The sequence below is a fragment of the Faecalibacterium sp. IP-1-18 genome (genome assembly GCF_023347355.1).
Classification (GTDB): Bacteria; Bacillota; Clostridia; order Oscillospirales; family Ruminococcaceae; genus Faecalibacterium; species Faecalibacterium prausnitzii.
On sequence record NZ_CP094472.1, the window covers coordinates 2,631,452 to 2,689,122 of the forward strand.

Sequence of the window (57,671 nt, forward strand, 5' to 3'; positions counted from 1 at the left end):
TTTCCCTAACGGATAGCCATGGGTTTCGGAAGCCCGCACCATTATTGTCCATGCCTCTTTGCAGAGGTTTAGGTTTTCAGGTTACGCCTTCACCACGCTCTGTACAATGCACACTTACAGGTGGCAACGCACAGTGGAGTATTAGCTCTCGTACTGTCTTGAATTTTGACCTATTCTCTGGAACTTTGTTCCTCGACATTGGTTCTGTACGGCAGAGGAATTTCACCCCTGATTTTGAGATTAAAGTTCTCTGTGATATTTTCTTATTGCTAAGTGCAATCACATGGTGCTTTTCGTCCTTGCTGTCAACAAGGGCTTATGCACAACGTTTCGCACGATTCTTAAAGGCATGTGCTTCGTCTACAAACAGTCGGTCTACGCCCAGCTGCTCAAAGGTAATCACATCGTCTTTTCGGTCGGTTGCCCGAAGTTTCTCCAATCTCGCCTCCAATCCTTTCCGGGTCTTTTCCATCTGTTTGATGGAGAAACGTTCGCCATTCTGGGATTTCATCTCAGCAATGGCGTTTTCGATTTCATCAATCTGGACAGTCAAAATCCGCTCCTGCCGTTCTGCGGACACCGGAATTTTCTCAAACTGGGAATGCCCGATGATGACTGCATCGTAATCACCAGTAGCAATTCGTGCGCAGAACTTCTTTCTGCGGGCAGTTTCAAAGTCCTTTTTGCTTGCCACCAGCAATTTTGCACTCGGATACAGACGCAGAAACTCGTTTGCCCACTGAAGGGTCAAATGATTCGGAACGACAAACATGGATTTCTGGCACAGTCCCAGCCGTTTTGCCTCCATAGCAGAAGCGGCCATCTCGAAAGTCTTACCGGCACCCACTTCGTGGGCCAGCAGCGTATTGCCGCCGTACAGCACATGAGCAATGGCATTCTGCTGGTGTTCCCGCAGCCGGATTTCCGGATTCATGCCGCCAAAGCGGATATGAGAACCATCATACTCACGGGGACGAGTGCTGTTGAACAGCTCGTTATACTTTTCCACAAGTTCCGCGCGGCGATAAGGGTCTTTCCACACCCAGTTCTGGAACGCATCCTTAATGGCCTGCTGTTTCTGCTGGGCGAGGGTGGTCTCCTTTTTATTCAGAACCCGCTTCTGCTTGCCGTCTGCATCCTCCACGGTATCGTAAATACGAATATCCCGCAGATTCAGCGTATCCTCCAGAATTCGGTAGGCATTGGCACGGCTGGTGCCGTAGGTCATATAGGCATGAACATCATTCCGGCTCGGTGTACTCTTGCCGGTAATTTGCCATTCTGCCGTCATGGGAGAGAATTTCACTTCAATATTTCTGCGCAGATAGAACGGCGGTTCAAAGGTTTCTTCCATAAACTGCTGGATATAATCCCGATTGACCCATGTGGCACCAAGGCGCACATCAATCTCCGACGCATCCAGGTCTTTCGGCTGTGCTTTCTTCAAATATTCCGTGTTTACCGCAAAGGCAGGGTCAGAAGCCGCAGCCAGTTCTGCCACGCGGAGTTTTTCCCGGACATTGCCGGACAGATATTCATCAGCCGCCACCCAGCCGGTTTCCTCGCCGCCTTGCGTCATCGGGTCTTTGAAAATGACACCATGCAGTTCCTGCTGGATTTTTTCAAATTCTCCCGGTGTACCTAAAAGCTCCGACATATAGGGCAAATCCACTTTGCCGCGCTCTCCGATGGAGATTGCCAGAGCCTCTGCCGGAGTATCTACGCTGGTAACAGCCCGTTCCGGTCGAATCGTCCGTTTGGTGAACATATCCGCCTTGGATTCCAGCCTGCCGTTTTCATCTACATTTTCCAGAGAGCAGAGCAGATAATAAGACGAATCTTCTGAAAAAGCCTGCGCATTTGCACGGGAGTTGATAAGCCCATACTGATCGGCGAATCGGTCATAGGCTACATTCAGTTCCCGCTGTTTCTGGGCAATCGCGTCCTCCGGATAATCGTTCAGCTGATAGTCGATCAGTTCCTGCACAATGGTACGAAGCTCCACCATGCCCTTGATCCTGCCGGTGGCTGTCGCAGAAAGGTCAGCCTTTCGCATGATGCTGTTCTCACGGAAGTAGACATCCCCATCCACCACCGCATAGGAGAAGTTCTTTACATTGGGGTCTGCCGGAATGGTTTCGCCCTGCAAGGACAGTTCTTCCTCCGGTGCCAGCTCCTGCGCTTCATAGTGACCGCCGATATGCTGCACAGCCTCATGCAGCTGGTCTCCCAGATCCTCATCCGGAATCGGAATGACCGTACATTCTTCCTTGCCGTACTGGGTACTTTCCGTTGTAATCTCACCCAGCACCATTTCCGGGTGGTCAACAAAATAGCTGTTGAGGGTAATACCCTCCGATGTCAGCCCCAGATGCACCCAATCCGGTTCGATATCAATTGGATGGTCTCTCTTTTGCAGAAAAATGATATCCGACACTACATCTGTACCGGCATTGGCACGGAATGCGTTGTTAGGAAGTCGAATGGCTCCCAGGAGTTCTGCCCGTTGCGCCAGATACTTTCGCGCGTCCGGATTCTTGGAATCCATCGTGTAGCGGCTGGTAACAAAGGCCACGATGCCACCGGGACGAACCTGATCCAATGCCTTGGCAAAGAAATAGTTGTGGATAGAAAATCCGAGTTTATCATAGGGCTTATCGCTGACACGGTAGTTGCCAAAGGGCACATTGCCCACGGCCAGATCATAGAAGTCGCGCCGGTCGGTGGTTTCAAAGCCTGCCACCTTGATTTCTGCCTGCGGATACAATTTCTGCGCAATGCGCCCGGTGATGGAATCCAGTTCCACACCATACAGTCTGCTTCCCAGCATGGAATCCGGCAGCATACCGAAGAAGTTGCCGACACCCATCGACGGTTCCAGAATATTGCCTTTCTCAAATCCCATACCGTCCAATGCCTCATAGATTGCACGGATCACGGTAGGGCTGGTGTAATGCGCATTCAGAGTCGAAGCCCTGGCTGCGGCATATTCTTCTTCCGTAAGAGCTGCTTTCAGCTCCTTATATTCGCCTGTCCAGGCAGTTTTCTCTGCGTCAAAGGCATCTGCCAGCCCACCCCAGCCGACATAATTGGCCAGCGTTTCCTGTTCCTCCGGTGTCGCATCCCTATGCTGATTTTCTAAGGCTTTCAGCGTGTAGATGGCATCCATGTTGGCACGGAATTTCTGCTTAGGACTGCCTTCGCCGAGGTGAAAGCTGTTGATGCGGTAGTTCTCCGCATGTTTTGCTTTATGCCCTGCCCGGAACGCTTCTTTTTTTCCAGAATTCAGATCAACCACCAGATTGTGCAGGTGAACATTTTCCTCATGCCCCAAAATTCTTGCCAGATTTTCCTTGCTTTCCGAGCGGAAGATCGGATACACGGAATCCGGGTCCCGAAGTTCCACATCGAAAAGCCCGACTTTTTCAATCGTAAATGCCTTTCCGTCCAGATACAGCGTATCGCCAACGCGATAATCCGGCTGCACCGGAGCTGCGGGTTCTGGCTGCACAGTTGCAGGCTCTTTTTCAGCCTCCATGTTCCTGCCGCGAATCTCCTGCAACGCCTCTGATGCACTCACATAATCGGCAAATGTCTGCACTTTTCCGTCCGAATATCCGTAATACTCTTCTTTGACATAATCCCAGATGGCAAACGCATCTTTAGAATCCGGAAAGTTCTCGCCGGTCATTGTGACCACAAACCGTTCATCCGGTGCATAGCCAGACTCTCTGGAAAGTTCGCTGGCGTGTTCCTGCATTTCCAGTACCAGAGGATCTGTCTCTGCGTGAGCCGATTCCTGTACTTCTTCGGATTCCACATCTGGGAATGGAATGTCCTGCTGCAAATTCTGCTTGCTCTGTTCAACATAGAGCCAGTCTTTTGCTTCCCGTTCCTGAACTTTTTCAATCAACTGCTGGCGGTAGGTCTCTGCCTCCCATTCGCTGGTAAACTCTTCGCTGACGCCATCCGGCTCCACATGAATGCCGTCCTGAATATCATCCCAGACCGCATAACCATCGTCTGTCTCCATCACGGTAAACCGCTGTGGTGCCGCCAGTTCACTCCGGGCATATACATCCGCAGCCGTATTCAGCATGTTGTCCACATGCTCATTTCCGGTATCGTAGCGTTCCGGTGGCGTTGGCGGAAACACATGGGCGGCAGTCGGCATAGGAAGCGGCGCGCCGTATTCCTGCTCCAGCTTCCGATACTCTTCCATTTCCAGCGCGGTCAGGTACTGATCATTTTCCACAAGCCGGTCTAACCGCTTATCCACCGCCGACCATGTGAGTCGCACTTCCCGGTCATGGTCATAATTGCGAAGCAGAATACCTCTTCCGTTATAATCGGCAAAACCGCGACTGCCATCCATAAAGGTATAGCTGTGGCCACCGAGACCGTATTCCGCTTTCAAGAATGCAGCTCGTTCTTTCGCGTCCCCTTGCTGCTGATACAGCGCATAAATACGGATTTTTCCGCCCTCAAAATTAGAACCTGCTCGCAACATCCGGTCGATTTCATCCTCAGAAATGACAAAAGCGGAGGGCTTTTCGCTCTCCGCTTCTCTGGCTGCATTTTCTGCCGCCGCATCAATTTTCTGAATCTGCTCTGCCTCGGACTGAAACAGGCTCATAAAGTTTAGCTGTTGATAAGTTCCGTCAGAATGACTTCCTCTGCCTGCGCTTTCAGCATGTTCATGTGCTGCACCCAGGCCATTTGGTTCGATTTCTTGTCCGGTGCCGGATTCGCTTTCAGAAGCTCCGCCATCATCTGCTCCATCCGTGCGGTCGCGGTCTCCTGAATCTCCCACAGGTGCGGATACAGCTTCTCGGTCAGGATAAGGTGATTGTACAGCAGCGTGTTGTTCTCCTGCAGGAACGCTCTGCGCATCCTCCCGTACTTGCCCAGAGGCTTCTGTTCCTGCACCGACAACTGGATATCCGGAATCAGGTAATCGCCGTTCTTCGTGTAATTCAGCTCCATCATAGTTTTGGCTCCTTTCTGCCTGCTTGTCTTTTTCATAGGTTCGGATCGTGCGTTCAATTTCCCGGAAGATCTGGCTGGACATTTCGCTGACCGCAGTTCCCAGCACATTGGCGGCAGCCTGCGTATTAAAATCAAAAATGTCCAGAAAATCCTCGTGCTCAAAATAGTCATCTGCATTGCCCACCGTCCGGGTAAAGACGGAATATGCGATGCTGACAGCGGCAGCTCTCTTAAAGGAAGCTCCGATGTTGAGTTCATCATATCCTTCCAGATAGGAATCTGCAACGATGTCACTGATCTGCCTGCGATTTTCCTCCCAGTAATCCCTTGCAAGGCGTTCTGCCGCTTCCATGATATGATTTTCCAGAGACCCAGCACCGGCAGGAACATCAAATGCTACATCCAGTGCGCGAATGATTGGCTGCTCATGCTCCGCATTCATTTTCCAGAGCTGTACCGGTCGGGAATTCTTCCGTTCTCCGGTATCTGCCACATCAAATACATACCGCAGTTTCGGCTGCTCGCCGCGCATGTCCAAAAGAGCAATGCCCTTGGAGCCACGCTTCACATAGCGGTTCATCCGATCATTCCAGAGATCGTACTCTGCACAGGCCGTCGCTTCTGGCCTCTGCTTATAGATCATCAGCTGCTCCGCAAAGGGATACTTATAAAGCCGCGCGGATGTGGTCAGAAACGCTGTCCACTGTTCTTTGCTGCCAGTGATCTGTGCCGCAGCTTCCTGCGCCATCTGCATATAATAAGCCGTTTTCGTCATCATCTGTCTTTTTCCTCCTCTCCTTTATTCGTCCGGATACAAATCCAGTGCCTCATATTCTGCATCCGTCATCTCTGCCAGTTTTGCAAGCAGCGAGGCCGTCCACCTGCGCAGGTTTCTGTCTCTGCCCGTCAGACTTTTTTGCATCTTTTGAAGCTCTTCGATCAGCCCTGTCCGTGTGCCAGGGCTGTAAAGCATCATGAGCATCCATTCGTCATCCGTAAAACGCATTTATAACTCCTTTTCTTCGCAGCACCTGCGAGGCGGCGCAGGCGGCACAGCCTCCTGCTTTTCCTTCAGCTGATCCAGAACCGATGCTTTCTCCACCGGTTCTTCCTTCTTTCCGTTATTGATTACGCCGTCAATCATGCCGTAATCGTCCTCCATCGCCATTTCTGCGGCTTTCAGGTATTTCTCCGGTTTCAAAAATCCGGGCAGTTCCTGGAAGCCGATGGAATCCACATAGTGACAGCTTACAACACCATTCTGCCGTAAAGCCACGATGTCAGACACAGAAAGACTATGACCAGTAAAATCATCAGGGCGGGAAACATTGAATTTCGCATACAGTTCCTCCAACATCGTATTCTGATCCTTGTAGGGAAGAAGCGGAGCCGTATAAACCACCTCATAATGGTCAATATCCGGTTCCAGCCCCATCCGTTCCAGTTCGCGCATAGACGAAAAGCGTTCATATACCGTATCCTCGCTGCGGCGAAGCTGCAAAATCGCATACTGGTCGGTAGTACTGTCGAGAAATGCCATCATTCTTTCGTCCGGTGCCTGCGTTCCATGCACTTCATCCCATTTTTCAATTCTTGCCATCGTTCATTTCTCCCTTCTCCATAAACGGCAGGCCGTTTTCCTTTGCTTCCTTCCGCTGCTGTTCCCGCCGCTTTTCACTATAAGGCGGTCGGATACCAACGCAGCGTTTCGGAATCGTATAAGTGACCGACCCATGCTCCCGGTGCTCCAAAATAAACTGCTCCGGATACTGTTTTCGCAGTTCCCGAAGCTTCTTAATCAGGCGGCTGTCATGGGTATAAATGCTGGCGTTATCCAGTTCATTATCAAAATTGATGACGGTTTCCTGCTCTGCCTTCGTAAGCTTGTATTTCATCGCTCTGCCTCCTTCGCCTTGGCAGCTTTCACCGGCGTATCCGTTCTGGAAGACAAATCCGAGAGTTTACCCAGCACAGATTCCCGTCTGCTGATTTCCGCTTCCTCTGCACGATCACAAAGTTCATCATAGTCAATCCGCGTCATGGTGCGGCCACCGAACCCATAATCCGAAAGAATCTGGTCTCTGGCTGCATTCATGCTGATTTCCGGGTTGTCGATCTGTCCACCGTCAATTTCCGTAAAGTCCTTATGATATAAGGTATAGTCGTAACCGTCCTCACAGGTCTGAATGGCAAGAAAGCCCTTGCTTCCCAAATCCCATGCACTGCGTTCTTCCGTAATCAGCGGCTCCGGGCGGCATGTACCACCGCCGCGTTCCAGCATTTCTGCCAGCTGACAGATGTGCAAAACATCATACCCCAGGCGCAAATGATATTCGTCCATATATTCGCAGCGAGCTGAGAACTTCCGGTTCGGATACTCGATCTCCACTGCACTGCCATCCGGAATTTTGAAACGATCCTCGTAGCTGCTGGTGATAAACCGGATATTTTTAGCATTCTCCAGTTCAGGATCAGCCTTTTTCATCTGCCAAAGAACCTTTCTGCCGCCGCGCATCTGCTCCAGCATCTCCGGGGCTACCGGCGCAACGGTAAGACCGTCCAGCTGGGGAATCTCCTTGAGTGCTGCCACCCTCGCGCTTTCTTCCAGCGTAGAAAACGGCTGTTTATCCAACACATCCCAGCCAATGTGTCCCTCGGCAATCTGCACCTTGCTGTCCATATCAAAACAATGGAATTCCACGCCGTCCTGCTTTTCCTGCAAGGAAAGCAGAGCGACATTATCCACCAGATAAGCTGCATTCATCATTTTCATGCTCATTTTTTACCTCCAAACTCCAGCTTAAATGCTGCTGCACCGTCCTCGCCGGTCTCTACATGAACGGTTGTGTCATAGTAACGATTGGACTTCCTGGAATAGCAATGGGTAAGCCGTGCTTTTCCACGATTTACCAGTTGCTTTGCCAGTTCCTCTGTCATCTGCTTTCCCAGTGTCTGAAAAAACCTGTTTTCCTTCCAGAGCGCAAATTTACAGCTCTTATCCCTGCAAAACCATCCTTTTGCCGTTTCGCAGACATCACTGCCGCAGGCGGGACAGGAACCAATGACTTTGCATTCCGGCTGCATCAGCACATCGGCTCCTTTTACAGCCTCGTAGGTTTTAACAAGTCCGCTGACCATGCTGCTGATTTCGCCCATAAAGGCATCGCTGTCATACTCGCCGTGTTCTATTTTCAGCAGTTTTTCCTCCCAGTCTGCCGTCATGGATGGAGACTGAATCTGTTCCGGCACCACCGTCACCAGCGCATTTCCCTTGTCCGTAGAGCAAAGGTATTTCGTTTTCTTATCACCCCTACGCTCGATAAAGCCTTTCTGCACCAGTTTTTCGATGATGGCAGCGCGTGTAGCTGGTGTGCCGATGCCTTTTCGCTCTACACCAGCCGGAAATTCATCCGAGCTGGCACTCTCCATCGCTGAAAGCAGAAGATCTTCGGTAAATCTCTTAGGCGGGCTGGTCTTGCCCTCTTTCAGATCGACACCGGCAAGTTCCAGTGTCATGCCTTCCGAAAGTATCGGAAGTTCACCTGCCTCTGCATTCTTCTCAGCATCTTCAACTGCCTTTCCTGCATATTGCCTCCAGCCCATATCCGTGACTGTTTTGCCTTTCGTGCGGAACTTCTGACCGGCGCACTCGGCTTCTACTATGGTCTCTGCATAGCGGCAGGGAGTGCCTACCGCGCAAATCAGCCGCACCGTCAGCATGGTAAGAATCGCCTGTTCTCCACTGGGAAGAGAGGAAATGTCATAACCCGCCGCTGTTTTTGTAGGGATAATAGCATGGTGATCGGTAACTTTCTTGGTATTGATGACCTGTGCTGTATTCACCGGTGCCGGTGCATCCGGCTGAATCTGAAAGCTCTGCTGAATCACGGAAACAAGTTCCGGCACAAGCGGTGCCATATCATCCGTCAGATACCGGCTGTCGGTACGGGGATAGGTCACGAGTTTCTTCTCGTACAGAGCCTGCGTGTAATCCAAGGTCTGCTGGGCAGTGAATCCCAGCTGCCGGTTTGCTTCTCTCTGAAGCGATGTCAGATCAAACAAGGCCGGGGGCTTCTCTGATTTTTCTTTCTGCTCTACCTTGGTAATGATGGCACTTCCTGCCTGGCAACACTCTGCCACCAGTTTTTCTGCTTCTGCTTTTTCTTTCATTCGCTCACCGCCCGCTTGAAAATCCCGAAATTTTAATTCTGCCGAGTAGAACGGCTCCGGCTTGAACGCCCGGATTGCTGCATCTCGCATAACCACCATCGCAAGCGTTGGTGTCATCACGCGCCCCACATTCAGGGTCTGCCCATACAGACATGAAAAAAGCCGGGTGGCGTTGATTCCGACAATCCAGTCGGCTCGCTCCCGGCATAAAGCCGCCTCATATAAGGCATCATATTCTGTTCCCGGTCTGAGCTTCTGAAAGCCTTCCCGGATAGCACTGTCCTCCATTGATGAAATCCAAAGCCGTTCCACCGGCTTTTTGCAGCCGCACTGATGGTAAACCAGTCGGAAAATCAGTTCGCCCTCACGCCCTGCATCGGTTGCACAGATCAGACTCTCCACATCTTTCCGCTGCATGAGCTTTTTCAGGATTCCGAACTGCTTTTTCGTGCTGGCGGACACCTGATACTGCCAATGTTCCGGCAAAATCGGAAGATCATCATACTTCCACTTTGCATACTTTTCATCATAGGCTTCCGGCTGGGAAAGTTCCACCAGATGCCCCACACACCAACTGACAAGGTAGCCATTGCCCTCCATATAACCGTCCCCGCGCTGATCTGCCCCGATCACTTTCGAGAGACTCATGGCAACCGAGGGCTTTTCCGCTAATACAAGCTTCATTCGATACTGCTCCTTTCGCAAAAAAATTAGCAGCCAGGCACCGAAGCGCATGACTGCTATGTAAGGAACGGTATTCTGTTTTAGGTCTACAAACTGGGGCTTTTATGATCTTGCCACAGCTTATCAGTCTATGCACGTCAACTGTTGAAACCGCCGTGTACCGAACGGTACGCACGGTGGTGTGAGAGGACGGCGGCTAGTCACCGCCTCCTACTCGCTTGTGCCCATGTTTCGGCCCTCCACATCATCACTCCGCGCATGCGTTGTGCCTCGCCGCAACGCATTCTGCCCCTCGCTGACTCATCGCCAGGCATCGCTGATGGTGTTCGTCTGCCCATCCTCACTTCTGCAGTATCTGCTTTTCGTTCTCCTGCACACGCCGCTCGAGCGCTGTATACTGCCGGAGCTCGTCCTCGGTAAATCCCCGGAACTTCGCCTGCTCGTAGTCACGCTCCGCGGCCGCGATATCCTGCAGCACCGCATCCGACGCCGGCAGCAGCTCGAGACGAATCTTCCGCGGCTCGCGTTTTTTCTTCGTCATTCCGTTCGCGTCTGCATCCTGTGCCTCGCCACGCTTTCCGAAAAGACCGGTCGCCTCGGCTATTTCCGCCGCTTCACGTCGTTTCCTCGGCACGTCGACCACTTCGAGCATCCCGCGTGAGACCAGCTTCTGCAGCGCGGCGCGCAGATCCCCGCGGCTCATATGCATCAGCTCCGCGAGATCCTTCCGGCTCAGCGCCTTTCCGGCATCCTTTCGATCAGTCGCCTCCACGGCATCTTCCCGCGCAGGCATCTGCGCTTCAGCCCCTCGAGTGAGCGCCTTTCCCGCGTCCTTCCGATACAGCAGCAGCGACAGCTCCGCCAGCGTCATATCATACTTCAGCGCCACCGACTCGAGATAGCGCTCGAGCAGCTTCCGGTCGCGGTACTTCTCCACGATGATCCCATCCTCCGAAATCACCTCCTGCAGCGCCTGGCTCCGCTCCTCACCGAGCTTCTGCGTCCCCGGAATCGTCGCCGGGAACACGAAACCATCCTTCGCCGCATCCACTAGAAAATGATAGACCTGCAGCCGCTTCCGCTCATACGCATCCTCATCCAGCACATGCTTGAAGAAGTCGTTGTAGCACTCGAACATCGCGAGTTTCATCTCCACCGTCCGCGCGAAGCTGATCTTCTGATTCACCAGCGAACCCTTCGTCTTCACATAATAGTAGACCGGCGTCCGCAGCGCATAGAACGTCGTCGCATAGCGCACATACTCGAGATTAAACAGAAAATCCTCGCACCAGCTGAGCTTCGCATCCATCCGGATCCCGTGCGCCTCCACAAGCGAGCGCCGGTACAGCTTATTCCACAGCACCCCATAGTAGTAGTCCGCCGGGTTCTCCATCATGAAGCCAACGAACGCTTCACGCCCGATCACCTGGTCCGCGTCGATATCCCCCTTCTGCGACACCATCTCTCCGACGACACGATAGAAATCCGCGATCACCATGTCGCAGCCCGTCTCCTCGGCCGCCCGCACCATCAGCTTCGTCGCATCCGCCGTCAGCCAGTCATCACTGTCCACGAACTGCAGAAACGTACCCCGCGCCCGCGCGATCGCCTGGTTTCGCGTATCCGACACCCCCGTATTCTCCTTATGCACGACCACCACGCGCGCATCCGCCCGCGCATATCCGTCGCAGATCTCCCCGGACCGATCCTTACTTCCATCATCCATGAGGATCAGCTCGAAATCCCGAAACTCCTGATTCAGAATACTGTCCACACAGCGCGCGAGACTCTTCTCCGCGTTATACACCGGCACGATGATACTGACCTTCGGCTCCATAGGCACCTCCATCAAAAAACTACTTCTAGTTGTACCATAAAACCCTCCCGTTGACACTCGTATATTTCTGCTCACTTTTCCCGGGCCAATGTCTCGGCCCTCCGCCTGCTCACTCCGCGCCCACGCGTCCGCACCCTCCACCTTCTCACGTCGCGTCCACCCATTCGCACTCGTTGCCTTTATCGCGCCCATGCCTCCGCCCACTACCTCCTCACGTCGCATCGAAGCACCAATTCCCTCATGAAAATGTCATATTACAGCATAAATTCGCTCATGAAAGTGTAATGAAGCACGGATTATTCCCTCATGAAAGTGGCAAAATACTGAAAAGAACGCTCATAAAAGTGGCAGAGCACGGAAATCTGAATGGTAAAATTCCGAGTTGTTGAGCTGTTCTTACTTTCTATTTTATCAGATATCGCCTACAGAGTCCATAGCTTCATAGCCCAAAACAGTTCACCCACCAACCATTTGGCTATGTAAAGGGGACGGCTTTTCAGCCGCCCCACCGGTCAACGCTGCGTTAATCAGACAGGTTCATCGTCCGATTCCGCTTCATAATCCTCGTTGACATCCACTTCTTCGTCCTCGTCACCATCATCCTCCGGCAGCTGGAGCGTATCTTCATCCTCATCGTGATAATCCGCATCCGGGTCCGGCTGATTTTTCTTGGACGCAGGCTTTACGCCCTTCATCTTGATATAGAGATAACCGCCGACACCGGCTGCACCGATCACAAACAGAAGCAGCATAATCATCGGAAGCGGAGACGATTTCTTCTGCTCGCTCTCTGTTTTCTGCTCTTCCGGTGCCGGTTCCGTCTCCTGCGGCTTTTCGGTTTCCGCAGGTTCCGTGACTTCCGGCTCCTTCTCCCGATACTTGGCAGCTTCCTCTTCATCCATCAGCGCAAGCAGATCGGCCTCGTCCACCATGTTCAGGAAATGCACATTCTGGTTGCCGTCTTTATCGCGGTCGATGATCAGATAAAAGGTGTTGCCCGCCTTTGTCACCAGCGTAATGAACTGCTGGCTGGATTTATCTTCTTCCTCACCGATATCGTCCACCAGCGTCATATTTCCTTCCGGAGTCAAAGCTGCACTGGATTTCGTCTCATCCTCGTATGACATTCCACTCTGCATCAGATCCAGAAACAGCTTCAGCGCATCTTCACTGAACATGCTGCTGTCTTTTGCAGAATCCGTGACATTCAGGTACTTTCCATGTGCATACCCGGTTTTGCCGTTGAAGTTTACCTTATACCAGTCACCGCATTTTTCGACAATCTCCACCGTATCGCCGGAATGCAGATATCCGATAATCTCCTGATCCATGCCGGGACCGGAACGAAAATGCAGACTGGTGATCCCCGGCACCACCGTACCAGTCTGCTTCTGGGACTTTTCGCTGCCGATATTGTATTCTTTGCCGCCCACCGTAACGATCAGGTTCCCATCCGCATCCGTAGAGACCTCATAGCCATCCGGCAGAACCTGCATGTCCGGGTCGATTTCGATGCTGTCGGTATTGTCCGTTTTCCCCGCATTTGTGCTTTCTGCTGCATCCGTCTCCTGTGCAGCGGTACTGACAGGCGTGTTCTTCTGCACATCATCGCCCGTATAGGCAAATGCAGTGGTCGTAAAGGTTCCTGCCGCCATCACGCTGGCAAGCAGCATTGCCATCATCTTTTTCATTCCATATCCTCCGTTTCTTTCTCATCCAGTTTCAGGTTCTCCGGGTTGGGAACCGCAGCCTGCGCCAGCTGAATGATGACTGCCAGCTGTTCCGGGGTCAGGCTCTGGGCATGTACCATTTCACAGATTTCGCTGTTTTCCTGCTCGTGGTACTTTCTGTCCCATTCCTTTCTGCGCTCCTCCCATTCATCGCGTTTCCTGCGGGCTTTCTCGCGCTCCGCAGCAATCTTTTCCAGTTTCAAGCTCATATCGTATCCTTTCCGGGCGAATAAACGCCCTATTTTTATCGAATTCTTCCCATGCAGTAGTAGTGCTGCCGCCAGTAGCTCGTCTCAATGGAAGCATAGGAAATTGGTGAGCCACAGTGGATCATCATCCCGTTGCCGACATAAATGCCCACATGGGATGCGCCACTGGTGTTGTAGGTTTTCTGGAAGAAGATCAGGTCTCCGGGCTTTGCCTCACTCTTCGGGATAATGTCGCATTTTCCCATCAGACCGTTGGCCGTCTGCCTGCCTACATTCCAGCCATTGCCGCAGTGGTTGATGACCCAGCTTACAAAACCGGAGCAGTCAAAACTGGTACTCGGCGAGCTGCCGCCCCAAACATAGGGATAACCGAGATATTTCTCTGCTTCGGTAATCATCTTCCGGAATTTTTCATCCGTCAGAGCTTCGCCCGGAATGTCGTAATCCTGGTATTCTCCGCTGGAACCCGCGCCATCCGGCGTTGCAAAGGCTATGCCTGCAAACAGGTCATCTCGATTGCCCCGGCACTCCAGTGTGACTTCGTATCGTTGCAGCTGGTCATCTGTAAGGCCGGAATTTCTTGCAACATAGTCAACGCCCCGATTGAGCAGTGTTACATTGAGGATTTTATACTCATACTGTACCGTCACCTGATAGGTGTAGGTGTGTCCGGTTCCGGTGATTGGATTGTAGCGATAGCCCACACGGGTTTCCTTCCTTGTCCGGATTTCCACCTTTTCCTCCAACTTCAGCTCATACTGCGCTTCAAAAATACTCTGGAGCCGCGCCTGCACCTGGCTTCTCGTATAGTTTTCAAATTCTACGGTCAGCAGAGATGCAAGCTCATAGGGATTGTGACCAATCTCTGCCAGATTGTAGCGATACTCGTCATAGCCCGGATGGTCGGTTTCAATGCGGTCGATTTGTTTGCGAAGTTTATCTTCCAGCCTGGTATAATCCGTCTCCACGCCTTTCAAATCTTCATCTTCTGCCGTGTAGGAAGTCCCCAGCACCACATTGCCGCCGCCATTGATCAAGACGGAGCATGACGAAACCGACCCGGCAATCACCAAAACAAGCAGTCCCACGGCTGCGATACCGATGATGATATGCGAGTGGCTCTGCACAAACTGAAATGCCTTTTCCGTTATACTGACAGTACCCTGTGCAGCTTTGGCTGTGCCAGATGCTGTGTTCTCCGCAGCGGCCGCACCTGCCTTCGCAGCGGCATACTCTTTTTTGATGGCCTGCTTCTGCCGCCATCGGGAAAAGAGATTGGAACCAGCCTGCGGATCAGACTTCATGCGTTCCGCAAAGATGGAATCTACGGCATCTTTATTTCCCTTTTTCTCCAACCGCTCCAGCTTTTTGTACTGCCGCAGCTTTCGACCATATTGGAACCGGGAACCAGCACGGGCTGCACCTTCCGCTGAGCCTTCGGTAAAATGCGCTGCCTCCACACCAGAATTATTATCCTGGTCGGCATTGCGCACACTCTGATGTGCCTTGGCTGAAAGTGCATCTGCCGCAAGATTTCCCGGCTTCTTTGGCTTTCCGCCTTTTTTCCCGGAAGCTGCTGCATTCTTTTTCGCTTTTACTTCCTGATCTGATTTCAGCTTCTTACTGCGCATCTTAGCAAGATCGGCCTCGTGACGAATCTGCCTTCGGTGTTCCGCTTTTTTCTTGCCGCCGTCTCCCGTACTGCTATCTGCGGTTTTGCTTCTGGAATCGCGAAGGGTGTTCTCCGCACCCTCGCGCTCCTGCCGCAGCTTGTCTCCGAGATTCGGATTTTTCTTGCCAGCCATCGCTTACGCCTCCTTCGCTTCCTGCACTTCGGTTAATTTTGTCGTCATAATCCGGTACAGTTCCAGATCGGTCGGGAAACGATCAACGAACGGCAAAATCACATTTCCGTAGAACAGCAGTCCTTCGCCTTCACCGGAGTGGGTCACATAGGACAGCTGATGTGGGCTGATATTCAGCTGATCCGCCAGAATCTGACGATCACCGGCTGCTTGATTCAGCATATAAATGAAGTCGCTGTTTTCAAAAATGTTCGTCACTTCGCGGGAAGAAAGCAGGTCTTTCACATTCTGGGTGATGCCGGTGGGAATACCGCCCCATTTACGGAATCGCTTCCAGATTTCCACGCTGTAGGCCGCTGTCTGCTCTTCTTTCAAAAGCAGATGGAACTCGTCCATATAGTAGCGGGTGGCTTTACCGGCATTACGGTTGGCGGTCACACGCCCCCAGACCTGATCCTGCACCACCAGCATCCCGATCTTTTTCAGCTGCTTGCCCAGCTCCTTGATGTCATAGCAGACCAGCCGGTTATTGATATCTACGTTGGTGCGGTGGTTGAACAGGTTCAGAGAACCGGTTACATAGATTTCCAGTGCCGTTGCCACATGGTGTGCCTCCTTTTCATCCTGCCGGAGCAGAGCTTCGTACAAATCCTGCAAAACGGGCATGTTCTCCGGCACCGGGTGTTCAAAATAGGTCTGGTAAATCTGATGAACACAGCGGTCGATGACCGTCTTTTCTACCGGCTGCAAGCCTTCTTTTCCGCCCACGATCAGCTCACACAGGGACAGGATGAAATCTGCTTTCAGGGCAATCGGATTATCCTCTTCCGAATAGTTCGCATTGATGTCCATTGGGTTGATATACTGCGTGCTGGAAGGGCTGATTTTAATGACCTGCCCCTCAAATTTCTGCACCAGTGCTGTGTACTCAGCTTCGGGATCGCACACGATTACATCGTCATCCGTCACCAGGAACGCATTGGCGATTTCTCTCTTGGCAGAGAAGGATTTACCGGAACCGGGGGTACCCAGAATCAGCCCGTTGGGGTTTTTGAGCTTTTTCCGGTCAACCATAATCAGGTTGTTGGACAAAGCATTCAGCCCATAGTACAGAGCCTCTTTCCCGGTCTGAAACAGTTCCTGGGTGGTAAACGGCACGAAAATTGCCGTGCTGCTGGTAGTCATGCTGCGCTGAATCTCAATCAGGTTCTGTGCCAGCGGCAGGCAGCTCATCAGCCCCTGCTCCTGCTGGAAGTCCAGACGGCGCAGGTTGCAGTTGTACTTTTGTGCAATGCTGGAAGCCTGAAACACATTGGTTTCCAGCTCCTGCTCCGTTTCGCCGGTGTTCATCACCAGAAAGGTCAGCAGGAACATACGCTCATTCTGGCTCTGCAATTCCTTCAGCAGTGCCTTTGCGTCCTTACCGTAAGTTGCCAAATCGGACGGAATGATGTCCATATCGTATCCGGAACGTACAGCTTTCTTCTGTTCCTCAATCTTGGAACGATCCAGCTCCGTGATGGTGTGCTTAATAGACTTGATTGCTTTGTTCTGGTCTACCGACTGAATGTGCATGGTTACAATCTGGCTGGATTCCATATCCAGAAAGTCCTTCAGCAGCTGATCCGACAGGTCGGAAGCCGTAATCTGGAGATAGGACATGGAACCATACATCCCACCCATCTGAAAAACACGGTTCTTCGGAAAGGCAAAACCGGTCGGTGCAATAAAGTCCTTTACCGACAGCCCGCTCTCCGGCAGCCACTTCCAATCGAAATTGAATCGGTCATGGTCACCCATGTGGAACATATCGTGCATCAAATGAAGCCGTTCCTTGCCGTTAAGCAATTTTGCCCGGACACCCAAGCGTTTGAAGTTGTTCATCAGGTCGATCTCGATGTGAATGAGCCTCGGCTTTGCCTGCTTCATGGATTCCGCCTCAATGCCAAACGTCAGGTACTTCGTCTTGGTCAGGCCGTTGTTGCCCTGGGCAAGTTGACGGCGGAGCATGGTGCTGTACTCTGTGCGTACCGGATTAAAATGATCCTTCTGGTACGGGATGCGCACCATCTTCTCAAAATTCGAGGCATCCGTAGCCATATTCATAAAAGAAAGCTCAAAGCGGATGCTGGAATCAAAGAAGTTCAGGAAGCTGCACCATTCCTCAAAGATAGCCGTCTGATCTTCCTGCTGCGCCAGCTGGTAATTGATGTCCTGAAACTGAATGGTTTTGGTGTAGTAATTGTCCGTCACACGGCAAATACCGTCCGGGAACATCCGCTGAAAAGGAATGCTCTCCTGTGCCGAATGCGGAACCGTGCGGTCACCCCTTGCACGATCAATCACCGTCTGCACCTGTTTTTGCTCTGCGGCTGACAGATGAGACGGCATTCGGATGTCATCCTGCTTTTTATTCTTCGCTGTCAGCTTTTCGAGAATTTTGAACAATGCGATTTACCTCCATTTCCACGTCTGCCTGCTGAACCAGCAGTGCATAGTAATTTTTCGTTTTGTAAGGCCGCGTTTTCGGCCTCTTGAACTTCGCCTCATAGAAATGCTTTGCCACCACTTCCAGCGGCTGACCGTCTTTCTCGTACATGGCAAGAAAGAAGAGCGGCAGCATCACTGCCATCATGCCAAGTGCAGCAAGGCTCAGATTTCCGCTGGATTTGAGCAAAAAGAAAACCGGAACGCCAATCAGCGCACCGGCTCCGAAGCAGAGAATCTGCCGTTTGGTCAGGTTCATAAAGACCTTGGTCTTGACCTTTGAAAGGTCTCGCGGCACAGAAATATAAGATGCCATGAATCATTCCTCCTCTCTTAGTGCGCTGCAAACACGGATTTCGCGAGGCTTCCCGTCTTAAACAGCGTAAATGCCAGCAAAACCGTATAGCCCAAAACGCCCCAAATGCTGCTGATGATGTTATCCGAAAAGGACAGGTTCTGAATCAGAACTGCATAGATGCCTACACAGATCATGATAAGAAAGCCCTGGAATCCCAGTGCAAACAGGGAGCGCAGATAGTTTTGACCGGTATGGCTCTGCTCATGGTTTCCAAAGGTTGCGAACGGAATCGGCGCAAGGCTCACCATGAGATATATTTCCACCATTCGGCCATACACGATGACAAAGATGATAGCCGACAACGCCAGCATCGTGACCTGAACCACAAAGGTCTGCAAATACAGTCCCAGCAGCGGTCCTAAGTCCATGCCTTCCAGCGTGGCCTGCATTGCTGTCAGGGTCGCATCGCTGACGGACGTACTGCCGGAAATCAGCCCGCCGCTTCGGGAGATCACTTGCTGCGCCACATCAAAGACAGCCATCGTGATATTGAATGTGTTCGAGATCAGGGTCACTGCCAGAAAGGTCTTAAAGACCCATTTGAAAAATGTCCATGTCTCGAAATTTGCCAGATTGTTATGCTCAATGAGCATCTGGATCAGCTCATAACAGGCGATGAAAGTCAGCACCATTCCGGCAATGGGCAGGATCACGGATTCCGAGATGTTGCGGATCATAGAAAAAACAGCAGGTGAAAAGTTCGCCGGTGTGGTTCCCACATCGCCTGCGATCTGTCCAACCTGCTGGTTGACCGAATCGAACATCCCTGAAAGATTTCCCATGATACCGCTGATGATCATGCTCTTGAGCCAATCTGTGATCTGTTCAAGGATACTCTGCATGAGCCGCCTCCTTCCTTACGCAAACACGCCGAACAGCTTCGCCATCCGGGACAGAAGCATGAACAGCTGAGAGAAAAGAGACAGTGCCGATGCAGTTGTAGTAAGAAACGCCATAGATTTGTCCTCCTGTAACTTGTCCGGCCTATCCGCCGGTGCGATTCTAAACTGCGGTTCTGCGCCATACTTCCAACATGTGCACCTGCCAGAGAGCGCAGAAAATAGCCAGCTGCGGAGATTGCCTGCACCTGACTATGTAACAGGCAGCTTTCGCCGCCCGGCCGGAATCTTCGCTCCGACAGCTTTTGCTTAACCGAACAGACCGGAAAGCAGCGGCACCAGAGTCGTACCGATCAGTGCCACGCCGCCGCCAGCCATCAGCTGCTTCATGCCCTGAGACTTGGCACCGGGGTTGTCGTTGCCGTAGCCCTCCAGCAGGTTGATGGCTCCCCAGATGCCGAGACCGGCACCCAGTGCGATGACAAGAGTCTGAAGAACGGTTACTGCGCTGTTGAAAAATGCCATAAATGTGTACCTCCTTGTACGATGCGCCCTTGCGGGCTAATGAATAGTGATTTTCCATCTGCATGTGCACCTGCAAATGGGCAAACATATAGCCAGGTCTCCAATCCCAATCAGAAACCTGGCTATGTAAAGAGGCGGCAGCTCGCCGCCCCTTATCTTATTCTGTTACCAGCAGCGTACCCATGACATCTTCGTCACCGGAACAAACTTATTTGGCATGATCTGCATCAACTACTTCGTACTTATCACCGGGCTTGAGCTTCAGCCGATGATCGAGAAACGTCTCGATGCTGAACGTGTTTTTCTTATCAGCACCGGCAGTGAGCTTGTAGTTCGGATGCTGGGTCAGATCGTATTTATCTGACTTGAACGGTCTGACACCGCGCAGCTGCAAAATGCACTTTCCGCCATCCAGCACAGCCAGTTCATCCACCGAAGCCAGGTCATGCCCAACCTTTTGGTAATTGGTGCCGTAAGATGGGCTGTTGCCTCTGGTATCGGAAGTGTTGTACAGATCAATCGTTTCTTTTCCCAATGCCTGATTCAGCTCTTTCAGCGTAGTCGGCTCCGAACCGCCAAGGAAAATACGAGAATCCATATTGCCGATGATGGTATCGGCATTGTCCTTGTAGATTGCCTTCAACTGGCTCTGTGCCTGAAGTACCAGACATGCCGAGATTTCTCTTGATCGGATGGTGGCTACCAGCTTTTCCAGATTTGGAATCTGACCAATGTTCGCACACTCATCAATCAGGCAGCGCACATGCACCGGCAATCTGCCCCCGTAAATATCATCCGCTTTCTCGCACAGCAGGTTAAACAGCTGTGTATAGATCATCGAAATCAGGAAATTAAAAGTCGGGTCTGTATCGCTCATAATGAGGAACAGAGCCGTTTTCTTATCTCCCACCGTATCCAGCGACAGCTCATCGTACATGGTGATATCGCGGACTTCCTCAATATCGAAGGGAGCCAGACGTGCACCGCAGCTCACCAGAATCGACTTTAAGGTCTTGCCCGCCGCCAGCTTGAACTTGGCATATTGGCGGACAGCAAAGTGGTTCGGTTTTTTCTTTTTCAGAGCTTCAAACATCTGATCCACTGGATTCTGAAAGGTTTCATCATCCTCGCGCACTTCCATCGCGTTCAGAAATTCAATCAGCGTTGCAAAGTTCTGCTCTTCCAGCGGTGCCTCATAATGGATATAACCAATCAAAGCACAATACAGCAAGGTCTCTGCCTTCGTCCAGAATTCGTCACCGGCCTTGCCGTCCCCTTTAGTGTTGGCAATGAGGGTTGTGGTCAGCTTCAAAATATCCTTTTCGCTGTGAATATACGCGAAGGGATTATAATGCATCGACTTTCTGAAATTGATAGTATTGAAAATCCGGATACTGTATCCGTTCTTCAAAAGGGCTTGGCCGCAGTCGATTACGATATCACCTTTCGGGTCAGTGACCACGTAGGAACTGTGACATTGTAAAAGGTTGGGTTTAAGCCAAAATCTCGTCTTACCGCTGCCGGAACCGCCGACCACAAGCACATTTTTGTTTCTGGCATTTGCCGGATTCTTCGGGCGATTGCCCATCATCAGCCGCTCCGTCCGGGTCAGAATCACATTGTTTGCAAACACTGGATCTTCAAACGGTTCGATGTCTTTCTGCGTACCCCACCGGGCAGAGCCATACTCCATACCATGACGATATTTCTTGGCATTTTTGCCTTTCAGATACACAGCAAGCCGCAGACCCGCTCCGCAGCACACACCAATCAGCAAATCCAGCGGATGCAGACTTGGCATCGGGTTGGAAAATGCTGCACCCAGGGCAGAAAGAAAGCCGAGGAGCTTTTCAGACATGTCTGCGCCCTCGGCAATTCTCCACGCTTCTCCCAGATTGGTACATACAAGACCGGCAATGAAGTACGGCAGGTTCAGGATCAGCAGCTTCTTGGTCTTATTACTCATAGATCACGCTCCTGACTTTTGTGACGAACCTTATCCGGCAGAATTGCAGCCACCAGTTCTTTGAGCTTGTTAAGCTGCTCCAGAACACTCGGTTTTTCCTTTGCTTTCAGCTTGCGGTTGGTGAATTCCTCAAAAGCGGAAGTCAGTGCATCCGCATCCTTCGCCTTAAAGAACACCGTGTACTTGGGTGGAATCACATTTTGGTCTTTCGTAATGGCATAATCCACACCGTATTTCCGCGCCACCTGTTCAAAGCCTTTCAAATCCGTTTTCTCAATGGGGATACTGCTGACTCCCTGATTCTGACCGATCAGTTCTTTGATGCTCTGCTTTCCAAGCGGCATCTGCGCTGATTTCTGAGCCGCCTTTGCCTGATGGTGCCGTTTCCACGCATTATAGCCATTCACGATAGTGCGAAATGTCAGTTTCGTGGTACTGATTGCCAGATTGACGGTACGATTTTCAACTTCTTCCTGCATGAATCTCCGCCTCCTTCCTTACAAACTGTCCCGGTCCGGTGCCGGTTTACTCTTTTCTTGGGGCTTTGCAGCCTTTTCCTCCATCTTCTTCACCATGTCATCCGGAACCGGAATCGCCATGATGCTGCGCCCCATACGAACGAACATCTGGGGCTGATGGAACTGCTCCTCAAATTTCTGCATCTGCTCCGAAGTCAGAGAACCAAAGTCATCCTCTGTCAGCCCTACCACCAGAAAATCACCGGCATAAATGTCCTGCATATCCCCGTCTTCGGTGTAAATCGCACGGTTCAGCGGCAGACCATTGATTTTGCCGGATTCATTCAGAATAATGGCCACTTCATCCTCAAATGGATAGGTGACTTCAATATCGCCGCCGACCATGGCCTGCAAATCTTCCAGCTCCGTGCCAACACTGATTTTCTTCGGATAGGCATTGGGCTGTACCAGCAGCACATCCATTGTCCTGGTCTCTGCCAATTCATGTTCTCCCACGGTCTTGAAATCCACACCGGTGAAATCGCCGGAATCCAGAACATAGTCCTGATTGTTCCACGCCTGCGTCACCATGCGTTCCGCATCTTCCTGTGAGGCAGCTTCCACGGAAACCTTTCTCTGGAGAGTCTCTGTAATCTCCACATCAAATTTCTTCATAGGCACCTCCTTAGATCAGGCGCAGTGCCGGAACCAACTCGCCGCCAATGGAAACCACCGTCAGGTTCTCGTTCACATAGTCGATGGTGCGTTCCAGCGTAAACAGATTGATGCTGCATTCGTTGCCGTTCTGGTCGATTTCCGAAACCTCCGCAGCTCCCAACAGATAGCGGGTTCTGTCAGTCTCGATCACATCGCTCTTATCATAATGGAGAAGCAGTTCCCTATCTGCCACCAGATCAGCCTCCATCTCATCGTAAACATCCTCAAAGATGTCTCGACTGCCATCCTCGGTCAGGAGTTCGCCGCCAGCCCCCGGCAGGATCACCATCACAATGCGCTCCTTCGGGTGATCTTCACGGATTGCCTCCAGCATCAGCCAGTTATGAAGCATCGCAATGGACTTCTCAAACATGGGATCATCCATCGGATTGGGCTGCGATGCACCGTGCGGGCAGTTCTTGCAATCCATGCTGCACACTGCGTTGTTCTGATTCTTCTTAAAGTTCATCATCATAAAAATCTCCTTCTCATCGTTCCATATCTCGTTGTTTACTTCGCTGCCATTTTTCCAGCAGCCGGATAATCGTGTCCTGCATCTGCTTCGGCGTATAGGATTTCGGGAAATACTTCCGAAGAACCTCGTTTTTAATCGTCACATGGTCAAGCTCATCCTTTTTGATTTCATTCATCACTTCACACATGGCATCCAACGTGCAGCCGCCCTCCTGTGAGAGCTTCTTCAGCCGCTGTGCCTGCGACAGGGATGGAGATGCCTGTGCATAGTCCATTGCCTCCAGAAATTCCTTCTGTTCAGACGGTTTCAGGTAAGACAACTCCACCGCCGGATTAAAGGCGATTTTCTTCTCATCCACCATATCCAAAATTTCAGGAATCAGGTTGGTAAGGCGGATATAGCGTTTAACCGTATCCTTACTCATTCCAACAGCTTCACCAATAATCTCCGTAGACAACTTCGGTGCAAATTGCTCCGAAGTCAAATCTTTTCTCTGACCCTGATGTTTCATCGCCTCCAACTTCATCTTGTAGGAAAACGCTCTCTCGCTGGGAAGAATATTCTCCCGCTGCAAGTTGCTGTCCACCATAAAGATGATTGCTGCATCATCGTCCATTTCCTTGACGATGACCGGCACAGTCTCCAAACCTGCCAGCTGCGCCGCATGAAGTCTGCGGTGTCCTGAAAGAATTTCAAATCCGCCTTCCGGGTCAGGTCGGACAATCAGTGGTGATACCACACCGATCTGCTTGATGCTCTCTACGGTCTGTTCCATCAGCTCGTCATCCAGCACCTTAAAGGGATGCCCTTCAAAAGGATGCAGGTCAGAAAGCGGCATCTCCGTCCGCTTCTCCTTAGCCGCAGCGTCGGCAGCTGAGCCACTGCGGTTTTCTGTTGTAATACTGGTTTTTGCTTTTGCCATTCAGCTTCTTAACCTCCTTCCAGCGGTGATAGATGTCATTCTTACCTGCGAAAAACGCCTTTTTTGCCTTGCACTTCATAGATCAAGTACCTCCTTAACGACCTGCTGTTTTTCTTTTCCAATGCTCTTTCTGCGGTCCTCTCCGCTGATTCGCACCGGCGTACACATTTCCAGAATCCTGCTGTAAATCCGGGCGTATGCCACATCCTGCGGATTGCGGATTTCTGCAATTTTCAGATTGGTTGTGATAATGACCGGAAGCCCGGACTTATACCGCTCATCAATGACAGCGTAGACCTGCTCCAGCGCATATTCGGTGCTGCGCTCAATTCCCAGATCATCCAGAATCAGCAAAGAATAGTTGGAAAACGAAGCGATATACCGGTATCGTTCTTCCGAATACATGGCACCCATCTGGTTCAGGATTTTGGAGAAGTTCGTCATCAAAACCGGAATGCCCTGATCCAGCAGCGCATTTGCTATACATGCCGCCACAAAGGACTTTCCGGTTCCGACATCTCCCCATAACAAAAGGCCAAGGTTTTCAGCCTTGACCTTTTTCCACTGCTCCACATAACGTTTTGCCATCTGGATGTCCTTGTTGTCTTCTGCAACGCCAAAATTCCATTCCAGAAGATGCTTTTCCTGAATCCCAGTTGCTTTCAGCTGCCTGATTTTACGCTGCCGCTCCACCAGTTCATCCTGGCGTTTCTTTTCCGCCATCGCTTCCTGCTGGCATCTGCAAAGGCAGGGAACAATCTTGTCTCTGCCCCAGAGCTTTACCCTGCACTGCACCGGAGTATGACAGTTCCGGCAATACAGCAGTCCGTCCACGCCCTGGTATTCCTGCTCTCCGGGTTCTTTCGGCGTAAAGAGCGAATCCAACGCCGCATTCAATACTTCAGGCACCATGTCGCTCATAGGCTGTCTCCTTCCTCAAATGTGTAGTCTGCCGGGTTATACTTCGGCTTTTCTCTCTTTGCCCAGCTCCGGATTGTGGCAAGGTGATTTTTGTAGCTCCTGCCGGTGGAAGCCATATACTCAGAGAGCCGTTCCACCCGCATCTGATAATCTCCTGGGAACTCCTGCCGGAGCTTGCCGTATTCCGTGTCAGAGAGAAGGACATTTTCGTATGAGCCATACCGGTGCTGGATTTCCTTCTTCTCTCTTTTATTGATTGTTTCAGTACTTGTTCTATTAGTACTTAATTGCGCGGGATTTTCCGTAACCGGTGTGTCCGTATCCGGATTTACCGTATACGGCTTTTCCGTACACGGTGATTCCGAACACGGCTTTTTCCTTGGCATCTCATAGATCACATACTCCGCTCTGCCCATCCGACCGTTACTCTCACGCTGCTGGTTCCTTTCCAGATATCCAAGACGTTCCAGTTCTTTCAGAGCTGTAAGCACCCCATCTACGCCATCCGGTGTAATCGAAGATAATCCCCGTACCGAATAGTTCCATGTGTCCGGTAAACTAAGCAGCATAGAGAGAAGTCCTTTTCCTTTCAGGCTGAGACCCTGATCCCGCAGGTGGTAATTGCACATCGTTGTGTAATTGCTGTTTTTCTCAACCCTGAATACCGGCATGGTGCTCACCATCCTTTTTCGCAGGCTCCGTTTTTTTCTTCGGACATTTGCGCGAACGATCTTCGCTGTCCTCCCGTCGATGGTATTTGCCGGTATCCTGCATCATGCGTTCAAACGCCTGAAGGCGTCCCTCTGTAAAAAGCGTCATTCGATCACACCCCATTTCTTAAACAACTTGAAGAGATGATTCTTTCCCTTGCAGGTCACTCTCGTCTGCTGCACCAGTTTTCCGCTTCTGCCGTAGCAATCCCGGACAATAAAATAGCCCCTTGCAGATTTGTCTGCAAAAGGCATCAGCCAGCCGCTTGGACTGCGGTACAGATAGCGGTGATCCAGTAAGAGAGCTACTGCCGTCTTCTCTGGGATTCCGATTTCCTTACAGAAATTCCGGATGCAGGTGCAATCTTCCGAATTTACAAAGGTGTCGAAGTAGTCTGCCTTGGGCTGTGCCGCATCCAGCTGTTTGCGGATACCCTCAAGCTGCTCTCTCTCGGCTACAAGCTCCTGTGCCAGTGTGTAGATGACCTCCGGATGCTGAATCACCTGATCCAAAATGGAATCGCTCATATACACACCATGCTTGCGAATGGACGGGAGAACTTCATCAAACACCCAGTGTTCAAATCGTTCTGCCGATGGCAGCTTGCTGTGAACGATCAGCCGGTAAACATCGCCTTCTGTGATAAAGGAGATTTCAACGACCTGCTCTCCAGCATCTCCATACTGATTCACCTTCTGAACGACCCCCTCGCGTTTCGTTAGGGGGCCTCTGCAATGGCGTTTCACTGCGGCGTAGGGATTCACATACCCCAACGCTTTCGCCACATCGCTTGCACAGAAGAAGGTCTTGCCCGCCTCTTGCAACACGCGGATCGAACCAAACTCCTGGTTCTCAAACACCTCCATCATCTGCCTTGACTGTCCGCCATGACTGCCCACATCGGTGTCATGGGTCTTCTGATTGAAATCCGTCATACCTGTTACCTCCTGCTCAAATTTGTCTCGCCGGATTTCGGGCGAAAAAAATAGAGCCTCGACCCATTCTCGTTTTCAAAGAATGAGCCAAGGCTCTATGTAACAGGATACCTGATATTAAATTTTTGCAGAATTCGTCAGAACTCGCCAAACGAACCTGACACTGTTTTTCATTCCGTTTCAGCCGGATTTTTGCCGAAAATCTGTCAAGGATATGGGGCTAATTTCCCCTCCAAAATGGCCTTCTGTAAACCCATTTTCCCACCCATTAGGCTCAAAAATAGGCCGTAAACCCATGGTAAACCCATCAAAATGGGTTAATTTGAAGTCAAATTTCCTCAAATTTCACCATCGGAATCAGGCGATTTCAGGCATAGAAAAAGCCCGGAAAATGGCGTATTTCCGGGCTTTTTTAGCATTATTAAGCTGTAGATTATCGCTTGCTGAACTGCGGTGCGCGACGAGCGGCTTTGAGGCCGTACTTCTTACGCTCCTTCATACGAGGATCGCGGGTCAGGAAGCCAGCCTTCTTCAGCACAGGACGGTTCTCGTCGCTCTGCTGCAGCAGGGCGCGGCTCAGGCCGTGACGGATAGCGCCAGCCTGACCGGAAACACCGCCGCCGGAAACGCGGACGACGACGTCATACTTGCCCTCCAGGCCCAGCAGGACCAGCGGAGAACGGACGATCAGCTTCAGGGTCTCCAGACCGAAGTAGTTGTCGATATCACGATCGTTGATGGTGATCTTACCGGTGCCGGTGTAAACGCGAACGCGGGCAACGGAATCCTTACGACGACCAGTGCCGTAGAAATAAGGTTTGGTTTCGTACATATTCGATTGCCTCCTTCTTAGAACTCGATCTTCTCGGGCTTCTGAGCAGCGTGAGCGTGCTCGGCACCCTGGTAGCAGTGCAGGCGGGTCAGAGCCTTATCACCGATGGTGTTGGAAGGGATCATGCCCTTGATAGCGTAGGTCATAGCCAGATCGCTGTTCTCAGCCATCAGCTTGCTGTACTGGACCTTCTTCAGGCCGCCGATGTACTTGCTGTGGGTGATGTGGAACTTCTGCTCGGCCTTCTTGCCGGTCAGAACAGCCTTGTCGCAGTTGATGACAACAACGAAATCGCCGCAGTCAACGTTGGGGGTGTAATCGACCTTCTGCTTGCCGCGCAGCAGAACAGCGGCCTCAGCAGCGACGTGGCCCAGGCTCTTGCCGGTAGCGTCGAGCAGGTACCACTTACGCTCGACTTCAGCGGGCTTTACGAGAGTAGTGCTCATATCTATTTCCTCCTGATAAGCTTTTTGTACGTTTCAGGCACCCTTTTGGGGCGCGAGTGTCAGTATACAACACAAAAACGCGCCTGTCAACATGATTTTTGGATTTTTTCGGCGGAAATTTTTGAAACTCTCAAAATCGCTCGTTTTCTCTCAAATCCTCTCGATTCCTGAATTCCGATTTTTGTAAAAGTTTTTTGCCCGCCCCGGCATATTTTTGCCATTTGCCCGCTACAAATCCCGCTGCGGTTGTGGTATACTATAAAGGATATGGGCGGTGCACCGCTGCCCTTGCCAACACAAGGAGAATACATCCATGCCAAATGAGATCGACCGCACTTCTTCGGCGCAGCGTCGCAGCTCCAAGCTGCTGACGGCGATGGCCATTTTCATCTGTCTGGGCATCGCAGCCTACATGGTGCTCACCCTGCTGGTGAACCGGCAGACCCCCGCGACGCCTGACACCCACTATACCGGCACGAATGGCATCTCTGTCTACTACGACAGCAGCGTGTGGAGCGTGTGCCGCATGACCGAGGACGCAACCCTCGGCACCGTGCTGGAGCTGGCCACCGCCGACACGGCAGACAGCGAGGACTATCAGGCCGTTTTGTTACAGCGGGGCACCGCCGACAGCTACGAAAGCTTTATCGAGGACTCGGAAGCCGACCTCAAGCAGGCCTACGGCGTCATCAAGCCCCGCAAGGTCAACCTGACCGTGGAGGGTGCAGCGGTAGAGGCGGTGCGCTGCGATATCCGCACCTACTACGCCGTGCTGGCCACCATTACCTACGACAGCGGCGATGTGGTCTATGTCTCGGCGCTGACAAAGCTGGCGTCCATCAGCGATGTGGTCAATCTGGTAGAAAGCGTGAGCCTGTCATGAGTGATCTTCGTGCAATGCAGCGGCTCTGCGGTTTAATGCGCAAGGCCGTACAGGACTATGAAATGATCGCCCCCGGCGACCGGGTGATGGTGGGCGTTTCCGGCGGCAAGGACAGCGTGGCGCTGACCATCGGCCTTTCCATGCTGCGCAAGTACATCGGCTTCGATTACGAGGTGGTGGCGGTCACGCTGGACCCGCAGTTCGACCATCAGCCCATGGACTACTCCGCGCTGGCAGAGCTGTTCCGGCAGCACGGCATCCCCTACGAGGTGCGCCGTACCGAGATCGGCCCTGTGGTGTTCGAGTACCGCAAGGAAAAGAACCCCTGCGCCCTGTGTGCCAAGCTGCGGCGGGGCGCGCTGCACACCGCCGCGCAGGAGCTGGGCTGCAACAAGGTGGCGCTGGGGCATCATCTGGACGATGCCGTGGAGACCTTTTATATGAACCTCTGGCGGGAGGGACGCATCGGCTGCTTCTCGCCGGTGACCTACCTCTCCCAGCGGGATCTCACCCTCATCCGCCCCATGCTGCTGGCAACCGAGTACGAGGTGCAGTGCGCCGTGCGGGAGGCGGGCTTGCCCATCGTGAAGAGCCGCTGCCCCGCAGACGGCGTTACCGTGCGGGAACAGACCAAGGAATTTGTGCAGGAGCGCTGCCGCACCGACCACGCCTTCCGCCAAAAGACTCTCCATGCTTTGCAGGAGAGCGGCATTGACGGCTGGCGTCCCGTCCACACGGGCCGGGGCAGCTTTATCGTACCAAAAAAGGAAACAGATCATGCAGAAACAACCGTTTGAAAAACACGTCTGGGCCGAGATCGACCTCGAGGCCCTTCGGTATAATTTCCGGGAGGTAAAGGCCCGGGCAGGGGCACTGCCCCTGTGCGCAGTGGTCAAGGCGGACAGCTACGGCCATGGCGCGGTACAGTGCGCCCGGGTGTTCGCCGAGGAGGGCGCCGCATGGCTGGCGGTCAGCTGCCTGACCGAGGCTGTGCAGCTGCGCAAGGCGGGGCAGACTTTGCCCATCCTCATTCTGGGGCATGTACAGCCCGCCTACGCCGCCGCCTTGATCCAGAACGACATCACCGTGGCCTGCTACTCCCTTGCGCAGGCACGCGCCTTGAGCGAAGCCGCCGTGGCGGCAGGCGGCAGGGTACACATCCACCTCAAGGCCGACACCGGTATGGGGCGCATCGGCTTTGCCCTGCGCACCGATTTTGACGCCGCCATCCGGGAGATGCTGGAGGCCTGTGCGCTGCCCGGGCTGGAAATGACCGGCCTGTTCCAGCATTTTTCCGTGGCCGATGACACCGCCCCGGAGAATGTAGCCTACACCGCCGAGCAGCACGCACTGTTCGTGAAAGCCTTCCACGCACTGAAGGCCGCCGGGCGGGAGCCTGCCCTTGTACACTGCGATAACTCTGCCGGGGTCATGCTGCACCCGGACTGGCCGGAGGGACTGCCCCGGGAGCGCTGCATGGCGCGCCCCGGCATCATCCTGTACGGCTACGACCCCAGCGACGAGGTGCGCTTTGGCCGCTTTAAGCCGGTAATGACCCTTAAGACCGTGGTGAGCATGATCAAGGAGATGCAGCCCGGCCAGTGCGCCAGCTACGGCCGCCGCTTTACCGCCGAAAAGCCCACCAAGGTAGCCACCCTTTGCACCGGCTATGCCGACGGCTATCCCCGGCTTTTGAGCTGCGGCAAGGGCGTGGTGGAGATCCACGGCAAAGCCTGCCCGGTACTGGGCCGGGTGTGCATGGATCAGATGATGGTGGACGTGACCGATGTACCGGAAGTGCGCGAGGACGATGAAGCCATCCTGTGGGGCGGAACCGTAAGCGACACCGCAGAGACCATTGCCCGCAAGACCGATACCATCCCCTACGAAGTGCTGTGCGGCGTTTCCCGCCGCGTGCCCCGCGTCTACCGCGACCACGGACAGATCGTGGCCGTGGAGGACTGGATCTTAGAAGCATAAAGCTGCCCGGAGGAACTACATGGCAAGAGACAACATCCGCAACTTCTGCATCATTGCACATATCGACCACGGCAAATCCACCCTGTCCGACCGCATTCTGGAACTGACCAAGAGCGTGGACGAGCGCACCATGGAGGATCAGATCCTTGACAACATGGATATCGAGCGCGAGCGCGGCATTACCATCAAGGCGCGTGCCGTGACCATGAACTATACCGCAAAGGACGGCAAGACCTACGAGTTCAACCTGATCGACACCCCGGGTCACGTGGACTTTGCCTACGAGGTCAGCCGCAGTCTGGCCGCCTGCGAGGGCGCCATTCTGGTGGTGGACGCCACGCAGGGCGTGGAAGCGCAGACGCTGGCCAACACCTATATGGCACTGGAGCACGATCTGGAACTGGTGCCCATCCTGAACAAGATCGACCTGCCCAGCGCCCACCCGGACGAGGTGGCGCAGGAGGTGGAGGACGTGATCGGCCTGCCCTGCATGGACGCGCCCCGCGTCTCCGCCAAGACCGGCCTGAACGTCGATCAGGTGCTGGAGCGTGTGGTGAGCGATATCCCCGCCCCCACCGGTGACCCGGACGCACCTTTAAAGGCGCTGATCTTCGACAGCATCTACGACAGCTACAAGGGCGTCATCGTCTACATCCGCGTGTTCGAGGGCTCGGTGAAGCCCGGCGACACCATCCGCATGATGGCTACCGGCGCAGAGTTCACGCTGGTGGAGGTGGGGCACATGGGTGCCACCTCCCTGACCCCCTGCGCCCAGCTGCAGGCCGGTGAGGTAGGCTACCTGACCGCCAGCATCAAGACGGTGCAGGACACCCGCGTGGGCGATACCGTCACGCTGGCAGAGCGCCCCACCGCAGAAGCGCTGCCCGGCTACCGTCAGGTCAAACCCATGGTGTTCTGCGGCATCTACCCCGCCGACGGTGCCAAGTACCCCGACCTGAAGGACGCGCTGGAAAAATTGCAGCTGAACGACGCCTCCCTGACCTTTGAACTGGAGACCAGTGCCGCGCTGGGCTTCGGCTTCCGCTGCGGCTTTTTGGGTCTGCTGCACATGGAGATCATCACCGAGCGTCTGGAGCGGGAGTTCGATCTGGACATCATCACCACCACCCCCAGCGTGCGCTACCGTCTGACCCTGACCGACGGCACTGTGGAGATGATCGACAACCCCTCCAGCTACCCGGACCCCAGCAACATCGTCAAGCAGGAGGAGCCCTTTGTGGATGTGCATCTGTACACCCCCAACGACTATGTGGGCGGCCTGATGGATCTTTGCCAGAGCAAGCGCGGCGTCCTGATCGATATGAAGTATCTGGACGATGTGCGGGTAGATCTGCACTACGCGCTGCCGCTGGGCGAGATCGTGTACGACTTCTTTGACGCCATCAAGAGCCGCAGCCGGGGCTACGCCAGCTACGACTATGAGTTCAAGGAGTACCGCGAGAGTGATCTGGTCAAGCTGGACTTTTTGCTCAACGGCGACCCCGTGGACGCCTTGTCCATGATCGTGTTCCGGGACAACGCCTACGCCAAGGGACGCCGCATCTGCGAAAAGCTGCGGGACAACATCCCGCGCAACCTGTTTGAGATCCCGGTGCAGGCAGCCATCGGCGGCAAGATCATTGCCCGCGAGACGGTCAAGGCCATGCGCAAGGACGTGCTGGCCAAGTGCTACGGCGGTGATATCTCCCGTAAAAAGAAGCTGCTGGAAAAGCAGAAGGAAGGCAAAAAGAAGATGCGTCAGCTGGGCAGCGTTTCCCTGCCCAGCGAGGCCTTTACCGCCGTGCTCAAGCTGGACAGCGACGACGATTGATCTGCAAATATACAAAAGGGATGCTGCGTGCGCGGCATCCCTTTTTTGATGGGAACTCCCAAATGTGAAATCCGCCCATGGCAGAGATGCTCTCTTTGCTTTTCCTACTAAATATGTTATAATTTATTTATATATCAGTTTTTGTATCCGTTTTTGGAAAGATGGGCTGCGGCCTTGTGCTGCGCCCTTCTCTATGCAACGTTCCCCGGCAGAAAGGATGTGGCCTTTATCAAAGCAAAACACGGAAAAGGCGCAGCGCAAAACAGCAGACATACACACAGCGGCGGCGCACAGAGGGCAGCGTTCCTCTGGAAGCAGGTGCTGCTGACGCTGCTGGTTCTTGTTGCCCTGCTTGCCCTGCTGGGCGGGGCGCTGTGGCAGAATATCTGCTATAACCGCACCCACTATACGGCAGAGTTCTATCAGATCCATTCCCGCAAGCTGACCCAGAGTTGCCGGGTCGTTTTTCTGACCGACCTGCATCTGCGGGAATACGGAGCAGATAACTGTGAGCTGGTGCAGGATGTCCGCAGCCTTGCCCCGGATCTGATCCTGCTGGGCGGCGACTTTGTGACCTACGGCGAAGGCACCAATTATGATAATATGCTTTCTCTGTTCCGTCAGCTGAGCGAGATTGCCCCGGTATGCGGCGTGCTGGGCAACCACGAGGACGAGCTGTATTTTCTGGACAACGACCGGGAACTGGTGGAAAAGTTCACCGCCGCCGGGGTGACCGTCCTGCGCAATCAGGAGGCGCGCTATACCATCCACGACAATGTCATCAGCATTCTGGGCGTGGAGGGCAGCCCGGAGGACTTTTACAACTACGGTGCCAGTACCTTTATGGACAGCGTGGAGCCGCAGACGGACTATGACCTGCGCATCTGTCTGGCACACGTTCCCACCTACTTTCCCGAGCATCTGGAAAATTATTCCTTTGAGCTGGGACTGGCCGGGCACACCCACGGCGGCATCGTGCGTCTGCCGAAGATCGGTCCGCTTTATACCGCCGAGGAGGGCTTTTTCCCCGACTATGCCGGGGGCAGCTATACGCTTGCCAACAACGCCACCCTCATTGTAAGCCGGGGACTGGGCGATTCCAGCTGGGTGCCCCGCATCAATAACGTGCCGGAGCTTTCGGTCATTGACATCGACTAAGCAGTCTGCACCGCGCGTGCAGGCCGCTGCAAAAGGGTAGAATGCCATGGATGACATCAAAGAAAAGATCAAACAGGCGCTGCGCCATATCTGGATCAATAAATACCGTCTGTTTTTCTGCCTGCTGACCTTGTGCTGTCTGTTCGGGCTGGTTCACTATTTCAAAAGTGCGGACAGCGCCACCGCCAGCCTCTCCTTCAATTACTCCGAGGCGGCGCTTGGCATGAACCCCAACAAGACCCGCTTCAACGCCTACGAGATCGTTTCGGACGAGGTGATGGAACGCGCCATCCGGCGGGTGGGCTTGCAGGACAGCCTGACTGCATCCCAGCTGGCCCAGTGCCTTTATCTCAGCCCGGAAGGCACCGGCAGCGCCAACGGCAGCGAGTATATCAGCACCAACTACTATCTTTCCATCAATACCCGCAAGCTGGAGCTTGGCAGCCGCAAGGCTACGGATCTTTTGCAGAGCGTGTGCGAATCCTACCGGGAGATCTTTCAGAGCAACTACTGCGACAACCAGAGCCTGCTGAAGGAAAAGCTGGAAGTGACCTCTGCGTGTGAGCCTTACCTACGGCTGAACGAGCTGGAGGTGCGCGCTGAGGGGCTGAACCGCTACCTGAACGCTCGTCTGCAGGAGAACAAAAGCTTTACGGACGAGGCAAACCCCGACTCTGCCACCAACAACTTTACCACGCTGGGTAAAAAGATCAACAATCTGGTGGATTACGACCTGCCCAATGCCATGGCCTTTGTCATTGAGGGCGGCGTTGCCCGCGACCCGTCCATGCTGACCAGCATTCTGGAATACAAGAACAAGATCGACGATCTTGCCATGCGCACCCAGCAGGCTTATTATGACGCCGACAAAAAGGGCATTTCCATCTACGAAAAGTCCATGACCTCCATCATGATGATCCCCACCGTGGACGAGGACAGCGAATACTATATGTCCCGCACCAAGACCGCCATGGATGCGCTGGCGCGAGCGGCAGACGCTTCTCTGGCCGATGCCACCGACTACCAGTCCGAGATCGTGAGCACGAATTATGTGATCCAGAAGATCCGGGAGCTGGATGCCGGCCAGCCGCGTCTGGCCGAGGCGCAGGCCATGGTGAACAAGCTGGAGACCGCCATCAACGAGATCTCGGAGCAGCTGTTTGTACTGGACAAGGCGTATATCAAGTACAAATCCCAGAACTATATTACCTTTACCTACGGCTCGGCCTCCTTCCTGCAGCGCCTGAGCCTGAAAAAGACCCTGATGGAGTCCGTTGCCGTGATGCTGGGCAGCGCATGGCTGCTCCACGAACGTAAACGCAGAAAGGCAAGGCACCGCAGATGAAAAAGTTTGAGATCCTGCGCTATCTGAAGCGTTTCAGCCTGCTGATCTTTCTGGTGTCGCTGGCAGGTGCGGCCGCCATCTACCTGTATGCAGACGGTAGGCAGAAGTACACTGCATCGGTCATTATCCGCTATACCAACGACGGCATCTCGGACGGCTACACCCCGGACGGCAGCGAGCTGGACGTCAACGAGATTTACTCCTCCACCGTCATCTCGCAGGCCATGGATGCACTGGGTGCTTCCGGGCGGCTGAGCACCATCCGTTCCAACATCTCGGTGACCCCGGTAATCTCGGAAGATCAGCAGACCATCAACGAGGCACTGCTGCAAAAGGGCGAAGAGGTGACCTATTTCCCGGATACCTACAAGGTGAGCCTTGTGGTGGATGGAGAGCAGGGCGCGGGTTATGCCCGCAATATGCTGGATGCCATCATCCAGAGCTACTGCACCTATTATACGGAAAAATATGTGGAGCAGAAGCTCTCGCTCAACCCCTCGTCCGGTCTGCTGGACAACGGCTACGATTACTACGAGTGCATCCGCATTCTGGAAAACGATACCAACGAGATGCAGGACTATCTGCTGAGCAAGCGGGAGCACTACCCGAATTTTCGCTCCTCCCGCACCGGCTACACCTATGCAGACCTGTGCGATATCTATTCCGACTTCAAAAAATACACCATCCCGGCGCTGTACGCCTATGTGCTCAACGGCCCGCAGGTGCGGGACGGCACGGTGCTGCAGGAATATCTGGCCAACACCATCGAAACTGCAAAGCAGAACGAACAGATCACCACCGAGCAGCGGGACAGTCTGTGGAGCCTGACCGACCAGTATGTGTACAAGAACGCCGATCTGCTGCAAAACTACTTTACTGACCGGGGCGAGGTGGTGTCCTCGGACTATATCCTGAATAACATCGAGCTGGAAGGTGCTGGCGATAAGGCACAGACCACCTACGACGGTCTGGTGCTGAAACTGGTATCGCTGGAACAGCAGGTCGCATCCAGCCAGATCGACCGGCAGTTTCAGGAGGAGATCCTGCAAAGTTTCCGCAACGTGGATTTTGGCGGTACAAGCGAACAGCATGCTGCAATGGAAAGCATGATCAACGACTACGAGGCGCAGCTGAAAAGCTACTACGAGATCATCAATACCAGCAGCAAGGAGCTGAACCTGTACATCAGCGCGGATTATCTGAAGATGATCAGCTCGGTGCAGGTGGCTGCCGCCATCAATGTCAAGCTGTACCTGATGCTTGCGCTGGTGCTGTTCTTTGTCATCGGCTGCTGCGGCGCAATTCTGCTGGGCCGCATCTCGGATGCGGTGGATTATCTGCTGTATGTGGACAAAAAGACCGGTCTGCCCAACCGCGAAAAGCTCAACGTGTATATCACCGGCATGGCCGACCGCATCCTGCCGGAGGACTATACCTGCTTTGCTTTGCAGCTGGACAACCTGACCGAGATGAGCCGCCGCTTCGGCTACCATGTGGGTGACGGCATCCTGAAGGATTTTTCCGGTCTTTTGCAGCTGATGGGCGATACCGACGGCACGGTGGGCTACAACGGCGCGGGCAAGTTCCTTGCCTTCTTTGATGAATGCAGCACCCGGAAGGCAGAGGTCATGATCCGCATCCTGCAAAGTCAGGTGGACGAGTACAATAAGCTCAACCCGGAGTACCCCATCCTGTTCACCGCCGCATGGGCCACCGCCTCGGAGGAGAAGCTCTACCATGTGCGCGACCTTGTGCGCTGCGCACAGAAAAAGATGGCCCTGATCGCAGAGGAGGGCGGCGCTGTCCTTGCCGGAACGGAGCGTGGTGAAGCATGATCCAGAACCGACGCGCTTACCAGCTGATCCACTGCCACACCCGCAGCCGTCTGCTGGCGGGCGCTGCCGCCGTGTGCGGCGCAGCCTGCGGCCATGCAGACCTTGGGCTGTACCATCTGCTGCACCGGGGCGGTGCCCCGCTGCCGGACAGCACACAGGCCGACCGCGCCGCGCTGGCAGCCCTGTGCCCGAAACCCGCAGCAGAAGAGACCTGCCCGCTGCTGCCGCCGCAGGACCCGACGGTGACCCTTTCGGTCATTGTGCCGGTGTACAACGGCGAAGCTACCATCGGCCCCTGTCTGGACAGCATTTTGCAGCAGGAGACCAGCTGCACCGTGCAGCTGATCGTGGTGGACAGCGATTCCACCGACGGCACAGCCGCCGTGCTGGAACGCTACCGGGCACTGCCCGGGGTGTTGCTGTGCAATTGCAGTGCGCCCCGCAGCGCCGCCGCCGCCCGCAACGAGGGGCTACGCCACGCCGTGGGCCGCTGGCTGATGTTCGTGGACAGCGACGATCTGTTATTGCCCGGTGCCATCCGCACCCTGCTGGAGGCCGCACAGCGCCTTGACGCCGATGTGGTGCAGGGCGGCTGGCAGTACCTGTACACCGACGGCACCCACGGCCCGGTGCAGCGCTACCCGGCGGCAGTCTACGCCGGTGCTGCCGCGCCGGAGCGGTTCGAGCTGCCCGGGATGCCATGGGGCAAGGTGTACCGGCGGGAGCTGTTTGCACAGGTGCGCTTTCCGGCTTACTATACCTGCTTTGAGGATGCCATCATCCATTTTCTGGTATTCCGGCTGGCAAAGACTGTGGCCTCTGTGCCGGAGATGGTCTATCTGTGGCGCAAAAACCCCAAGGGGCTTACCGCCACAAGTCAGCACCGCCCTGCCGCCGTGCAGAGCTACTGGATCATGGAGCAGCTGGCAGTGCAGGATGCTGCGCTGGGCCTGCCCCACGATGCGTTGTACCGCTGCACCCTGACGCTGCAGCTTTCGGCTTTCTGCTATGCCACTGTATCCGGCCTGCCGCCGGAAACGCAGCAGGCTGTTTTCCGGCTGTGCTGTGCTTTGTACGCAAAGGCGCTGCCGCAAGAGGGCGCACTGCCCCGCCGTGCCCGCTGGGGTGCCCGGGCGCTGCGGCAGCAGGACTTTGGGCTGTGGTGCCGCTACGGCAGAAGATTTCAGTTGTTATAATGTAAGGAGTACCCATGATACGAGTGCTGCATTCGGTCAGCAATATGGACCGCGGCGGGATCGAGACCATGCTGATGAACTACTACCGGCATATCGACCGCGAAAAGGTCCAGTTTGATTTTATCGTCAACAAGCAAAAGCCCGGCGATTACGACGACGAGATCCGCCGTCTGGGCGGGCATATCTACCAGAGTCCGGGATTAAACCCGCTGCACTACCCGGCGTATCTGCGCTTTGTGCAGCAGACCGTGGCCACAGACCCCCGCATCCGCATCCTGCACGCCCACAACGAGGCGATGGGGCTTTATGCCCTGAAGGGTGCGGAGAAGGCCGGGCTGCAAGTGCGCATTGCCCACGCCCATAATATCTGGATCGTCCGGGACTACAAGTGGCCGCTGAAGATGTTCTGTAAGCAGCTGCTGCCCGGCGCCGCCACCCACCTGTGGGCCTGCGGCCGGGATGCGGGCATCTACTACTTTGGCAAAGCGGACTGGGAGCGCCGGGGACAGATCATTCCCAACGCCATCGAGCCGGAGACCTTCCGCTTCTCCCCCGCCGTCCGCGCCGAAATGCGGGCGCGCTACGGGCTGGAGGACCGGGTGGTGCTGGGTCATGTAGGCCGCTTTGATGTCCGCAAGAACCACGAGCGTCTATTGGAAATCTTTGCCGCCTTTTTGCAGCTGGAACCCCGGGCGATGCTGGTGCTCATTGGTACCGGCAGGCTGGAGCAGGCTGTCCGTGCACAGGCGCAGGAACTGGGCATCACAGACCATATCCTGTTTGCCGGGTTGCAAAGCAATGTGGCCGACTGGTACCAGATGATGGATCTCTTCGTCATGCCCTCCCGCTTTGAGGGTCTGCCGGTGGTGGGGATCGAGGCGCAAGCCGCTGGGCTGGGGTGCGTATTTTCGGACGCAGTGCCGGCGGAGGTGCTGCTTTCTTCCCATGCCATCCAGATCCCGCTTTCCGCCAGCAATGCAGACTGGGCAGCAGGCTTGCAGCGGATGCTCCACCAGCCCTGCGACCGATCTGCTGGTGCAGAACTGATCCGACAGGCGGGCTACGATATCAACATCGCCGCCGCCCGCTTACAGCAGCAGTACCTGCAACTGGGAGGGCAGGCGTAACCCCCCGGCGGCTGCGGGAACACCCACAATAAAAGGAGAGCCCTTTTCATGCACACATTGGATCAGATCCTGACCAAAAAGGATTACAGCCGGAAAACTCCGGCCTCTTTGTTTTATAAGGACAGCCCGCTGTGGCAAAAACTGCTGACCATCGGTTGCGTGGTCTTTTTGGCCGGTGCCGGGCTGGGAGAGTGGAAACCAATCAACAGCGCAGTGGGCGGCCTTCCCAAAGCCATCTCTCTGGGGGTGATCGGGCTGGCAATGCTGTACACCCTGTTTTACCCGGACGAAAAGCGTCTCCGGGAGTTATGGAAGCCTACCCTGCTTTATATGTCCCTGATGGCGGCGCTGTTTTTCTGGTCGATGGTCATCTGGATCGAAAGCTTTGCCGCAGTGTCTTCCATGATCCGAAGCTGCTCCAAGATCGTGTTCCAGAGTATTGCCATCCTCACTGCCGTGGCGCTGGTCTATCTGTTCCGGGAAAAAGCCATCGAGCTGTTTACCATCAGCATCTGCATTGCCAACACGGCCATCATGCTGCTGAGCATTCCTGGCTACGGTTTTGCAGCCAGCATCCAGTCTCTCGTTACCTGTTTGATCACCTTCGGTGATGCGGATGGCTATGCGCTGCAGCTGGAGATTCACGACCTGACCTTTGTGTTCGGGCAGATGATCTTGTACTACGCCGTTTTTGCTCCTCGTACTACCCGGCAGGAAAAGCGCAAGCGCTGTCTGTATCTGCTGCTCTGCTGCTGGTTTTTTCTGGTCGGCATGAAGCGCATCGCCATCCCGGCGGTGGTTCTGTTCGTCCTGATTGCTCTGCTTCTCCGCAAGCGCAAAGTCCCCGGCTGGTTTTACCCGGCAGTGGGCGTCTGCTGTATCCTGTTTTTTCTGGCATTCCTCTACTGTGTGCGCTACGGTGTTATTTCAAGGTTGCTGAACAGTTTTGGCATTGACATGATGGGACGGGACTATCTGTGGAGCATGGCGAATCCCTACTATGAATTTTCTATCACCTATATCGGCCGCGGTTTTGAATATGTGGACACCATCATCGCCCAGTGGTATAATGACGGGCTCATCAACCAGCCTTACCCCTTCCACAACGACATCCTGAAGGTCTTTGTAGAGGTAGGCTTTCCGGGTTTTCTGCTCTGGTCCAGCATCCAGTATGTTCTGACTCCGCTGTTCTGGCAGCGCTATGCAGACCAAGAGACCACGTTGCTGTATCTGTCCGAGCTAGGCTATATGACGGTGACCTACCTGACCGATAATACCGCCTTTTATTTCTGGAGCACGATGGCGCTGCGTCTGGTGACGCTTGCCTACGCCATGGAGCGCAAAAAGCCCCCGGAACCCAAGGTGTGGATGCCGGACAGTCGGCAGGAGATGCGGGACCGCATCCATATTCTGATGAAGGAAGTGTGACGGCAAGGAGTGAAAACAATGCCCTGTATCTCGTTTATAGTGCCTGTTTATAATATGGAGCGCCTGCTGCCCCGGGCGCTGCGCTCACTGCGGGCGCAGACTTTGACCGACTTCGAGGCCATTCTCATCAACGATGGCTCTAAGGACGGCAGCGCCGCGCTGTGTGCACAGGCTGTTGCCGAGGATGCGCGCTTTCGCTTCATCGACCAGCCCAACGGCGGCGTAGCCACTGCCCGCAACGCGGGTCTGGATGCAGCCCGGGGCGAGTATATCTTCTTTCTGGACCCGGATGACTGGGTAGAGCCGGATGCGGCAGAAGTGCTGTATCATGCCGCCCGGAATGCTGATGCGGACTGCGTGGAGTTTGGGCTGTATCTGGACAGCTATGATGAAAACGACCGGCTGCTGCACACGCAGACCAGCGGCAGCACCCTCTCCGGCGTGTACCGGGGCGCGCCCTTCAAGGAACATTTCGACGAGACGGCGTCCTCGTATCTGGTCACCAATAAGCTGTTCCGCCGGGCGTTTCTGGAGCAGCATCGGCTGCGTTTCTCCTGCCATCAGCTGGGGGAGGACGGGCTGTTCTTTGTAGCCTTTTATCGTCAAAATCCCGGCTGTCTGGTGGTGCTGGAAAAGCCGCTGTACCACTACACCGCTGCCCGGCGGGGCAGTCTGTCCAACAGCTACCACCCGGAGCGTCTGGAGGATAACTTTTATCTCAGCGATGCAGTGTGGGACACCGTTGCCGCGTGGGGCTTACAGGACAGCCCCATGCACCGCGCAAAGGCGAGCTACTGCACGATCCGCGACCTGATGATGGGAATCAAGAATCTTGGATGCAGCCCGCTTTCCCTTTCCGAGCAGACTGCTTGGCTGCGCAGTACCCTGCAAAAGCCCCGGGTGCGCACGGCGGTGCGCAGCACCCCACTGCACGCCATGCAGAGCCGGAACGACCAGGTAAAGCTGTTGCTGCTCAAGCTGCGGCTATGCCGCGCGGTGCTGCTGCTCTCGGGCGCAAATCAGCGTAAGAATACCTGAAGAGAAACGCAAAAATCCCCCCGCTGCCGACTGGCAGCGGGGGGATTTGTTACCGATTTAAATGAAAATCAGCGCTTAGTTCTGCTTCATGCGAGCGAAGCAGTCAGAGCAGTAGACCGGACGGTCCTCACGGGGCTGGAAGGGAACCTTGCAGGCCTTGCCGCAAGCTGCGCAGACAGCGTCGAACATCTGACGCTCGCCGCTGTTGCTGCGTGCGCCGCCGTTCTTGCGGGCGTCACGGCAGGGCTTGCAGCGCTGGGGCTGGTTCTCGAAGCCGCGAGAAGCGTAGAACTCCTGCTCACCGGCAGTCCAAACAAATTCCTTACCGCAGTCCTTGCAGACCAGAGTCTTGTCTTCAAACATAGTAGTATCTCCTCTTTAGTTAGTTCTTGCCCACGGAAGGATTGTAACCATACCTTTGGTTTTGGGACCATCGCGCTGATCAGTAAGCTTACCAGGGGCTTGAATAGATAAACGCCCTCGGATTGAGGACTTTCCTATTGTACCGTTATTTTTGAGATTTGTCAACCAAAAAACAACCGTTCGCCCTTTTATTTGTACACATAGCACAAACCGACAGCATATATTTGGGTAAAATCACCGCCGGAAGATGGAAAAGCGGCGCGCCGCACAGGTTATACGCAGCGGCAGATAATTTATGATTTGCGGTTCAGAAACACCTACGGGTGTTTCTGAACCACTTTTTCACACAAGCAAAAAGGGGCTGCCGCACATTCTGTGCAGCAGCCCCTGCAAAGCCCTTTGGGAAAAGCTTACTTCTCGATGACTTCCTTGGTGTCGCGGGCGATCATCAGCTCCTCGTCGGTAGCAATGACCAGCGTGCGCACCTTTGCGCCCCAAGCGGTGATCTCGCACACATCGCCAACAGGGTGCTTGTTCTTCTCGGTGTCGATGCGGATGCCCAGCCAATCCATGTGGTGGCAGATCTTTGCACGGGCAATGGCATCGTGCTCGCCGATGCCGCCGGTAAAGACGATGGCATCCACGCCGCCCATAGCTGCAATGTAGCTGCCGATGGTCTTTTTGATCTGGTAGTTCAGCATATCGGAAGCCAGCTGTGCGCGCTTGTTGCCGGCCGCGGCAGCCTCTTCCACGTCACGCTTATCGCTGGAAACACCGGAGATGCCCAGCAGGCCGGACTTCTTGTTCAGGATCTCGTCCAGCTCGTGGCCGGTGATGTTCAGGGTGTACTTCAGGTAGTTGACCACAGAGGGGTCCAGATCGCCGCAGCGGGTGCCCATCATCAGGCCGGCCAGCGGGGTCATGCCCATGGAGGTATCCACCACCTTGCCCTGATCGACTGCGGCAATGGAGGAGCCGTTGCCCAGATGGCAGGTGATCAGCTTCAGGCGCTCAATGGGCTCTTCCAGATACTCGGCTGCCTTGTGGGCAACGTACTTGTGGCTGGTGCCGTGGAAGCCGTAGCGGCGCACGCCGTACTTCTCGTAGTACTCGTAGGGGATGGCGTACATATAAGCCTTCGGCGGCATGGTGCTGTGGAAGGCGGTGTCGAACACAGCCACCATGGGAATGTTGCCGAACACCTTGCGGGCGGCCTCGATACCCAGAATACCAGCGGGGTTGTGCAGGGGAGCCAGCGGGCTCAGCTCACGCAGGGTGTTGATGACCTCATCGGTGATCAGGCAGCTGCTCTTGAACTTCTCGCCGCCATGCACGACGCGGTGACCGATGGCGTCGATCTCGCTCACGTCATTGATGCACTTGCCTGCACCGGTGGTCATCTTCTTCACGACCTCGGCAAAAGCCTCGGTGTGGGTGGGGAAGATTGCCGGGGTGGTGGCCTTGGTGCCGTTGGCCTCGTGAGTGATCATGCTGCTCTCCATGCCAATGCGCTCGCACAGGCCTTTGCACAGCACCTTTTCGCCGTCCATATCGATCAGCTGATACTTCAGGGAAGAAGAACCGCAGTTAATAACCAGAACCTTCATCTGTGTTGCCTCCTGAAAATTTTTGTACCGTCCGTAGCCTAAAAACCTGCGGACAGAATTTTACAGATTCCTATGTTTATTATATAATAGGCGTGACGGCTTTTCAAGGCGCAACCCGGGCAAAGCGGTAAAACTTGTGTACAAGGTTTTTGTATATCCTGCCCACAAATCCCGGAAACGTCAGGATTTTTCTGTATATCCGATATAATTTTAACAATCTTTTGGCGAAAAGGAGCAGTTCCATGAAGTTTGCAGGCATCATTGCGGAGTACGACCCCTTCCACAACGGCCACGCATGGCAGCTGGCGCAGGCGCGGGCGCTGGGGGCGCAGCGGGTGGCCGTTGCCATGAGCTGCGGGCTTACCCAGCGGGGAGCGCTGCCGCTGTTGCCGGAGGCGGTGCGGGTGCAGGCGGCGCTTGCCTGCGGAGCAGACCTCGTGTTTGCCCTGCCCGCGCCCTGCGCCTGCGCCGGTGCCGAGGCTTTTGCCCGGGCAGGGGTGCGCATTCTGGCTGCTGCCGGGTGCGATGCGCTGGTCTTTGGGGCAGAGAACCCGGACACCGCCCTACTGCAAAAAGCTGCCCGGGTGCTGTGCAGCGAAGCATACCGCACCGCGCTGAAACAGCAGCTTGCCGCCGGGGCACGCAGCTTTGCCGCCGCCCGGCAGGCGGCGGTGCAGGCGCTGTGCCCGGGGTCAGACGTTGCCGCACTGCTGGACAAGCCCAACAATAATCTTGCCGTAGAGTATTGTAAAGCAATCATAGAACAGAATGTAGAAATGCAGCCCATCGCCCTGCCCCGGCAGGGCGCAGACCACGGGCAGGCGCTGACCGAAAGCAGCCATACAGCCTTTGCCAGCGCCAGCGCCCTGCGGGCGCTCTGGGCAGAGGGCGGCGCGGCGGCACTGGCACCTTATGTGCCGGAAAAGGCGCTGAAACTGTATAAACAGGCAGAATATGACGGAAAGTATACGGATTTTGCGGTCATGGGGCACTGCGAGCTGGCACTGCTGCGGGCAGCCTGCGCAGGGCAAGCCCCCTTTGCCGCGGTGCGCGGGGTATCCGAAGGCTTGGAGCACCGGCTGGAAAACGCCGTGCGGGAGACCGCAAGCCTGCCCGCTTTGCTGGATGCCCTGACCACCGTGCGTTACCCCCGGGCGCGGATGCGGCGGCTGGCGATGGATGCGGCGCTGGGCTACACCGCCCAGACCCCGGCGCTGCCGCCCTATCTGCACCTGCTGGGCGCACGCAAGGAGGCTCTGTCCCTGCCCGGGGAGACGGCGCTGCCGCTGTCCCACTCGCTGGCGCGGCTGGCACGGGAAAACGAGACCTGCGCCCAAATGGCTGCTGCCCAGAGCAGAGCCAGCGACCTTGGTGCGCTGTGCCGGACAAAACCGGAGCCGATGGGCGGGATATATCGTCAAAAAATTATCTTTTTGACGAATTGACAAAAAATAACGCCAAAAATTTTATATTGTGCCCTCTTGTATCCGGCGCAGTTCGGGTGTATGATTAAAGCAATGCAATGTTGGATACAACGAACCTGTAAAAAACGACTGTCCCCGCAGGGGAAACACAAGGAGGAACCCATGGCACTTCATGTTCTGGACGAAGCCAACCGCTGCCTCGGCTGCAAAAAGCCGATGTGTCAGGAGGGCTGCCCCATCCACACCAATATCCCGGAGGTCATCCGTCTGCTCAAGGCAAACCAGATGGACGCTGCGGGCCGGATGCTGTTTGAAAACAACCCCCTGACCACTGTATGCAGTCTGGTGTGCAACCACGAAAAGCAGTGCGAGGGTCACTGCATCCGCAACCGGATGCCCAGCCACGACCCGGTGCACTTTTCCATCATCGAGGACTATATCTCCACCACCTACGCCAACAAGATGACCGCAGGCCCTGCCCCGAAAAACGGCATGAAGGCCGCTGTGGTGGGCTCCGGCCCGGCAGGCCTGACCATCGCGGTGCTGCTGGCACGCTGGGGCTACGATGTGACCATCTTTGACGCCCGGGATAAGATCGGCGGCGTGATGCGTTACGGCATCCCCAACTACCGCCTGCCGGACAGTGTGCTGGACGATTTCCAGTATCGTCATCTGGAACTGAAGGGCATCAAGGTGCGCCCCAACACCACCATCGGCAAGACCATCACCATCGACGATTTGTTCCGCGACGGCTATAAGAGCGTGTTCATCGGCGCCGGTCTGTGGAAGGCCAACGCCATGCACATCAAGGGCGAGAGCCTTGGCAACGTGGCTTTCGGCATCGACTATCTGGCAAACTCCAAGGCCTTCCGTCTGGGCGATGACGTGGCCGTCATCGGCGTGGGCAACTCCGCTATGGACTGCGCCCGCACCGCCATCCGCAACGGTGCCCGCCACGTTACCTGCTACGCCCGCCGGGACGAAAGCTGCATCAGCGCTTCCGAGTACGAAGTGAGCTATGCCAAACTGGAAGGCGTGGGCTTCCGTTTCTGCAAGGCACCGGTGGAGATCCGGGAAAACGGTCTGATCTGCCGCGACACCGTCAAGGGTGAGGACGGCAAGTTCACGCAGGTAGAGGGCAGCGAGACTTTTTACCCCCACACCGGCGTCATCGTGTCGGTCAGTCAGGGTTCTGAGAGCAACCTCGTCAAGACCACGACCGGCATCGAGACCAACCAGAAGGGTCTGCTGAGTGTCAGCGAGGACGGCCGCACCACCCGCGAGGGCGTATTTGCCGGCGGCGACGCCGTCATGGGCGCACGCACCGTGGTAGAGGCTGTGGCTGTTGCCAAGAAGGTGGCTGTCGCCATGGACGAGTATATGAAGAGTCTGCCCGCCGACACCGCTGCCGACCCCTATGCCGACATTCCGGTGTTCCAGACCCCTACCTCTGACGTGCTGGCAAAGCAGCAGTTGTAATAGAACGATTTTGAATGGTACTCGGGACACCGGAGCGTCTGCGGACGCTCCGGTGTCCCATTTTCACAGCCGCAGCGGCTGCACCGCGCACCCTTTCGGCAGAGTGTTCAACGGCGGGGCGGCCCCCTTGTGCAGAACCTCCAAAAATCGCGCAGAAGCTTGTATTTTTCCTGCGGAGCGTGTACAATAAGCACAGAATATGTTTGCGCAGAGCAGGAGAGCGACAGACAGAGCAGATAGCTTTGTTTGGTGCGCTCTTTTTTGTTTTGCGCTCAAGCTTCAGAGCAAGGAGAGAAGATCATGAGCCAGACCAAATATATCCTCTCACTGGATCAGGGCACTACCAGCAGCCGGGCGATCCTGTTTGACAACGAGCAGAACATTGTCTGCGTGCAGCAGCGGGAATTTGAGCAGATCTACCCCCATCAGGGCTGGGTGGAGCACAACCCCATGGAGATCTGGTCCAGCCAGTACGGCGTGATGAACGAGGTAATCGCCCAAAGCGGCGTAGACCCCAAGGACATTGCGGGCATTGGCATCACCAACCAGCGCGAGACCACCATCCTGTGGGACAAGAGCACCGGACGCCCGGTGTATAACGCCATCGTCTGGCAGTGCCGCCGCACCGCGCCCCTTGTGGACGAGCTGCTCAAGACCCCCGGCATGGCGGACTATATCCGGGAAAACACTGGCCTTGTGCCGGACGCCTATTTCTCTGCCACCAAGATCAAGTGGATCCTGGAAAACGTCCCCGGTGCGCGGGAAAAGGCCGAGGCCGGGGAGCTTTTGTTCGGCACGGTGGACACTTGGCTGGTCTGGAAGCTGACCGGCGGCAAGGTGCACGTTACCGACCGCACCAACGCCAGCCGCACCATGCTGTACAATATCCGCACGCTGGACTGGGACGACACCCTGCTCAAGGCGCTGGACATCCCCCGCTGCATCCTGCCCAGCGTGAAGGACTCCAGCGAGGTGTACGGCTACACCAACATTCAGGGCGTGGACGTGCCGGTGGCCGGTATTGCAGGCGACCAGCAGGCCGCGCTGTTCGGGCAGGGCTGCTTTAAGCCCGGCGACGTGAAAAATACCTATGGCACCGGCTGTTTCCTGTTGATGAACACCGGCAACAAGATCTACCAGAGCAAGAACGGTCTGGTCACCACCATTGCCATCAGCCTTGACGGCGAGGTAGAATATGCGCTGGAAGGCTCCGTCTTTGTGGGCGGCGCGGTCATCCAGTGGATCCGGGACGGGATGCACCTGATCCAGGACAGCTGCGATTCCGAGTACTACGCCCAGAAGGTGCCGGACAACGGCGGTGTGTACATCGTGCCCGCCTTTACCGGTCTGGGCGCACCTTATTGGGATATGTACGCCCGGGGTGCCATTCTGGGCATCACCCGCGGCACCACCCAGAACCACATCATCCGCGCAGCAGAGGAATCCATCGCCTACCAGAGCGCCGACCTGATGTGGGCCATGGAGAAGGACACCGACATCACCATCAGCACCCTGAAGGTGGACGGCGGCGCCAGCCGCGACCACTTCCTGATGCAGTTCCAGTCCGACATCCTGAACAAGGAGGTGCTGCGCCCGGCCATCCGGGAGACTACCGCCCTTGGCGCGGCGTATCTGGCCGGCCTTGCCACCGGCGTGTGGAAGAGCCGGGAGGAGATCAGCCACCTGTGGAGCTGCAACCAGCTGTTTGAGCCCAAAATGGACGCTGCCCAGCGGGAAAAGCTGGTCAGGGGCTGGCACAAGGCCGTGGGCCGCAGTCAGGACTGGGCTGAGCACGAGGTGTAAGGCAAGAAAGCTTTTGACAGCATAATATTATAATACCCCCGGCAGGCTGCCACCGTAATGGTGATTGCCTGCCGGGGGGGTTCTGTACCGTTCACAGCAGTCGAAGTTGAATTTATTCCAGATACTGCGGCAGATTCCAAGCACCTCGCAGCACACGGCTGGCTGTTTTAGGGTAAAAGCCAGACAGATACCGGGCGATATCGTTCAAGTCCTGCACAGCAAGGGGCAGATATTTGATCTTATACGTCATACTGCTTGCTCAGCGTCTCCCATACGCTTTCGTGGTCTTCCCACTGCGTGTCGGGGTCAGCCGCCTGCTGTGTTGCCTTGGCAAGTGCCTCGGCAACATATCGCTGGTGCAAAAACTCCTCGTACTTGGCGTAGTCCTCAATGTTGATGAGTACGGATTCTCCACGGCCATGATTCGTGATGATCACATGGTTGTGGTCTTTGAGCATCTCCGAAAGCTCAGCGTAATGGTTGCGCAGATCCCGGGAAGGGCGAACGAATGTCTGCATCATACGGGACACCTCCTGTCAGAGTCATTGTATCACAAAATGACTACATGCGCAAGGCGGATGCTCTTGCTGGGGCGTGCGGAGCCCCAAACCCTGCAGGGAACGAGTACGGCAACCTGAAATCAATCCGTTTCTTTTAGCCTTTCGAACAGTCTGCGTTCAATTTTATAAATTCCTTGATAAGGTTGTTCAAGATAGTACTTCCCCCTGTCCTCATACGCAAAGATAGTAATTGTTCCTGTCTCATGCCGGAAGTCAATCCTGATATAACTTTCCGCTTGCGGGACATCTTGAACGCTTTCCTTCTTAGTCGGTTTAGAACTAGAAATATCGGCGATTATTTCACTCATCCAAGTTTTATCTGAATGACTTACTGTGTTTTCTTCAATCGTTATATCAATAGATGTAATCTTATCGGCTTGAGGTAGCGTAATGGGCGCTGCTTTTTTTCCACACGCAGCTAAAGTCAGTATACAGGTAAGACACAAAAACAAAGAAAGAAATTTTTTCATAAGTATTGTTACCTCCATAACTTCCAATTTACTGGGCTAAGCCGAGTATATCATACACTGTTAAAAATAGCAAAAGGCAGGATACCACTACCATAGTGATACCCTGCCTTTACTTGTTCCGGTTCTCGTTCTGTACCGTCCGCCACAAAAAAATCCCCAGACCGAATGGTCTGGGGATGTGGTGGAGCATTGTCCACGGCACTCGAACCCAACACTTCCTCACGGGTGACCGTTTTGGCATCGTCCGTGAAGTTGAAGTTGAGTACGACCCGGTCATCAAAGACGTAGACCGAGTTGACAAAGGTATCAATGATCTGCCGCTGGTGTTCCGTGCTGCCCACGTCACCCTTGCGGAATTTTTCAAGCCAGAACCGAATCCACTCACGGGTCAAGACGGGCTTTTTCAGCTCTTCTTCCAGAATGCTGGTGTTCAGAGCTTCTTTCCGGGCTTCCAGCTCGTCCAAACGCTGCTTGGTGGTCGGGGTCAGGATGCCCTGTTCAATGGCTTCCAGAAGGTTTGCCAGCCGCTTCTCCGTGTCCCTGAGCTGGTCTTTCAGGACAGGCAGCCGGGTGTTCTCCTTCTGCTGGGCTTCTATGACCAAATCTATCAGCTGTTCGATGATTTCATCGCTGAAAATCACCTTAATGGCAGTGTCCACCACGAACCGCTCCAGAGGCTCCTTGCGGATGGCTTTCAGGTCGCAGTGCGCCTTGCCGTGGCGTTTGGCGTTGCCGCACTTGTAGTAATAGTAGGTGTTTCCCATGTGGCTGGTGCCGCTTTCGCCACCCATCAGGGTGCCGCACTTGCCACAGAACAGCTTGGTGGTCAGCAGATAGCTCACATCCTCTTTTGCAGGCCGACCGTGGGCGATCTTGTTCTGCTCAAAACGCTGCTGTACCCGGTTGAACAAATCCTCGTCCACGATGGTGGGAATGCCACCCGGTGTCACAATGTCCTTGTAGCGATATTCGCCGATGTAGCGGCGGTTCCGGAAGATCTGGAAGAAGCTGTTCTTCACGAACGGCTTCCCGGTGCGGGTACGCAGACCGCGCTCGTTCAGGGATGCTGCGATCTTCTCGGCCGGTTCGCCGTCGGCATACCGGCTGAAGATTTCCTGCACGATGGGAGCCGTCTCCGGGTCGATATGGTACAGCCTGTCCTCCTTGCCAATGGTGAAGCCCAGCGGCACCACACCGCCGTTGTACTTGCACTGGAGGGCGTTTTCGCGCTCACCGCGCGCCACTTTCAGGGCGAGTTCGGCGGAATAGTATTCCGCCATGCCAATCAGCATACTCTCCACCATAATGCCTTCAGGCCCCTGTGAGATGGGTTCCATGGCAGACACCAGATGGACACCGTTCTTTTCCAGCTGGTACTTGTAGTTCACGGCATCGAATCGGTTCCGGGCAAAGCGGTCCAGCTTCCAGACCAGAACTACGTCGAAGATTTTCTTTCCGCTGTCCTTGATCATCCGCTGAAAGTCCGGGCGGTCATCCGTTTTGGCAGAGTAGGCACGGTCAATGTAGGTGCCGACCACGGTGATGCCGTTCTTCTCGGCGTAGTCCTTGCAGTCGCGCAGTTGTCCTTCAATGGACGCTTCTCGCTGGCTGTCAGATGAATAGCGGGCGTAGATCACGGCGATCATGGTTGCACCTCCTTGGCGTGTATTCGACTTGCCTTTATAGTATCGGGTCAAGCGCAGCTTGTCAACAATCTGCGAGCAGATTGAAATGTGAAAATTGCGAAACGCAGCGAAAAAGCTGAGAGCAAGAATCGTCCCGTGGCCACAAATTTTCAATTCTTGAAAATTCTTGCCCCTTTGGGACAGCTTCTTGTTGGGGCGTGCCTGCCCCAAACCCTGCTAGGAACGAGTACAGCAAACTGGAATTGATTTACTTTGTTTGTAAATCTTCCAGAAAGAAAATTCCCTCTGTTAGGTTGACAAACATTTCCTTGTCCTTGATTACATGAATTTTATTGTTCCACCAGACAGTAGTGTTATTAGCGGAGATTGTTTTGCTTGTTCCGTCCTTGAGAAAATAAGTAATTGTAATAGCGGGTTCTTCTTCGCTATTCATTTCCCCAAATAAATCATATTTCAGAAATCCCGTTAGCTTTAAGGCTAACTCAATGTCCTCACTGCTCGAAATTTCTTTAACATCATCCGTGACACTCGGATACGTGATATTTACAGACTGAATATCATTTATGCGGGGCAATCCCCAAAGATACATACCATTCGTAAATATGTTGATCCCAACAATCAAAACAGTCATAACTATCACTTCTATCAAAAATCGAATAAGACCTTTGAAAATCTTGTTCACCAACTTATCCTCCAATCTCGATTTCTCCTACTCCCTCAATTCCGATTTGTTGAACTAAGCCGAGTATATCATACTCTCCAATGAAAGAACACCCCGATATAGTGAAATTTTGCCGTTTTCCTGCGTACGTGCGTACACACTCCACAGGAATTCTAAGGGGCCTGCCCCTTAGCACACGGACTTTGGAACAAAGTCTAGTGTGTTACACATTGTCAGAGGTGTACAGGCTCCCGGTACGCACGTACACAGCGATTGCCCCCAATGCGTCATATAGGGTGACGACCAAGTTCGCACAAAGCGAACTTGATTCCTCAAAGCAAAAGGCAGGATACCACCGTCATAGTGATACCCTGCCTTTGCTCGTTTAACGCTCTGTGGAGTCCTTCCGCAGAACTTCCGATAAACAAAAAACGTACCCGAACCCTTTTTCGTAAAGAATCGGGTTCGAGTACGAACTGTATGGTGGACGGTACAGGACTCGAACCTGTGACCTCCTGCACGTCAAGCAGATGCTCTACCAGCTGAGCTAACCGTCCATGTCATATCGACTTAGATAGTTTACCACAGCTTTTTGCAAAAAGCAAGACCTTTTGTGCTTTTTATGCGTTCTTTTTTACTTTTCCGGCGAAAGCGCCCGGCGGATGATATCGTACAGCACCGGCTTCATGGCGTCGATGTTGTCCGGCTTGCCCTCCAGAATGCTGGAATAGCACACTGACATACACATACTGCCAAGGGCGGTGATGCGCTGGTAGACCTCCCGCTCACTACGTCCGGCCATCTCCGGGCTGGAAAGCACGATGGCCAGCAGCTTGCGCATCAGGGGCTCGGCTTCCCTGCTGGCTTCGATTTGGTCCAACCCGGGCCAGACGAAGTTGCGCTCCAGAAACCGCAGCACCAGCGCATCCTGCCGCAAAGCCTCGATGATATGGTCGATGACGAACACCACCTGTGCGGTAAAGTCGGGCAGCTCGGGGTGCTGCTCGACCGCAAGGCAGGCATCGCTCAGCAGCTGGTAGCTCACCCGCCCCAGCAGCGCCTGCATTACCGCGCCCTTATCCTGAAAATACAGGTAAAACGTGCCTTTGCCCACCTTTGCCCGGCTGGTGATATCCTCCACGCTGGTCTTGGCGGTGCCCCGCTCCAGAAACAGCTCGTAGGCTGCATCCAGCAGGGCGCGGCGCTTTTCCTGTTTCTTCCCTTCCACGGTGCTCATGCTCTGGGTAGATTCCTCTTTTCTCTGAATTTAGACGCAGGTATGTGCTGCGTCCGGTCTGCGTACCTTAGTTTAGCAGTCCTTTGCCGTTTGTGCAAGCCCGGTTTGCTATACAATTTTTTGCAGGTGATAAAAAAACTGACTTTCAGTCACTTTTCCTGCTTGACACACTGCCCGGGCTGAATATAATAGTGTTTGCCCGGAAGATGACCGGCGGTCAGTTTCGCGGGCTTTCCCAATCAACTTTCTATTCTGGAGGGTTCTCATGAAAAAGATCGCACAAGGCATCGTGCGTCTGCGCAAGTTGATCTTAACAGTGGCCGTGCTGCTGTTGATCCCTTCCGCGATCGGCGCCATTGCCACCCGCATCAATTATGACATCCTCACCTACCTGCCGCAGGATCTGGACTCCATGATCGGCGAGGTAGCCCTTGAGGACGATTTCCATCTGGCCTCCACCGGTATGATCACGGTAGAGGGCCTGCCAACCAACGAACTCATCGCTATGAAAAAGGAGATAGAAGCCGTGCCCGGCGTTACCCAGACCTTCTGGCTCAGCGATGTGATCGACCCCAGCATCCCCACCGCCATGCTGCCTGCCGATGTGCAGCAGTTCATGTTCGGCAAAAATGATTCCACCATGCTGATCGTCCGCTTTGACGCCCCCAGCGCCAGCGACGAGACCATGGAAGCCGTCAAGCAGATCGAAAAGCTGCTGCGCAAGGACTGCTTCTTCGGCGGCATGAGCGTCATTCTGCAGGACACCAAGGCGCTGGTCAATCAGGAAATGCCCCTGTACATCCTGATCGCCGTGGGCGCCAGCCTGCTGGTGCTGTTCCTCTCGCTGGAAAGCACCATCACCCCGCTGCTGTTCATGCTGGGTCTGCTGTTCCCCATCGCGTACAACTTCGGCACCAACATCCTGCTGGGGCAGATCAGCTACATCACCGAGGCGCTTGCCACCGTGCTGCAGTTGGGCGTTACGATGGACTTCTCCATCTTCCTGCTGCACCGCTATCAGGAAGAAAAGGAGCTGCGCTCCACCAATGAGGAAGCCATGGTCAGCGCTATCTGCAAGACCATGACCTCCATCTCCGCTTCCAGCCTGACCACCATTGCAGGCTTCCTTGCACTGTGCGCCATGCGTCTGACGCTGGGCCGCGATATCGGCCTTGTCATGGCAAAGGGCGTGGCACTGGGCGTCATCTGCACCGTGGTCATTCTGCCCGCCCTGATCCTTACCTTTGATAAGTGGGTGGAAAAATACAAGCACCGCACTGTCATCCCTCGGCTGACCAAGCTGAGCTACTTTGTTTCCAAGCACGCAGCGCCCATCGTGGCCGTCTTTATCCTCATCCTCATTCCCTTTGCCATTGCGCAGAACAAGACCAGCGTGTACTATACCCTGTTCGACTCCCTGCCCCAGGATCTGACCGGCATCGTGGGCACCAACAAGCTGGGCGAGGACTTTGGCATGACCACCAGCCACTTCATTCTGGTGCATGACGACCTGACCGCTACGCAGGTGTCCGACCTGTGTGACGAGTTGAAGGACGTGGACGGCATCACGCAGGTGGTAAGTCTAGATTCCATTACCGGCCCCGGCTTTGACACCGAGCTGCTGCCCGACAGCGTGATGGAGATCCTGCAGTCCGGCGGCTACAAGCTGATTTTGGCCAACAGCTCCTACAAGACCGGCACGGATGCCATCAACAGCCAGCTGGACAAGATGATCGGCCTGATTAAAAATGTAGATCCCGAGGGCGTCATCACCGGTGAAGGTGCCATGACCAAAGACCTGATCGAGGTGGCAGACGTGGACTTCAAGAACGTCAACGTCTGGTCGATCATGGCCGTGCTGGTCATCATCGCCATCTCCTTCAAGAGCATCTCCATCCCGGTGCTGCTGGTTGCCAGCATCGAAGCCGCTATCGCCATCAACATGGGCATCCCGTACTTTACCGGTACGCAGCTGCCCTTCATCGCCAGCATCGTCATCGGCACCATCCAGCTGGGTGCTACCGTGGACTACTCCATCCTGATGACCACCCGTTATCACGAGGAGCGCGCCTTTGGCCGCACCCCCAAGGAGGCTGCCCAGCAGTCGCTGGAGCATTGCAGTCAGTCCATCCTGACCAGCGGCCTGACCTTCTTTGCCGCTACGGTCGGCGTGGCCGCCATCAGCAAGATGGAGCTGCTGCGGAGCATCTGCCTGCTGATCTCCCGTGGTGCTCTGATCAGTATGCTGGTCATTCTGGTGGTACTGCCCGCCGCCCTGATGCTGTGTGACTGGCTCATCCGCCACACCACCCTGAAATGGATGGTACCTGAATCTGCCAACGCCAAGAAGTCTGAAAAGGAGTAATGCGTTATGAAAAAATCGCTTCGTTTCGCCAGTGCGGCGCTGGCAGTTGCCCTTGCCGCCAGCTGCGCAGCCCCGGCTTTTGCCGCAGGCGGCAGCAGCTTTACCAAGTCTGAGACCGTGTACGCTGTGATGAACGCCGATGGCTCCATCCAGAGCACCACTGTCAGCGAGCACGTTTACAGCGCCTCCGGTCTGTCCAAGGTGACCGACCAGAGCACCCTGACCAATATCCAGAACACCGAGAGCAGCGCCGAGTTCACACAGGACGGCGAAAAGCTGGTGTGGAACACCGATGATACCGATGTGTATTATAAAGGTGATACCGACCGCGCCCTGCCCATTCAAGCTACCGTCACCTACGCGCTGGACGGTCAGGAAGCCGCGCTGGAAGATCTGATCGGCAAGAGCGGTCATCTGACCATGACCATCGCCCTGAAGAACAACGAGACCGGCACCGTGAACGTGAACGGCACCGACCGCACCATCGTCACCCCGCTGGTCACCGCTGTGGGTGTGATCTTTGGGCAGGATGCCACCAACGTGGTGGCTGCACACGGTCTGGTGGAAAGTGCCGCCAAGAGCAATGTGGCTGCCTTTGTCACCCTGCCGGGCGTGAAGGATTCCCTGTCCGGTCTGCTGCCGGACGAACTGGACACCATTGAGGACTATCTGCAGGACACCATCACGGTGGAGGCAGATGTCACCGGGCTGACCTGCCCGCAGGTGATGATGGCCTGCGCCACCAGCGCTGCGGCTCTGGGCACCGACAATGTGTTTGACCTGAGCAGCCTCAACGACCTGACCGACGGCATCAACCAGCTGAATGACGCCATGAGCCAGCTGCTGGACGGTGCTTCTCAGCTGGAGGATGGTACCACCCAGCTGAGAAGCGGTGTGCTGGCACTGCTGGACGGTGCCAACACCCTGAACACCGGTGCAGCCGCACTGGACAAGGGTCTGGGCCAGTTGACCAACGGTCTGGACACCCTGAGCTCCAACAACAGCGCCCTGAACAGCGGCGCACAGCAGGTGGCGGACGGCGTGCTGGCTTCTGCCAACAAGACCCTGAAAGAGGGCGGTCTGATCGACACCGATATGACCTGGGACAACTACGCCGCAGTCATCGACAACATTCTGACCATGAACGACAAGACGCTGGCTGCCGGCCGCCGCAAGATGGTGCGTACCATCTGGGAGCAGGCGCCCAGCTTCAAGGACAGCCAGCTGGATCTGGCGCTGTACCTTTCTGCTACCAAGACGAACCACGATCTGGAGGCCGCTCTGCACCTGATGCAGAACTACGACCCCTCCATGCTGTGCGGTCTGGTGCAGCTGCTGACCAGTCAGGAAGCCAAGGACACCGCCAAGGCAGAGCTGAAGTATCAGGTAGAGAACAGTCAGGATATCGCGGATGTGCGCGCCCTGAAGGACAGCCTTTCCAAGATCCAGTACTTCGTTTCCAGCGTGGGCCAGTACACCGCCGGTGTGCAGACCGCCGCAGACGGTGCCCACTCTGCCAAGGACGGCAGCGCACAGCTTGCCGCCGGTACCAAGACCCTATACGACGGCGTGAACACCCTGAGCGATGGCGCAAGCCAGCTGAATGACGGCACCCACCAGCTGAACGATGGTCTGAACCAGTTCAACGAGGAGGGCATCTCCAAGCTGACCGGCGCACTGGATCAAGATCAGCTGCACGGCCTTAAGACCGTGCTGGACGAGATGTCCGACCGGCTGGAAAACTACACCAGCTTTGCCGGTGCACCCGAGGACGCTGAGAGCAGTGTGAAGTTTGTCTACAAGACCGCCGAGACCGTGGCCGCTGCCGACAATGTTGTGGCTGAGACTGAGACGGTGAAGGAGGGCAACATCTTTACCCGCCTGTGGCAGCGCATCGTGAATCTGTTCAAGTTCTGATAACGCCAACATCCTTCCAGAATCGTAGATAGAGACGCAGAAGCGCCCCGCAGCCGAATGACTGCGGGGCGCTTCTGTATTTATAATTATTTAAATCAGCTTACTGATCCTTTTCCACCATCATCTTGCTGGCTTTATAGATATCGCCACAGCCGAGGGTGATGACCAGATCACCGGGCTGGGCGTTCTGCTTTACCCAGTCGGCGGCTTCCTGCAGGCTGTTCACCAGCACGGAGCCGGGGATCTGCGCTGCCAGCTTTGCGCTGGTAATGGTGGGGTCGTTGGGCTCGCGGCTGCCCATG

At 54.8% G+C, this 57,671-nt stretch carries 50 protein-coding genes, 1 tRNA gene and 1 pseudogene (1 of these 52 cut by a window edge); 16 read left to right on the forward strand and 36 right to left on the reverse strand.

Annotated features, from left to right (window positions below; genetic code table 11):
* Positions 1 to 337 precede the first annotated feature (337 nt).
* The 26 genes and pseudogenes from MTP43_RS12505 to rplM all read right to left on the reverse strand — a co-directional run.
* Positions 338 to 3,238, reverse strand: a pseudogene (locus MTP43_RS12505) (DEAD/DEAH box helicase family protein); the annotation flags it as partial.
* A gap of 1,403 nt (positions 3,239 to 4,641) precedes the next feature.
* A complete protein-coding gene (locus MTP43_RS14525; RefSeq protein WP_330370210.1) occupies positions 4,642 to 5,379 on the reverse strand; it encodes a TnpV protein in 738 nt (245 codons plus the stop codon).
* A gap of 409 nt (positions 5,380 to 5,788) precedes the next feature.
* Positions 5,789 to 5,995 carry a transposon-transfer assisting family protein gene (locus MTP43_RS12515; RefSeq protein ID WP_005929883.1) on the reverse strand — a complete coding sequence of 69 codons (207 nt, stop codon included), beginning with the start codon at positions 5,993 to 5,995 and terminating at the stop codon, positions 5,789 to 5,791.
* Complete coding sequence (locus MTP43_RS12520; RefSeq protein WP_005929886.1) at positions 5,996 to 6,589, reverse strand: YodL domain-containing protein; 594 nt, start codon at positions 6,587 to 6,589, stop codon at positions 5,996 to 5,998.
* The gene (locus MTP43_RS12525; protein WP_005929890.1) at positions 6,576 to 6,884 is read right to left on the reverse strand and encodes a hypothetical protein; all 309 of its coding nucleotides are present in this window, start codon (positions 6,882 to 6,884) and stop codon (positions 6,576 to 6,578) included. The genes MTP43_RS12520 and MTP43_RS12525 overlap by 14 nt, the downstream gene beginning before the upstream one ends.
* Entirely contained in the window at positions 6,881 to 7,768 is an 888-nt protein-coding gene (locus MTP43_RS12530; RefSeq protein WP_005929893.1) for an LPD16 domain-containing protein, read from the reverse strand. The genes MTP43_RS12525 and MTP43_RS12530 overlap by 4 nt, the downstream gene beginning before the upstream one ends.
* Complete coding sequence (locus MTP43_RS12535) at positions 7,765 to 9,843, reverse strand: DNA topoisomerase 3 (protein WP_035393366.1); 2,079 nt, start codon at positions 9,841 to 9,843, stop codon at positions 7,765 to 7,767. The genes MTP43_RS12530 and MTP43_RS12535 overlap by 4 nt, the downstream gene beginning before the upstream one ends.
* A gap of 340 nt (positions 9,844 to 10,183) precedes the next feature.
* Positions 10,184 to 11,680: a glycosyltransferase gene (locus MTP43_RS12540; RefSeq protein WP_242410986.1), complete on the reverse strand. Its 1,497-nt coding sequence runs from the start codon at positions 11,678 to 11,680 to the stop codon at positions 10,184 to 10,186.
* A 527-nt stretch (positions 11,681 to 12,207) separates the two neighbouring features.
* Entirely contained in the window at positions 12,208 to 13,371 is a 1,164-nt protein-coding gene (locus MTP43_RS12545; protein ID WP_005929902.1) for a CD1107 family mobile element protein, read from the reverse strand.
* Positions 13,368 to 13,619, reverse strand: coding sequence for a DUF4315 family protein (locus MTP43_RS12550; RefSeq protein ID WP_005929904.1), 252 nt, complete (start codon positions 13,617 to 13,619; stop codon positions 13,368 to 13,370). The genes MTP43_RS12545 and MTP43_RS12550 overlap by 4 nt, the downstream gene beginning before the upstream one ends.
* A 35-nt stretch (positions 13,620 to 13,654) precedes the next feature.
* A complete protein-coding gene (locus MTP43_RS12555) occupies positions 13,655 to 15,424 on the reverse strand; it encodes a CD1108 family mobile element protein (protein WP_154265822.1) in 1,770 nt (589 codons plus the stop codon).
* A 3-nt stretch (positions 15,425 to 15,427) separates the two neighbouring features.
* Positions 15,428 to 17,815, reverse strand: a complete 2,388-nt coding sequence (locus MTP43_RS12560; RefSeq protein WP_005929911.1) for a VirB4-like conjugal transfer ATPase, CD1110 family — start codon at positions 17,813 to 17,815, stop codon at positions 15,428 to 15,430.
* 19 nt (positions 17,816 to 17,834) lie between these two features.
* On the reverse strand, positions 17,835 to 18,227 hold the full coding sequence (locus MTP43_RS12565) for a PrgI family protein (RefSeq protein ID WP_002576402.1): 393 nt from the start codon (positions 18,225 to 18,227) through the stop codon (positions 17,835 to 17,837).
* Positions 18,228 to 18,244: 17 nt separating this feature from the next.
* Positions 18,245 to 19,111, reverse strand: coding sequence for a VirB6/TrbL-like conjugal transfer protein, CD1112 family (locus MTP43_RS12570; RefSeq protein ID WP_005929916.1), 867 nt, complete (start codon positions 19,109 to 19,111; stop codon positions 18,245 to 18,247).
* Between the two features lie 306 nt (positions 19,112 to 19,417).
* Positions 19,418 to 19,633 carry a Maff2 family mobile element protein gene (locus MTP43_RS12575; protein WP_002576404.1) on the reverse strand — a complete coding sequence of 72 codons (216 nt, stop codon included), beginning with the start codon at positions 19,631 to 19,633 and terminating at the stop codon, positions 19,418 to 19,420.
* Between the two features lie 208 nt (positions 19,634 to 19,841).
* Positions 19,842 to 21,599: a VirD4-like conjugal transfer protein, CD1115 family gene (locus MTP43_RS12580; protein WP_005929977.1), complete on the reverse strand. Its 1,758-nt coding sequence runs from the start codon at positions 21,597 to 21,599 to the stop codon at positions 19,842 to 19,844.
* Entirely contained in the window at positions 21,596 to 22,078 is a 483-nt protein-coding gene (locus MTP43_RS12585) for a PcfB family protein (protein WP_005929980.1), read from the reverse strand. The genes MTP43_RS12580 and MTP43_RS12585 overlap by 4 nt, the downstream gene beginning before the upstream one ends.
* Positions 22,079 to 22,096: 18 nt before the next feature.
* A complete protein-coding gene (locus MTP43_RS12590) occupies positions 22,097 to 22,732 on the reverse strand; it encodes a DUF3846 domain-containing protein (RefSeq protein WP_002576407.1) in 636 nt (211 codons plus the stop codon).
* A 10-nt stretch (positions 22,733 to 22,742) separates the two neighbouring features.
* Positions 22,743 to 23,249 carry a hypothetical protein gene (locus MTP43_RS12595; protein WP_249234872.1) on the reverse strand — a complete coding sequence of 169 codons (507 nt, stop codon included), beginning with the start codon at positions 23,247 to 23,249 and terminating at the stop codon, positions 22,743 to 22,745.
* A 13-nt stretch (positions 23,250 to 23,262) separates the two neighbouring features.
* Complete coding sequence (locus tag MTP43_RS12600) at positions 23,263 to 24,171, reverse strand: ParB/RepB/Spo0J family partition protein (protein WP_005929988.1); 909 nt, start codon at positions 24,169 to 24,171, stop codon at positions 23,263 to 23,265.
* 75 nt (positions 24,172 to 24,246) lie between these two features.
* A complete protein-coding gene (locus tag MTP43_RS12605) occupies positions 24,247 to 25,092 on the reverse strand; it encodes an ATP-binding protein (RefSeq protein ID WP_005929990.1) in 846 nt (281 codons plus the stop codon).
* Complete coding sequence (locus MTP43_RS12610) at positions 25,089 to 25,763, reverse strand: helix-turn-helix domain-containing protein (RefSeq protein WP_097772875.1); 675 nt, start codon at positions 25,761 to 25,763, stop codon at positions 25,089 to 25,091. The genes MTP43_RS12605 and MTP43_RS12610 overlap by 4 nt, the downstream gene beginning before the upstream one ends.
* Complete coding sequence (locus tag MTP43_RS12615; protein ID WP_171032223.1) at positions 25,744 to 25,911, reverse strand: hypothetical protein; 168 nt, start codon at positions 25,909 to 25,911, stop codon at positions 25,744 to 25,746. The genes MTP43_RS12610 and MTP43_RS12615 overlap by 20 nt, the downstream gene beginning before the upstream one ends.
* Positions 25,908 to 26,738 (reverse strand): phage antirepressor Ant, encoded by an 831-nt coding sequence (locus tag MTP43_RS12620; protein ID WP_002576413.1) that lies wholly within the window; start codon positions 26,736 to 26,738, stop codon positions 25,908 to 25,910. Before MTP43_RS12620 ends, MTP43_RS12615 begins: the two co-directional genes overlap by 4 nt.
* 433 nt (positions 26,739 to 27,171) lie before the next feature.
* On the reverse strand, positions 27,172 to 27,570 hold the full coding sequence (gene rpsI / locus MTP43_RS12625) for a 30S ribosomal protein S9 (RefSeq protein ID WP_005921092.1): 399 nt from the start codon (positions 27,568 to 27,570) through the stop codon (positions 27,172 to 27,174).
* A 17-nt stretch (positions 27,571 to 27,587) separates the two neighbouring features.
* Complete coding sequence (gene rplM / locus MTP43_RS12630; RefSeq protein ID WP_005921094.1) at positions 27,588 to 28,016, reverse strand: 50S ribosomal protein L13; 429 nt, start codon at positions 28,014 to 28,016, stop codon at positions 27,588 to 27,590.
* A 313-nt stretch (positions 28,017 to 28,329) separates the two neighbouring features.
* Between rplM and MTP43_RS12635 the strand changes: the two genes are divergently transcribed.
* The 11 genes from MTP43_RS12635 (at position 28,330) to MTP43_RS12685 (ending at position 41,837) form a co-directional block, all read left to right on the forward strand.
* Complete coding sequence (locus MTP43_RS12635; protein ID WP_015537376.1) at positions 28,330 to 28,899, forward strand: hypothetical protein; 570 nt, start codon at positions 28,330 to 28,332, stop codon at positions 28,897 to 28,899.
* The gene (locus MTP43_RS12640) at positions 28,896 to 29,696 is read left to right on the forward strand and encodes a tRNA 2-thiocytidine biosynthesis TtcA family protein (protein ID WP_005921098.1); all 801 of its coding nucleotides are present in this window, start codon (positions 28,896 to 28,898) and stop codon (positions 29,694 to 29,696) included. Before MTP43_RS12635 ends, MTP43_RS12640 begins: the two co-directional genes overlap by 4 nt.
* The gene (alr, locus tag MTP43_RS12645; RefSeq protein ID WP_097783053.1) at positions 29,677 to 30,879 is read left to right on the forward strand and encodes an alanine racemase; all 1,203 of its coding nucleotides are present in this window, start codon (positions 29,677 to 29,679) and stop codon (positions 30,877 to 30,879) included. Before MTP43_RS12640 ends, alr begins: the two co-directional genes overlap by 20 nt.
* Before the next feature lie 19 nt (positions 30,880 to 30,898).
* Positions 30,899 to 32,710, forward strand: coding sequence for a translation elongation factor 4 (lepA, locus tag MTP43_RS12650; protein ID WP_005921103.1), 1,812 nt, complete (start codon positions 30,899 to 30,901; stop codon positions 32,708 to 32,710).
* Between the two features lie 219 nt (positions 32,711 to 32,929).
* On the forward strand, positions 32,930 to 33,868 hold the full coding sequence (locus tag MTP43_RS12655) for a metallophosphoesterase (RefSeq protein WP_242994668.1): 939 nt from the start codon (positions 32,930 to 32,932) through the stop codon (positions 33,866 to 33,868).
* A gap of 46 nt (positions 33,869 to 33,914) precedes the next feature.
* A complete protein-coding gene (locus MTP43_RS12660; protein WP_005921107.1) occupies positions 33,915 to 35,213 on the forward strand; it encodes a hypothetical protein in 1,299 nt (432 codons plus the stop codon).
* Positions 35,210 to 37,048, forward strand: a complete 1,839-nt coding sequence (locus tag MTP43_RS12665) for a GGDEF domain-containing protein (RefSeq protein ID WP_015537370.1) — start codon at positions 35,210 to 35,212, stop codon at positions 37,046 to 37,048. The genes MTP43_RS12660 and MTP43_RS12665 overlap by 4 nt, the downstream gene beginning before the upstream one ends.
* Positions 37,045 to 38,244, forward strand: coding sequence for a glycosyltransferase family 2 protein (locus MTP43_RS12670; protein WP_015537369.1), 1,200 nt, complete (start codon positions 37,045 to 37,047; stop codon positions 38,242 to 38,244). Before MTP43_RS12665 ends, MTP43_RS12670 begins: the two co-directional genes overlap by 4 nt.
* 14 nt (positions 38,245 to 38,258) lie before the next feature.
* The gene (locus tag MTP43_RS12675; RefSeq protein ID WP_113620764.1) at positions 38,259 to 39,371 is read left to right on the forward strand and encodes a glycosyltransferase family 1 protein; all 1,113 of its coding nucleotides are present in this window, start codon (positions 38,259 to 38,261) and stop codon (positions 39,369 to 39,371) included.
* Positions 39,372 to 39,419: 48 nt separating this feature from the next.
* Positions 39,420 to 40,799 carry an O-antigen ligase family protein gene (locus tag MTP43_RS12680; RefSeq protein WP_113620763.1) on the forward strand — a complete coding sequence of 460 codons (1,380 nt, stop codon included), beginning with the start codon at positions 39,420 to 39,422 and terminating at the stop codon, positions 40,797 to 40,799.
* An 18-nt stretch (positions 40,800 to 40,817) separates the two neighbouring features.
* On the forward strand, positions 40,818 to 41,837 hold the full coding sequence (locus tag MTP43_RS12685) for a glycosyltransferase family 2 protein (protein WP_015537367.1): 1,020 nt from the start codon (positions 40,818 to 40,820) through the stop codon (positions 41,835 to 41,837).
* 75 nt (positions 41,838 to 41,912) lie between these two features.
* Here MTP43_RS12685 and MTP43_RS12690 read toward each other — a convergent pair whose 3' ends face one another.
* Positions 41,913 to 42,200, reverse strand: a complete 288-nt coding sequence (locus MTP43_RS12690) for a zinc-ribbon domain containing protein (protein ID WP_005921120.1) — start codon at positions 42,198 to 42,200, stop codon at positions 41,913 to 41,915.
* Positions 42,201 to 42,610: 410 nt separating this feature from the next.
* Positions 42,611 to 43,807, reverse strand: coding sequence for an acetate/propionate family kinase (locus MTP43_RS12695; RefSeq protein ID WP_117526350.1), 1,197 nt, complete (start codon positions 43,805 to 43,807; stop codon positions 42,611 to 42,613).
* 242 nt (positions 43,808 to 44,049) lie between these two features.
* On the opposite strand from MTP43_RS12695, the gene MTP43_RS12700 reads away from it, so the two are divergent.
* The 3 genes from MTP43_RS12700 (at position 44,050) to glpK (ending at position 48,513) form a co-directional block, all read left to right on the forward strand.
* A complete protein-coding gene (locus MTP43_RS12700) occupies positions 44,050 to 45,252 on the forward strand; it encodes a nucleotidyltransferase family protein (protein WP_117526349.1) in 1,203 nt (400 codons plus the stop codon).
* Between the two features lie 141 nt (positions 45,253 to 45,393).
* Positions 45,394 to 46,710, forward strand: coding sequence for an NAD(P)-dependent oxidoreductase (locus tag MTP43_RS12705; protein WP_015537365.1), 1,317 nt, complete (start codon positions 45,394 to 45,396; stop codon positions 46,708 to 46,710).
* A gap of 300 nt (positions 46,711 to 47,010) precedes the next feature.
* Entirely contained in the window at positions 47,011 to 48,513 is a 1,503-nt protein-coding gene (gene glpK, locus MTP43_RS12710; RefSeq protein WP_015537364.1) for a glycerol kinase GlpK, read from the forward strand.
* Between the two features lie 112 nt (positions 48,514 to 48,625).
* Here glpK and MTP43_RS12715 read toward each other — a convergent pair whose 3' ends face one another.
* From MTP43_RS12715 to MTP43_RS12745, 7 genes are all read right to left on the reverse strand, one after another.
* Positions 48,626 to 48,763: a hypothetical protein gene (locus tag MTP43_RS12715; protein ID WP_005921132.1), complete on the reverse strand. Its 138-nt coding sequence runs from the start codon at positions 48,761 to 48,763 to the stop codon at positions 48,626 to 48,628.
* On the reverse strand, positions 48,753 to 49,034 hold the full coding sequence (locus tag MTP43_RS12720; protein ID WP_005921133.1) for a type II toxin-antitoxin system prevent-host-death family antitoxin: 282 nt from the start codon (positions 49,032 to 49,034) through the stop codon (positions 48,753 to 48,755). Before MTP43_RS12720 ends, MTP43_RS12715 begins: the two co-directional genes overlap by 11 nt.
* A gap of 119 nt (positions 49,035 to 49,153) precedes the next feature.
* Positions 49,154 to 49,543 (reverse strand): DUF5301 domain-containing protein, encoded by a 390-nt coding sequence (locus MTP43_RS12725; RefSeq protein ID WP_015537363.1) that lies wholly within the window; start codon positions 49,541 to 49,543, stop codon positions 49,154 to 49,156.
* Between the two features lie 50 nt (positions 49,544 to 49,593).
* A complete protein-coding gene (locus tag MTP43_RS12730; RefSeq protein WP_249234873.1) occupies positions 49,594 to 51,189 on the reverse strand; it encodes a recombinase family protein in 1,596 nt (531 codons plus the stop codon).
* Between the two features lie 247 nt (positions 51,190 to 51,436).
* On the reverse strand, positions 51,437 to 51,886 hold the full coding sequence (locus tag MTP43_RS12735) for a hypothetical protein (protein ID WP_005923126.1): 450 nt from the start codon (positions 51,884 to 51,886) through the stop codon (positions 51,437 to 51,439).
* Between the two features lie 445 nt (positions 51,887 to 52,331).
* A tRNA-Val gene (locus MTP43_RS12740) sits at positions 52,332 to 52,407 on the reverse strand.
* A gap of 77 nt (positions 52,408 to 52,484) precedes the next feature.
* Positions 52,485 to 53,087, reverse strand: a complete 603-nt coding sequence (locus tag MTP43_RS12745; protein WP_117528137.1) for a TetR/AcrR family transcriptional regulator — start codon at positions 53,085 to 53,087, stop codon at positions 52,485 to 52,487.
* 265 nt (positions 53,088 to 53,352) lie between these two features.
* Here MTP43_RS12745 and MTP43_RS12750 point away from each other — a divergent pair, with 265 nt between their 5' ends.
* Together MTP43_RS12750 and MTP43_RS12755 are read left to right on the forward strand one after the other, a co-directional pair.
* Positions 53,353 to 55,452 carry an efflux RND transporter permease subunit gene (locus MTP43_RS12750; protein WP_005921569.1) on the forward strand — a complete coding sequence of 700 codons (2,100 nt, stop codon included), beginning with the start codon at positions 53,353 to 53,355 and terminating at the stop codon, positions 55,450 to 55,452.
* Between the two features lie 6 nt (positions 55,453 to 55,458).
* Positions 55,459 to 57,369: a hypothetical protein gene (locus MTP43_RS12755; protein ID WP_249234874.1), complete on the forward strand. Its 1,911-nt coding sequence runs from the start codon at positions 55,459 to 55,461 to the stop codon at positions 57,367 to 57,369.
* Between the two features lie 100 nt (positions 57,370 to 57,469).
* Here the strand turns inward: MTP43_RS12755 and murC are convergent, their stop codons facing one another.
* A protein-coding gene (murC, locus tag MTP43_RS12760) for a UDP-N-acetylmuramate--L-alanine ligase (protein ID WP_015537359.1) crosses the window boundary here: on the reverse strand, positions 57,470 to 57,671 show its 3' portion. Its footprint extends 1,184 nt past the window's final position; 202 of the gene's 1,386 nt are visible here — the last part of the coding sequence; its start codon lies beyond the right edge, outside the window; its stop codon occupies positions 57,470 to 57,472.

What these genes read in the sequence shown, in the direction of transcription:
- MTP43_RS14525 (WP_330370210.1), bottom strand. Translation starts at nt 5,379, where the DNA reads ATGTTCCTGCCGGTGCTGGGTCTCTGGAAAATCATATCATGGAAGCGG.
- MTP43_RS12515 (WP_005929883.1), bottom strand. Translation starts at nt 5,995, where the DNA reads ATGCGTTTTACGGATGACGAATGGATGCTCATGATGCTTTACAGCCCT.
- MTP43_RS12520 (WP_005929886.1), bottom strand. Translation starts at nt 6,589, where the DNA reads ATGGCAAGAATTGAAAAATGGGATGAAGTGCATGGAACGCAGGCACCG.
- MTP43_RS12525 (WP_005929890.1), bottom strand. Translation starts at nt 6,884, where the DNA reads ATGAAATACAAGCTTACGAAGGCAGAGCAGGAAACCGTCATCAATTTT.
- MTP43_RS12530 (WP_005929893.1), bottom strand. Translation starts at nt 7,768, where the DNA reads ATGAGCATGAAAATGATGAATGCAGCTTATCTGGTGGATAATGTCGCT.
- MTP43_RS12535 (WP_035393366.1), bottom strand. Translation starts at nt 9,843, where the DNA reads ATGAAGCTTGTATTAGCGGAAAAGCCCTCGGTTGCCATGAGTCTCTCG.
- MTP43_RS12540 (WP_242410986.1), bottom strand. Translation starts at nt 11,680, where the DNA reads ATGGAGCCGAAGGTCAGTATCATCGTGCCGGTGTATAACGCGGAGAAG.
- MTP43_RS12545 (WP_005929902.1), bottom strand. Translation starts at nt 13,371, where the DNA reads ATGAAAAAGATGATGGCAATGCTGCTTGCCAGCGTGATGGCGGCAGGA.
- MTP43_RS12550 (WP_005929904.1), bottom strand. Translation starts at nt 13,619, where the DNA reads ATGAGCTTGAAACTGGAAAAGATTGCTGCGGAGCGCGAGAAAGCCCGC.
- MTP43_RS12555 (WP_154265822.1), bottom strand. Translation starts at nt 15,424, where the DNA reads ATGGCTGGCAAGAAAAATCCGAATCTCGGAGACAAGCTGCGGCAGGAG.
- MTP43_RS12560 (WP_005929911.1), bottom strand. Translation starts at nt 17,815, where the DNA reads ATGCCGTCTCATCTGTCAGCCGCAGAGCAAAAACAGGTGCAGACGGTG.
- MTP43_RS12565 (WP_002576402.1), bottom strand. Translation starts at nt 18,227, where the DNA reads ATGGCATCTTATATTTCTGTGCCGCGAGACCTTTCAAAGGTCAAGACC.
- MTP43_RS12570 (WP_005929916.1), bottom strand. Translation starts at nt 19,111, where the DNA reads ATGCAGAGTATCCTTGAACAGATCACAGATTGGCTCAAGAGCATGATC.
- MTP43_RS12575 (WP_002576404.1), bottom strand. Translation starts at nt 19,633, where the DNA reads ATGGCATTTTTCAACAGCGCAGTAACCGTTCTTCAGACTCTTGTCATC.
- MTP43_RS12580 (WP_005929977.1), bottom strand. Translation starts at nt 21,599, where the DNA reads ATGAGTAATAAGACCAAGAAGCTGCTGATCCTGAACCTGCCGTACTTC.
- MTP43_RS12585 (WP_005929980.1), bottom strand. Translation starts at nt 22,078, where the DNA reads ATGCAGGAAGAAGTTGAAAATCGTACCGTCAATCTGGCAATCAGTACC.
- MTP43_RS12590 (WP_002576407.1), bottom strand. Translation starts at nt 22,732, where the DNA reads ATGAAGAAATTTGATGTGGAGATTACAGAGACTCTCCAGAGAAAGGTT.
- MTP43_RS12595 (WP_249234872.1), bottom strand. Translation starts at nt 23,249, where the DNA reads ATGATGATGAACTTTAAGAAGAATCAGAACAACGCAGTGTGCAGCATG.
- MTP43_RS12600 (WP_005929988.1), bottom strand. Translation starts at nt 24,171, where the DNA reads ATGGCAAAAGCAAAAACCAGTATTACAACAGAAAACCGCAGTGGCTCA.
- MTP43_RS12605 (WP_005929990.1), bottom strand. Translation starts at nt 25,092, where the DNA reads ATGAGCGACATGGTGCCTGAAGTATTGAATGCGGCGTTGGATTCGCTC.
- MTP43_RS12610 (WP_097772875.1), bottom strand. Translation starts at nt 25,763, where the DNA reads ATGCCGGTATTCAGGGTTGAGAAAAACAGCAATTACACAACGATGTGC.
- MTP43_RS12615 (WP_171032223.1), bottom strand. Translation starts at nt 25,911, where the DNA reads ATGACGCTTTTTACAGAGGGACGCCTTCAGGCGTTTGAACGCATGATG.
- MTP43_RS12620 (WP_002576413.1), bottom strand. Translation starts at nt 26,738, where the DNA reads ATGACGGATTTCAATCAGAAGACCCATGACACCGATGTGGGCAGTCAT.
- rpsI (WP_005921092.1), bottom strand. Translation starts at nt 27,570, where the DNA reads ATGTACGAAACCAAACCTTATTTCTACGGCACTGGTCGTCGTAAGGAT.
- rplM (WP_005921094.1), bottom strand. Translation starts at nt 28,016, where the DNA reads ATGAGCACTACTCTCGTAAAGCCCGCTGAAGTCGAGCGTAAGTGGTAC.
- MTP43_RS12635 (WP_015537376.1), top strand. Translation starts at nt 28,330, where the DNA reads ATGCCAAATGAGATCGACCGCACTTCTTCGGCGCAGCGTCGCAGCTCC.
- MTP43_RS12640 (WP_005921098.1), top strand. Translation starts at nt 28,896, where the DNA reads ATGAGTGATCTTCGTGCAATGCAGCGGCTCTGCGGTTTAATGCGCAAG.
- alr (WP_097783053.1), top strand. Translation starts at nt 29,677, where the DNA reads ATGCAGAAACAACCGTTTGAAAAACACGTCTGGGCCGAGATCGACCTC.
- lepA (WP_005921103.1), top strand. Translation starts at nt 30,899, where the DNA reads ATGGCAAGAGACAACATCCGCAACTTCTGCATCATTGCACATATCGAC.
- MTP43_RS12660 (WP_005921107.1), top strand. Translation starts at nt 33,915, where the DNA reads ATGGATGACATCAAAGAAAAGATCAAACAGGCGCTGCGCCATATCTGG.
- MTP43_RS12665 (WP_015537370.1), top strand. Translation starts at nt 35,210, where the DNA reads ATGAAAAAGTTTGAGATCCTGCGCTATCTGAAGCGTTTCAGCCTGCTG.
- MTP43_RS12670 (WP_015537369.1), top strand. Translation starts at nt 37,045, where the DNA reads ATGATCCAGAACCGACGCGCTTACCAGCTGATCCACTGCCACACCCGC.
- MTP43_RS12675 (WP_113620764.1), top strand. Translation starts at nt 38,259, where the DNA reads ATGATACGAGTGCTGCATTCGGTCAGCAATATGGACCGCGGCGGGATC.
- MTP43_RS12680 (WP_113620763.1), top strand. Translation starts at nt 39,420, where the DNA reads ATGCACACATTGGATCAGATCCTGACCAAAAAGGATTACAGCCGGAAA.
- MTP43_RS12685 (WP_015537367.1), top strand. Translation starts at nt 40,818, where the DNA reads ATGCCCTGTATCTCGTTTATAGTGCCTGTTTATAATATGGAGCGCCTG.
- MTP43_RS12690 (WP_005921120.1), bottom strand. Translation starts at nt 42,200, where the DNA reads ATGTTTGAAGACAAGACTCTGGTCTGCAAGGACTGCGGTAAGGAATTT.
- MTP43_RS12695 (WP_117526350.1), bottom strand. Translation starts at nt 43,807, where the DNA reads ATGAAGGTTCTGGTTATTAACTGCGGTTCTTCTTCCCTGAAGTATCAG.
- MTP43_RS12700 (WP_117526349.1), top strand. Translation starts at nt 44,050, where the DNA reads ATGAAGTTTGCAGGCATCATTGCGGAGTACGACCCCTTCCACAACGGC.
- MTP43_RS12705 (WP_015537365.1), top strand. Translation starts at nt 45,394, where the DNA reads ATGGCACTTCATGTTCTGGACGAAGCCAACCGCTGCCTCGGCTGCAAA.
- glpK (WP_015537364.1), top strand. Translation starts at nt 47,011, where the DNA reads ATGAGCCAGACCAAATATATCCTCTCACTGGATCAGGGCACTACCAGC.
- MTP43_RS12715 (WP_005921132.1), bottom strand. Translation starts at nt 48,763, where the DNA reads ATGACGTATAAGATCAAATATCTGCCCCTTGCTGTGCAGGACTTGAAC.
- MTP43_RS12720 (WP_005921133.1), bottom strand. Translation starts at nt 49,034, where the DNA reads ATGATGCAGACATTCGTTCGCCCTTCCCGGGATCTGCGCAACCATTAC.
- MTP43_RS12725 (WP_015537363.1), bottom strand. Translation starts at nt 49,543, where the DNA reads ATGAAAAAATTTCTTTCTTTGTTTTTGTGTCTTACCTGTATACTGACT.
- MTP43_RS12730 (WP_249234873.1), bottom strand. Translation starts at nt 51,189, where the DNA reads ATGATCGCCGTGATCTACGCCCGCTATTCATCTGACAGCCAGCGAGAA.
- MTP43_RS12745 (WP_117528137.1), bottom strand. Translation starts at nt 53,087, where the DNA reads ATGAGCACCGTGGAAGGGAAGAAACAGGAAAAGCGCCGCGCCCTGCTG.
- MTP43_RS12750 (WP_005921569.1), top strand. Translation starts at nt 53,353, where the DNA reads ATGAAAAAGATCGCACAAGGCATCGTGCGTCTGCGCAAGTTGATCTTA.
- MTP43_RS12755 (WP_249234874.1), top strand. Translation starts at nt 55,459, where the DNA reads ATGAAAAAATCGCTTCGTTTCGCCAGTGCGGCGCTGGCAGTTGCCCTT.